The organism is Pasteuria penetrans, assembly GCF_900538055.1.
GTDB lineage: Bacteria > Bacillota > Bacilli > Thermoactinomycetales > Thermoactinomycetaceae > Pasteuria > Pasteuria penetrans.
In genome coordinates, this window is the sequence record NZ_UZAC03000002.1 from 1 (window position 1) to 57671 (window position 57671).

Annotated in this window: 38 protein-coding genes and 1 pseudogene (1 of these 39 running past the window's edge); 17 read left to right on the top strand and 22 right to left on the bottom strand. The window is 47.7% G+C overall.

Annotation, left to right across the window (positions count from 1 at the left end; all coding sequences use genetic code 11):
- The 7 genes from spoVAD to PPRES148_RS08945 all read left to right on the top strand — a co-directional run.
- A partial coding sequence (gene spoVAD / locus PPRES148_RS08920; RefSeq protein ID WP_149454310.1) for a stage V sporulation protein AD occupies positions 1 to 997 on the top strand: 997 nt, incomplete at its 5' end.
- The gene (locus PPRES148_RS08925; protein ID WP_149454311.1) at positions 994 to 1203 is read left to right on the top strand and encodes a hypothetical protein; all 210 of its coding nucleotides are present in this window, start codon (positions 994 to 996) and stop codon (positions 1201 to 1203) included. The genes spoVAD and PPRES148_RS08925, both read left to right, overlap by 4 nt.
- 744 nt (positions 1204 to 1947) lie before the next feature.
- Positions 1948 to 4605, top strand: a complete 2658-nt coding sequence (locus PPRES148_RS08930) for a transposase (RefSeq protein WP_149454312.1) — start codon at positions 1948 to 1950, stop codon at positions 4603 to 4605.
- Between the two features lie 492 nt (positions 4606 to 5097).
- Positions 5098 to 5226: a hypothetical protein gene (locus tag PPRES148_RS13070; protein ID WP_281290000.1), complete on the top strand. Its 129-nt coding sequence runs from the start codon at positions 5098 to 5100 to the stop codon at positions 5224 to 5226.
- A gap of 1 nt (position 5227) precedes the next feature.
- The gene (locus tag PPRES148_RS13385; protein WP_425468262.1) at positions 5228 to 5344 is read left to right on the top strand and encodes a hypothetical protein; all 117 of its coding nucleotides are present in this window, start codon (positions 5228 to 5230) and stop codon (positions 5342 to 5344) included.
- A 347-nt stretch (positions 5345 to 5691) separates the two neighbouring features.
- Positions 5692 to 7098 carry a hypothetical protein gene (locus PPRES148_RS08940; RefSeq protein ID WP_149454313.1) on the top strand — a complete coding sequence of 469 codons (1407 nt, stop codon included), beginning with the start codon at positions 5692 to 5694 and terminating at the stop codon, positions 7096 to 7098.
- A gap of 581 nt (positions 7099 to 7679) precedes the next feature.
- Entirely contained in the window at positions 7680 to 9797 is a 2118-nt protein-coding gene (locus PPRES148_RS08945; protein ID WP_149453236.1) for an IS256 family transposase, read from the top strand.
- Here PPRES148_RS08945 and PPRES148_RS08950 read toward each other — a convergent pair.
- Positions 9794 to 9991 carry a hypothetical protein gene (locus PPRES148_RS08950; protein ID WP_149453237.1) on the bottom strand — a complete coding sequence of 66 codons (198 nt, stop codon included), beginning with the start codon at positions 9989 to 9991 and terminating at the stop codon, positions 9794 to 9796. The genes PPRES148_RS08945 and PPRES148_RS08950 overlap by 4 nt on opposite strands.
- Positions 9992 to 10919: 928 nt before the next feature.
- On the bottom strand, positions 10920 to 11888 hold the full coding sequence (locus PPRES148_RS08955) for a hypothetical protein (RefSeq protein ID WP_149454314.1): 969 nt from the start codon (positions 11886 to 11888) through the stop codon (positions 10920 to 10922).
- A gap of 1171 nt (positions 11889 to 13059) precedes the next feature.
- Between PPRES148_RS08955 and PPRES148_RS08960 the strand changes: the two genes are divergently transcribed.
- The gene (locus PPRES148_RS08960; RefSeq protein ID WP_149454315.1) at positions 13060 to 13227 is read left to right on the top strand and encodes a transposase; all 168 of its coding nucleotides are present in this window, start codon (positions 13060 to 13062) and stop codon (positions 13225 to 13227) included.
- 96 nt (positions 13228 to 13323) lie between these two features.
- Here the strand turns inward: PPRES148_RS08960 and PPRES148_RS11905 are convergent, their stop codons facing one another.
- Entirely contained in the window at positions 13324 to 13500 is a 177-nt protein-coding gene (locus PPRES148_RS11905; protein WP_187820902.1) for a hypothetical protein, read from the bottom strand.
- A gap of 1598 nt (positions 13501 to 15098) precedes the next feature.
- On the opposite strand from PPRES148_RS11905, the gene PPRES148_RS08975 reads away from it, so the two are divergent.
- Entirely contained in the window at positions 15099 to 18350 is a 3252-nt protein-coding gene (locus tag PPRES148_RS08975) for a hypothetical protein (protein WP_149454317.1), read from the top strand.
- A 104-nt stretch (positions 18351 to 18454) separates the two neighbouring features.
- On the opposite strand, the gene ltrA is transcribed toward PPRES148_RS08975, so the two are convergent.
- A complete protein-coding gene (gene ltrA / locus PPRES148_RS08980; RefSeq protein ID WP_281290001.1) occupies positions 18455 to 19576 on the bottom strand; it encodes a group II intron reverse transcriptase/maturase in 1122 nt (373 codons plus the stop codon).
- 1166 nt (positions 19577 to 20742) lie between these two features.
- Here ltrA and PPRES148_RS08990 point away from each other — a divergent pair.
- From PPRES148_RS08990 to PPRES148_RS13390, 4 genes and pseudogenes are all read left to right on the top strand, one after another.
- On the top strand, positions 20743 to 23214 hold the full coding sequence (locus PPRES148_RS08990; protein WP_149454318.1) for a hypothetical protein: 2472 nt from the start codon (positions 20743 to 20745) through the stop codon (positions 23212 to 23214).
- A 796-nt stretch (positions 23215 to 24010) separates the two neighbouring features.
- A complete protein-coding gene (locus tag PPRES148_RS08995) occupies positions 24011 to 25348 on the top strand; it encodes an IS256 family transposase (RefSeq protein ID WP_149452832.1) in 1338 nt (445 codons plus the stop codon).
- Between the two features lie 303 nt (positions 25349 to 25651).
- A complete protein-coding gene (locus tag PPRES148_RS09000) occupies positions 25652 to 26950 on the top strand; it encodes a hypothetical protein (protein WP_149454319.1) in 1299 nt (432 codons plus the stop codon).
- Positions 26951 to 27396: 446 nt separating this feature from the next.
- Positions 27397 to 28154: pseudogene (locus PPRES148_RS13390) on the top strand (transposase); the annotation flags it as partial.
- A 377-nt stretch (positions 28155 to 28531) separates the two neighbouring features.
- On the opposite strand, the gene PPRES148_RS09010 reads toward PPRES148_RS13390, so the two are convergent.
- The 6 genes from PPRES148_RS09010 to dpsA form a co-directional block, all read right to left on the bottom strand.
- Positions 28532 to 30205, bottom strand: a complete 1674-nt coding sequence (locus PPRES148_RS09010) for a ribonuclease J (RefSeq protein WP_149454320.1) — start codon at positions 30203 to 30205, stop codon at positions 28532 to 28534.
- A 186-nt stretch (positions 30206 to 30391) separates the two neighbouring features.
- Positions 30392 to 31282, bottom strand: coding sequence for a 4-hydroxy-tetrahydrodipicolinate synthase (dapA, locus tag PPRES148_RS09015; protein ID WP_246142979.1), 891 nt, complete (start codon positions 31280 to 31282; stop codon positions 30392 to 30394).
- Positions 31283 to 31794: 512 nt separating this feature from the next.
- Positions 31795 to 33036: an aspartate kinase gene (gene dapG, locus PPRES148_RS09020; RefSeq protein WP_149454322.1), complete on the bottom strand. Its 1242-nt coding sequence runs from the start codon at positions 33034 to 33036 to the stop codon at positions 31795 to 31797.
- 21 nt (positions 33037 to 33057) lie between these two features.
- On the bottom strand, positions 33058 to 34122 hold the full coding sequence (locus PPRES148_RS09025) for an aspartate-semialdehyde dehydrogenase (protein ID WP_149454323.1): 1065 nt from the start codon (positions 34120 to 34122) through the stop codon (positions 33058 to 33060).
- 78 nt (positions 34123 to 34200) lie between these two features.
- Positions 34201 to 34866: a dipicolinate synthase subunit B gene (locus PPRES148_RS09030; protein ID WP_149454324.1), complete on the bottom strand. Its 666-nt coding sequence runs from the start codon at positions 34864 to 34866 to the stop codon at positions 34201 to 34203.
- Positions 34863 to 35756 carry a dipicolinate synthase subunit DpsA gene (gene dpsA / locus PPRES148_RS09035; RefSeq protein ID WP_149454325.1) on the bottom strand — a complete coding sequence of 298 codons (894 nt, stop codon included), beginning with the start codon at positions 35754 to 35756 and terminating at the stop codon, positions 34863 to 34865. Before dpsA ends, PPRES148_RS09030 begins: the two co-directional genes overlap by 4 nt.
- A gap of 1500 nt (positions 35757 to 37256) precedes the next feature.
- Between dpsA and PPRES148_RS13395 the strand changes: the two genes are divergently transcribed.
- The 3 genes from PPRES148_RS13395 to PPRES148_RS09045 all read left to right on the top strand — a co-directional run bounded on the left by PPRES148_RS13395 (position 37257) and on the right by PPRES148_RS09045 (position 38266).
- A complete protein-coding gene (locus PPRES148_RS13395; protein WP_425468266.1) occupies positions 37257 to 37373 on the top strand; it encodes a hypothetical protein in 117 nt (38 codons plus the stop codon).
- Positions 37374 to 37517: 144 nt separating this feature from the next.
- Positions 37518 to 37676 carry a hypothetical protein gene (locus tag PPRES148_RS11920; RefSeq protein ID WP_223128027.1) on the top strand — a complete coding sequence of 53 codons (159 nt, stop codon included), beginning with the start codon at positions 37518 to 37520 and terminating at the stop codon, positions 37674 to 37676.
- Positions 37677 to 37825: 149 nt separating this feature from the next.
- Positions 37826 to 38266, top strand: coding sequence for a hypothetical protein (locus tag PPRES148_RS09045; RefSeq protein WP_149454326.1), 441 nt, complete (start codon positions 37826 to 37828; stop codon positions 38264 to 38266).
- A gap of 1472 nt (positions 38267 to 39738) precedes the next feature.
- On the opposite strand, the gene PPRES148_RS09050 is transcribed toward PPRES148_RS09045, so the two are convergent.
- The 7 genes from PPRES148_RS09050 to PPRES148_RS09080 form a co-directional block, all read right to left on the bottom strand.
- Positions 39739 to 42171: an endonuclease MutS2 gene (locus PPRES148_RS09050; protein ID WP_149454327.1), complete on the bottom strand. Its 2433-nt coding sequence runs from the start codon at positions 42169 to 42171 to the stop codon at positions 39739 to 39741.
- Between the two features lie 29 nt (positions 42172 to 42200).
- Positions 42201 to 43604, bottom strand: coding sequence for a cell wall hydrolase (locus PPRES148_RS13400; RefSeq protein WP_425468263.1), 1404 nt, complete (start codon positions 43602 to 43604; stop codon positions 42201 to 42203).
- Between the two features lie 114 nt (positions 43605 to 43718).
- A complete protein-coding gene (locus tag PPRES148_RS09060; RefSeq protein WP_149454328.1) occupies positions 43719 to 44162 on the bottom strand; it encodes a CvpA family protein in 444 nt (147 codons plus the stop codon).
- Between the two features lie 69 nt (positions 44163 to 44231).
- Positions 44232 to 44480, bottom strand: coding sequence for a cell division protein ZapA (locus PPRES148_RS09065; protein ID WP_187820911.1), 249 nt, complete (start codon positions 44478 to 44480; stop codon positions 44232 to 44234).
- A 22-nt stretch (positions 44481 to 44502) separates the two neighbouring features.
- A complete protein-coding gene (pheT, locus tag PPRES148_RS09070) occupies positions 44503 to 46944 on the bottom strand; it encodes a phenylalanine--tRNA ligase subunit beta (protein ID WP_149454330.1) in 2442 nt (813 codons plus the stop codon).
- 11 nt (positions 46945 to 46955) lie between these two features.
- A complete protein-coding gene (pheS, locus tag PPRES148_RS09075; protein WP_342779853.1) occupies positions 46956 to 47936 on the bottom strand; it encodes a phenylalanine--tRNA ligase subunit alpha in 981 nt (326 codons plus the stop codon).
- A 190-nt stretch (positions 47937 to 48126) separates the two neighbouring features.
- Positions 48127 to 48954 carry a TrmH family RNA methyltransferase gene (locus tag PPRES148_RS09080; RefSeq protein ID WP_187820913.1) on the bottom strand — a complete coding sequence of 276 codons (828 nt, stop codon included), beginning with the start codon at positions 48952 to 48954 and terminating at the stop codon, positions 48127 to 48129.
- A gap of 72 nt (positions 48955 to 49026) precedes the next feature.
- Here PPRES148_RS09080 and sspI point away from each other — a divergent pair, with 72 nt between their 5' ends.
- Entirely contained in the window at positions 49027 to 49266 is a 240-nt protein-coding gene (sspI, locus tag PPRES148_RS09085) for a small acid-soluble spore protein SspI (protein ID WP_149454333.1), read from the top strand.
- Between the two features lie 107 nt (positions 49267 to 49373).
- Here sspI and PPRES148_RS13075 read toward each other — a convergent pair whose 3' ends face one another.
- The 5 genes from PPRES148_RS13075 to PPRES148_RS09110 form a co-directional block, all read right to left on the bottom strand.
- Positions 49374 to 49496, bottom strand: coding sequence for a hypothetical protein (locus PPRES148_RS13075; RefSeq protein WP_281290002.1), 123 nt, complete (start codon positions 49494 to 49496; stop codon positions 49374 to 49376).
- Complete coding sequence (gene tkt, locus PPRES148_RS09090; RefSeq protein ID WP_149454403.1) at positions 49489 to 51498, bottom strand: transketolase; 2010 nt, start codon at positions 51496 to 51498, stop codon at positions 49489 to 49491. Before tkt ends, PPRES148_RS13075 begins: the two co-directional genes overlap by 8 nt.
- A gap of 23 nt (positions 51499 to 51521) precedes the next feature.
- Positions 51522 to 51986 (bottom strand): D-aminoacyl-tRNA deacylase, encoded by a 465-nt coding sequence (dtd, locus tag PPRES148_RS09095; RefSeq protein ID WP_149454334.1) that lies wholly within the window; start codon positions 51984 to 51986, stop codon positions 51522 to 51524.
- 25 nt (positions 51987 to 52011) lie between these two features.
- Complete coding sequence (locus PPRES148_RS09100; RefSeq protein WP_281290003.1) at positions 52012 to 54258, bottom strand: RelA/SpoT family protein; 2247 nt, start codon at positions 54256 to 54258, stop codon at positions 52012 to 52014.
- Positions 54259 to 54652: 394 nt separating this feature from the next.
- Positions 54653 to 57671: the 3' portion of a hypothetical protein gene (locus PPRES148_RS09110; protein ID WP_149454336.1), read on the bottom strand. 527 nt of this gene lie beyond the right edge of the window; 3019 of the gene's 3546 nt are visible here — the last part of the coding sequence; its start codon lies beyond the right edge, outside the window; the stop codon is at positions 54653 to 54655.

Genomic DNA, 57671 nt, shown 5'->3' on the forward strand with positions numbered 1-57671 from the left:
ACGCATAGAATCGTGCGCGGCTGTTGCTTCCTCTCTAGAGGCAACAGGTTTGCTAGCGGGAAAATTGGACAAGGTTTATGATGATCCCCATGCAGGACAAACTTCATGGGAAAAAGCCGAGCGTTCCATGTTATGTGATGCAGTTTCCATTGCATTGAGAAAATCAGGACGTTCTGAGGATACAGTAGATGCGTATTTAGCGGGGGATCTTCTCAATCAGATCATTACAGCATCCCTGTCTGCTAAACAATTTAAGATTCCCTTTTTGGGAATGTATGGCGCATGTTCTACTTCCATGCTTACATTAGCCAATGCTGCCGCTCTGGTGGATGGAGGCTATGCACGTTCAGCTCTGGCTGCCACAAGCAGTCATCGTGCCACATCAGAGCGTCAATTCCGTTATCCAGTGGAATATGGGGGTCAGAAACCTTTGACCACGCAATGCACTATTACGGGGGCCGGCGCGGCTGTTGTTGCCCGAGGGGGTTCTGGCGTTCGGATTACCCATGCTACCCTCGGGTGCGTGGTGGATTGCGGTATGAAAAATCCGCTCAATATGGGAGCTACCATGGCTCCAGCTGCTGCCGATACGATTTTAACCCACTTCCATGATACAGGGCGAAAGCCGGAGGATTATGACCTCATCGTCACAGGTGATTTAGCCAGTGTAGGATTTTCACTGGTCCAAGAGCTCCTACGGAAGAGAGGTTGGGTTCTGGGGGATCATTTTATGGATTGTGGGCTTATGATCTATCCGAGTACATCCTATGGTAAGTCACCTATCTTTGCTGGCGGGAGCGGTTGTGGTTGTAGTGCCATAGTTACCTACGGTCATATTTTGCCGTTGTTACAGAAAAAGCAGTATCACCGTGTTCTTGTTATAGCTACGGGTTCACTTCTGAGTCCACTTTCTTTTCAGCAGGGGGAAAATATTCCTGGGGTTGCCCATGCGGTTGCCTTTGCCTGGCAGGAGGAGAGGGATAGGGTGAATTCATGAGCGGGTCAGTACTCTCTTTTCTCAGTACGTTTTTATTTTGCGGTTTGGTTTGCGTTTTTAGGCAGATATGGGTTGATGTTTTCTGTTTTTCTGCCGAGCGTATAGCTGGGCGGCACAGCATTCGAAGGAACGGGGGGCATTCATCGGGTAGGGCTGGCATCTCAGCCAGCTTTCTCCCAAAACCCGCACATAGTAGTTTTTCATGATACGGCTTTCTAATAGGAACCTTGTGCGGTCCAATGAGGGCAGCGTCCCGTTGGGGGTGTGAATTTTTAAACAAGGTTTTCAGGTGAAATCCCCCCATCTTTGGGAATTCCCTTTATGGATTTATATGTAAAATATATATTAAAAATATTTTTATTATTTTAAAATATGTATTGGGGCCCTGATCCTATTCCCTCTCTTTTTATGTATTTACTACCTATTGATTCCGTCTTTATTAAAATGTAATTATTACTGTAGCAGATGAACTCGCTCAGACCGTTACCAAGAATGGACTAGAACCTCATCTGGAACCCTATTTCCATGCTTCATTGTATGATGGACTTGGAATGAGAATGTGTCCCAATACAATAAATATATAATTAAATGTTATTAAGACAGTATATTGTGCTGCAGGGATGATAATCGAAGAGGGAATTATAATACAAACCCCTTTGATTTCTTAAGAATCTACATTCATAATCCGAACGTGTGCAACCCGGGGGGTCTCCGCTGTTCATAGCGGGTAGATGAATGGCGACTCTTTAGCATGGATTTTTTTATAGGAATCGGGTAGGCGGTGACGTATTAGAAAACGAATAAGATGCTTGCTAGGGAGCACCTATCCGATGACTGTAAAATTAAGGATCATGGTCCTCTAGTTTGATAGTTATTAAGAAAACAACAAAAAAATTAGGTCATTAGCCCCTCTTCTGCTATAATGCCCCATAGAGAACCCTCAAATTCCTATGGAAAAGCAGGTGTTAGAGCTAATGACCTACCCCCACTCTATCACAAATCCCCTTGGCAGTATAGATAGCGTAATATCTTATGTTGAAGTCGGTTTATCGGACGTACCCAAACACTGTGGACGCATTTTCCAGAGTAGGGTTCGGGACCTTTCCGAGGTTCTTCTGAACATGAACCCCAACAAGGATTTGGATTCCAAGTCTGTCGTAGAGAGCATTCAATTTTTGTCTGCTAACAAAAATAAATTACAAACCACCTATTGGGCCAAGGATTTTATAACCACAAAGATATTGCTTGAAGCGGTGATTGGGAAGTTACGGAATCTTGGCTTTAATGATATAGATATTTTTGAGTGGATAGCCAGAACACTCAAGGAGGCTCTAGAGGAGGCAGAACCTTCACAAGGATGTGTCATTGGGAACTACTACCTGTGGTTGATGGATCGGATGTGGATTCCACAACAGTTTGGGTATCTTCCTAAGACAGAGGAGGGCTTTATCGACTATCTGAAACAAAGCTTGTCCCTCATGCAGCTATGGGGAATACCCTGTACAGAAGCAGTCCGTGTCGTTGTCCTAAAAATACAAAGGATCCCCAATCAATACAATTTGCCCCTGACAAGCGCCTATACCTGGTTGAAAACGGAGGGTTATCAGGACGTACTGGATGGTATAACTATGCCTAAGGATCAATCTATCGAAGAAACGGAAAAGACTACTGTATCTATTCTTCTAGATCCGGATCATGTGAAAAATTTGAAGGATGCGGTAGCAATAAGGGAGTTCAATCACAATATGCCAAAACCCGGCCTTTCACCCCCCGCTCATGGGATACCCGAAGTAGAGGTGGTAGGCTTGGTGGCAGCACATCTCCCAGAAAAGTACGGACCTGTTGGGGAGAGGGTGTCGCTGACCATACTTGAATCTCGCGCAAAGCAACCCTCACCTGAAACAAAATGTGCTGCCTGCGGGTGTTGCTTGGTAAAAACGGGATACTGGGTAAACAAAGCCGGTTTTCAGGATAAACCCCGAATTATAAAACACGGAATCATCAATGACTGGGTTTGTTTATCGATTATGCGTACACAGAGATGGGAGTGCCCGTTGTGCGGGAAAGACGTTACCCATGTGTATTCCATAATTGAACCTAAGAACACGTACACAAAGGCATGTAAAAAATCAGTTGCTGATATGGCAAGCGCTTCGACAGCAAAAGCTTCCGCAGGGTATCATGGGATTCCAGAGAAGACGGCTTATGGGATGTTATTTGAGGGGGCCCTTCTTAAGCAAGGACAGGAGCTAGAAGCGGAGGCCTTGAAAAGATACAAAAACCGGGAGGTCAGTCCAGAAAAGATGCAGGAGATTTTGCATTGGATTATCGAGACAGGGAACAAAAATATAGTAAAATCAACAGATCTTGATAAAATTGATAGTTCGGACGAACTCCCGCTGATGGATCAAAGTCAGAAAAATACCATTATGTACGATGGAGAAGGAAGGGGTGTAGTGTTATCCCCTCAGGAACTGAAACGGCTCCGTGCCCTGTGTACATATGGTATCGTTTGCATCGATGATACCGCCGTACGTAAAGGAAATGAGTATGTAACCCTCTTTCATGATCCAATTCATAAGACTGTATTGGCCGTGATCAAGGGGAGGAGTCAAGAAGAACTCGAAAAAAATATCAAGGAGTTCCACCCGGAATTGCTTGAGCTGAAACCAGCTGCCGTTATTATTGATCGCGCTAGGTCCTATCGTAATTTCATAGAAAAAAACTATTGTGATGCGGTGATCATCCATGACAGATTCCATATTGTTATGAACATAAGGGATCATGCCCTGCATCCAATTGTAACGGGCTTTTTCAAAAATAAAAAATTCGTTGATTCTGTTGATCAAATGCTTCTGGATTTGCTTCAAAAAAGCCTTTATAAGCAACTTACACCCCAGGATGAACTGGCACTGCAGGAGCTACTCCAATACTTTCCTGACCTCAAACTCCAATACGAGAAAATAGAGAAAACCCGCTCCCGTTTTCGGAAACAGTATGAACAATCTAAGCTATCTAGGGATGATGTTGATGAATGCATATCATATATTATCGATATGTATGAAAACCTAATATCAGAATACAAAAATATGCCTAAAAACAAGAAAAAGAATTGTTTTTTAAAAATAAAGCAGGCAATCCGCGGGGCCTTGAAGAACCGTTATTGGGAAACCATGGATTCACAGGTAAGAGCCTTCATAAAAAGGGTTTTTGAGTATACTTCCTCTTGGTCCCATTTGGAGAAAGCTTACGGGTTTGTAACTGCACTGGGGCATTGGTATGACAATGAGTTCCATACGATCCAGGAGGCTCGGGATGCCCTGCGTGCCCTGATGGAAGCAGGACTACAATCCCGGTGCGTGGGCATTCAAAACGCGGCAAAAAGCTTAGAATCCGGCGAGGATTATATCGCCAATTACCACCTCTGTAGAATGACCAATGGCGTTGCAGAGGGTAGAAATTGTTTCGTCAAGTCCATCATGCGCCGATATTTCGGGATTAAGAATGATAAAAATTACAAAAATCTAGTGATTGTGTTATCCAACCGTCCTCGCACCCAAACCGAGTACAAACCTCGATATTCCCGTGTTAGATCCTGGGCCTCGTAATCATTTTTTACATATAGAACTACATGGGTAGTTGGGAGAGGGGGATATCCCGTTTGTTTCGGCATTCCAAACTAAGGTACTATGTTGCACAGTGAGCGTCCCATTGGGCCCATCCCCCTTGTACATTGTGCATGCTGCTCGAACGTATAGGAAAGGTCTGTTGTTGGTTTCTCCCCCTTTCGCGACTTTTCCCGAGGTACCATACCCCTTAGATTTGGCGTGTACTTAGTCGCAGCTGCTGTTGTCCATAATGAAAAGGGGGGAGAGCCTATCAACTAGGGTTATAGGGCAGCCCGGTGAACTCAAACGATCTGTTTGCCTACCATCCGTTCTTCATATGCTACTCCATAATACTGCCTGCCTGATTCATGCAATAATTTCATACCCTAAAGCCTCTGTTCATCCACCCGCTATGAACAGCGGAGACCCACCCGGGCAGGTTCAGCATTCCTAGGCTTCCATTCAGACATCCATCGGAAAGATAGAAATAAGATGGTAGAGCGTTCGAAGGCAACAAGGATGCATCGATGGATACAAAGGGAATGGACTGAGATAGCTAAGCGACTCAATCCCAGTACGGGTAGGGTGGATCGAATACTACGGCGCCTTTCAGTCGTTTAGAGTGATAAGGGCCCTACCATATTTAGTAGACGACAGGTTGAAGAAATGGGGGAAATACAAGGGATTCAGTAGGGGCTGGGGGAAAGTGAGCAGATGGGTATATCCGTTCCAGGTATAAGAGGTTGTTTGCACATGGGCGCCTATTCAGGTGAATTCTGATCTCATGGACCCTAAGAGCCGCATAATGTGAGAGTAGTACGTGTAGGTCTGTGTCTGTGGGTGGGTTGGCTTGAGGATGCCAACCCTACTTGACGAATGCATACACCCGTTTGGATGCTGCCTGCGCACCCCTCCTTTTCCAATTTTCCTTTACAGGAGGGATTAGGTTGGGATAGGGTGTATACGATAGGTTACTTGGTAGTGACTACCACTATAAATTTTTTGTTTTTAAACCTTATTGTGTGGGGCGGGATATGATTCAATCTATATTAATTTTTTATTATGTTTTTAGGTATGGGGGTTGAAATGAATAAAATGAATAATAAGTATGCGTTTGCTATATTTTCTGTTACTTCCGTGTTATTGGGATTTTTCCATGAACCCACGGCTTCCTCCTTGGGGGAATCATCCTTGTCCGGTATTCGAGATTTGCCGTCTCCTAATTCGTTGTTGCTACACAGGGATGTGTCGTTGGACGGGGGGGACGATCCCGAACATTGTGAACCCGGGAAAGCAAGATCCCGTACCAAGAGAGGCAAAGGAAGGGGTTCTGGAAGATCGGCTCCGAGCGATCAGCTTACTAGGGACGGAAGTACAGAGCCCTCGTCGTCCACAGCAGGTGTTTCCCCCGTTTCCCCCATGGATGGTGTCTCTCCTATGGATGGTGGCGTCTCCCCTATGGGTGGTGGTGTCTCTCCTATGGTGGGTACCCCTCCCGCGACCTTCCAACAAGGGGACTCCAGTGGTTCCCCCGGTCTTTCATCGGCGGAGCCCCAGGGCCAAGATTTATTGATAGAAAAGGCGTTAGATGCGATGGAGAAGATTCCGTCTGATCGATATGGGGAGGGTCCGGATGTCGTTCATCAAGTTCTTAGAGACAGGCTTAAGGAGATAGGAGTATTGTCGCCTGATCTTGTAGATCGGTTAGCGAGACAGGCACCGTGGGTACCCCAATCTTTTTACAAGTATTTCAAGGACCACCTACGGGGGATGACACCGGAGGATTACCGTAGGGTACCACTAAAGTATGTGAGAAACACCCCCCCAGATCAATGGGTGCATTACACCGTTTTCCAGCTACGGGCATTGGGGGATGATATAGGAAAAATGGGAATGGAACTCGCCTTCATGCTGGGACCCAGGATCATGGAATTAGAGGATTTCCAAATTAGGACGTTGGGGTTCGGTAAGGTTAGGGTGGCGGATGCGGCATTGGTTCCCGGAGACGTTGTGTACCGAAGCCTCTTAGAATATTCAATTGCGGAGGGTAGGCTTAGGTGGATTGCGGTTGATGATGTCTCATCCATACCTAATCGTTATTTTCGGTTTCCGTACAGTATGGGTTCTGATGAATTCGTTTCTTCTGCTGCTCATTCTGTATTGAGACATTTGTCGCTTTCTCAGTTTGAGGGATTATCGGATTCGCAGTTACGTCACATAAGGGACTCTCGTCTGAATCAGATAGCATTTATGCAAATTCCGGGCGGGGATTATGTCAGAAGGCTACGGGGAACGTACGATCCCGAGGAGATACGGAACATCCTAGTAGATGACAGGATAGATTGTATGAGAAAATATGGTTGGAGGGGTCCTTATGATGTGGAATCGCTTACGAGGCGCGCGGTGAGGAGGTTGACTGATGAGGATTTCTTGGAATTACGGGATCAACTCAGCGAGGAACAAAAGGGGTGGAGGCTTCCAGAGGGAGGGTGATTCAACAGCCACCTACATTCGGGTGTCGGGTCAAAAGTATGGACGATACGGGTTGACCATGTAGGCTCCCCCTACCTTACTTTCTGTTTTTGCTTCTATGTAATCATAATATTCTATCTATTAATAAATTTAGGGACCGTGCAATTTCTTGTGGGGAATGCCCTATCTATGAATCTAGTCTCACCTTTTCGTAAAGCAATTGAGTAACATAATAACATTTTGTTATGACACTGTTCCTGTTTTGATATCCCAGGGGTATTTATCTTATTTCATATGAATTTTTATAAAATTTTTACTAGGTCCTTGCGCGGAAGACGAACATTGTGTTGTAGTAAGATCCATCCTGTTTATGGTACGTACAAAAACAACAAAAAATCCGTAATGTTGTCAACATTACGGATAAGATGGAACAAGGTTCCATTACCATGGACAAAGCGATCTGATCAACAAATAGGGCACGATCGCACGATCTGCAGTGAAAAAGAATGAAGCGTTATTATGTAAAAAGGGGATGACTCATGCCCCCTACCTCTGATAGAATATTGATCATCAACAAACAATAAACTCAGAGGAGGGAAAACATGAGCATCCACACCCATAATACAACATTATCAGGAAAAATCAATATCCAAAAAGAAGAGTCATGGATAGCTAGAAATTCGATGAAGATAGGCGACCGGTCCATGGACTCCCCGTATTGTGGAAAAACACTGAAAAGTACGTGTCCCTTCTGTCATAGCCATAATGTCTTAATAGATGAGAAACTGATTCTAACCGATAGGACCATAATGGCAATAGCAAACGAAAAGCTGGCCCTAGCCAACGAGACAATGGCAATGGCAAACGAGAAGCTGGCCCTAGCCAACGAGACAATGGCAATGGCAAACGAGAAGCTGGCCCTAGCCAACGAGACAATGGCAATGGCAAACGAGAAGCTGGCCCTAGCCAACAAGGCAACGGCAATGGCAGCAGGGAATAAGGACACAAAATGGTCTGCGGTAGCCGGTGAGATTGGGAAATTACATAGTATGAATCCGTCCCCTGCCCCCCAAGAAACGGAACACAACCCACTGATCGAGGATTCTCCATCCATAACTTTGCGTGACGGAAAAGATAAAGGTCCGGGGAATGCACGATCCGAAGGGGATGGATATCATCAATTGCACGATCCAAAAACTCGGGATCGGTTCTTACGTGCTCAACGTTTTTTCGATGATCTCAAGGAGGGAATTACCTCATGGGGTCCCAAGGAGTGGGAGGAATCTAGGCATCTGATTGAGAAACTGCTATTATTGTGTTGTCCATCGAACCACAAGGAAAAGACGAAGGATTCCCTTCCCCTGGACGATATTACTAGCCTCATGTTCCATCACGACGGTGGTAGTATTTTGGTGCGGGCGCTGATTGGATTGTTAAAAAACGCATGGATCCCAGAGATAGACCCTCTAACCGACCCAAAGAATTGGAAACCCGTTGTCGAGGACCTATGTAACTTACGCATGCGTGTAGATCGAACCCTCCATTGTCTGAAATATCCCCAGGATGAGGGGAATGGGGTCTATCATCGCGGATATAGCACACTGTTTGGGGAACTAGATCTAGAGGTTCCTAGGACAAGATGGGAATTTTCACCGTACTCGTTACCACGTTATCAGAGTGCAAAGAATACCCTCAAAGATTTCGTTTATCGTCTTTATCTTCCGGGCCTCTCCTTGCGAAAAATTAGTAAACTATTGGAGGAAGGATTCAACCTTCGGACGCCCCCGGAAACGCTTTCGCAGTGGTTGCAACCTTATTACAACGATGCTATACAATATTTCGAAAGGGATCTGAGCACGACAGTATATACAGCCATAGGTATGGATACCCTCTTTGTTCCCATTCGGGAGGAGGGTCGTTATGTTTCGAAAGCGATCGCAGTCAGCACGGGTATCACGGCGGAGGGGAGGCGGGATATAATAGGGATCACCCCCTCGCCTGATGAGAATGTTGAATCCTATGATCAGCATATAGGGAAACTAAAGGAACGGGGCCTGAATGTCAACGATATACGTATCGTTACCACAGATGGGCATAGGGCTTTTCCCTTAGTTGTACGCAAGCATTTTCCTCACCATACGGTTCACCAACGATGTTACGTTCACGCGATTCGTAACATCATGAATGCAGCTCCTAAAAGTATGAAGAAGGAAATGGCTAAGGACGCTTCTTACGTCTTACGGTCTGGGGATATGGGACAGGCACTAGAACGGTGGTCCGAGTGTGCAGGGAAGTATCGGTTTGGAAATAAGGCGACATGCGAAGCATGGGAAAGGCTCAGTCCTAAAAAAATCTCCTTGAGTTTGCAAGCGGCATCCATAACCCAAAACCCCATACTTCTGCCCTATATACTATCCACGAACTACACGGAATCGCTGAATGCTCTGTTTCGTGAGAGAACGAATAGCAAAAAAGGTGGATTCGTTAGTCTTGAGGTAGCGATGAAGGAATTGATGCTTACCGCTTTCTATTGGGTGGGGAAACAAAAAGAAAACCCCAACCCATTGCCTGTCGAGGATCTTCTTTCGATCCCTGCTGACTACGAGTCCGAAATTTCGAACGGAGAACCTCTTCCCACCACGGCTTATGACTTTCATCCCCTCTTATGCACGGAACAAGGGCAGGGTTGTATGGACGATGTCCATACCCTTGATTTCTAGCTAGCACCTTTCGGGGAAAATCCGTCTAAGGCGCCACGATGGTTTTTCCCCGGGAAACTCCCTCCATCCGACGAGTTCTTCCACGGAACGGAGGTACCATATTCCTTCTCAAGAATCCCACCGCCTAGTTCTGGGGGTAACCTATGTGGTACAATCCTTCCAGCATCAGACTGGGTATCCGCCGCCCATCTCAATATCCATTATACCCCTAAATCTCGCAACGGTCTGTCCAGCCCATTATTTTCTGAATTTACAATAAATTAGTGATTAAAGGAAACACCTTATAAATATAAGATAAATACCCCTGGGATATCAAAACAGGAACAGTGTCATAACAAAATGTTATTATGTTACTCAATTGCTTTACGAAAAGGTGAGACTAGATTCATAGATAGGGCATTCCCCACAAGAAATTGCACGGTCCCATCGAATGTATCGTGATAGGGTTCTATATTTACCTATGCCTAGATTTGAATTCTCCTTCACTGCAAATTACCATAGGGATGACAAGGGGCTACCCATGCTCCCATAGAAGGAAAACCCTCAAGCTTGTGATCTTCATCCACGTTTTTGGCTTCGGATTTGGAGGAACTATGAAAATTTTGCCATCGTATATTGCAATGGCCACCTAGAAAACAATCGGGCGGATAGGTACTATAAATGTTTCATATAATAACAGTGTCTAATACTACATAAAATAAATTAAAAAGTATTCAATAATTTTTAAGAATAATAGAAAAACACACATAATTTTTTCATTTATTTTATAAATTAATAGAGATAAATGTTCTTTGGCATAGGCTTGTGTATAACGAACTGAATAAACAAACCAATTATGTGAGGAAAGTAGGCTTTCGCTTAATTCATCCCTACAATCCAGAATTAGGAAGAAACCGCCCGAGAATATTCCGGGTCCAAAGTTTGGCCAAGAACCCGTGTTTTCTTAATTTCCTTCCCCCGCTTAGGTATCTTCTTCCTCAATTTCCGGCTGATGGCTGAATTGTAATCTAGAAACCTTTTCCTCACACGGATTACGGCTTGACGCGGGCAAAACAAAACTTAGAAACCCTACTGCTGGGGACTCCCAGACTTATAACCCCCATTAAAATCCGTAGATCTCTGTTACTCACCGCGGCGGCGATAGAGTCGGAGGAGGATGAGAAGTACTAGTGACATAATTGCCACTACAGAGGAACCAGCGATAAGGTTAAAGGTTTGAACATTTGCTGTGTTTGCCATAGATGATGGATTTCCTTGGTTTCTGTCCCCTTCCTGCGTGGAGTTTTTGTTAGGCCGATTTCTGGTTCCGAAGCGGTGATCGTCCGTCTTGTCTGTGTGACCTGCCCCTGCTGGGGTGGGAATGTTTGTAGCAGAATTTCCCCCTATGCTTTGACTTATCCCAGGGTTCTCATTGTTTTTCTGTGTGGATTTCCCATTGGATTGATTTTTGGTCCCAAGGTGATGATCGTTCATTACGTTTGTGCGATCTGTCCCTGTTGGGGTAGAAATGTTTATATTGGAATTTTTTACTACATTTTGGCTTACCCCAGTTTCAGGTACATAGGGAACAATCTGGCTAGCCATCAAGGGTTGACTACTGCCGGAAATTATAAATTTAGTAGAAAGAGGATTTGAATGAATAGTTTTATACCCTTTTGCCCGCATATGTGCATTTGCCCTGTCAGACATAACTGTTCCAGTTGAAATATCTATACGACCGTAGGGGTCCTCCTGTAGTTTACCACCGTGGATGGTTTGGGGTATTGGCCCTGCCACTACGCGACCGCTAGGTTTCCCTTTATCCACTGGAAGATCCATACTATCGTAGAAATCCTCCCGTAGTTTACCACCGTGGATGGTTTGGGGTATTGGCCCTGCCACTACGCGACCGCTAGGTTTTCCTTTATCCACTGGAAGATCCATACTATCGTAGAAGTCCTCCCGTAGTTTACCACCGTGGACGGTTTGGGGTATTGGCCCTGCCACTACGCGACTGCTAGGTTCCCCTTTATTCATTGGAAGATTCATACTATCATAGAAGCCCACCAGTGCTCTACCACTAGGTTCCTCTTTATATATTGGAAGATTCATACTATCGTAGAAGTCCTCCTGTGGTTTCTCCTCCTTCGGCGGACAGGTAAAATGGGGATTCGGTCCCTCACAACAATCATCCGGAAGATCGCCTCTCCTGCAGGTTTCTACCCCCTTCCTCGTGTCATTTGCAAGAGAGGTGGGTGGGGATAGCAGCGTAGCCGTTGTTATGGTTATCATTAAAAGACTGCCTGTGAGAGGGATTATAGTTTCTATTCTACTTTTTTCATATAACGACATAGTGTGGGTGCTCTCCTTCTGCAGTATCTCCCTGGTATCTGGTTTTCGAATTGCAGGATCCGTTTTTGTGGTTATTTTTGTTAGGTTATGCAACGATAATGGTTGTTGGGGAACAGGAAATAGGATGGATTCTTACGGATACAACCACCCTAATATTGTGGGGATGTTGGAACCCTTTAGGTACAGAAAAAATGGAGGTAGACCTTTTGGAACCAGATCGACCGATAGGTAGTAGGTTCTAAAAAACCGCCCTGGCGTGTCCCATGGTAAGAGAACAGGTCATGCGTGGGAAGGTTGCCAGGGAAAAGGCGGGTATGCCCCACCCGATAAGTGTTGGGAAAATTAGCGCAGGCGAACCGGCCAATGATGCACCGAAAAGAGCAGTTCATGTCGAAACTAGGGGGTGTACGAATCCCCTATCCTTGGATTAAACCATGGGGAGGGGGGACATGAACTTCCAGCGCAGGTCCTTTCTATTCAATTTTGAAACCTGTTGTCAGGACACGTCTAGCAGCTCGTGTACAAATTTTAACAAAGAATAAAACAATTGTCAAAAAAAATATCTTTATTATACTATTTTATTGTACTTTTATGGATATATTAAAATATTATGTGTCCACACGCAAACGGGCCCGAAACACTGCCATCCTTTGGAATTATAAAGGTTCCCACAGGGGAATAGGGGTAACAGTGGTGGCAACAATGAACGGAGAATACAGCTGATATTGGCGATGAGTCCCATAAATTTAGGATAGGCTCGGGTATCCCAGGGCTATTATTAATTCCCCGAGAAGGTATCAACCCCTAGAAGGACCCCTAATACAATGGACCCTGATCGGCACAGTAAAGGAACTTTCTATTAGGCCCCCTGTTATAATAGGTTCAGATGGGTATAACGGGAGCTGGTTCCCCGTAAGGGGTGAACGTGGAAATGACACGGAGAAAATTTTCGTTGGAATTCAAGCAGAGGACAATTGAACAGGTCAGGAGTGAGCAACATGTTGTCCAGGTATCTAGACAGCACGACCTTGCCGTTAGCACGATTAACGGGATCGTGCAATTTCTTGTAGGAAATACCCTATCTATGAATTTAGTCTAACTTCTAGTAAATAAATTGATAACATAATAGAATTTTGTTATGACACTGTTCCTGTTTTTGTATCTTCGGAGGATGTGCCTTATTTAATATGAATTTTTATAAATTTTTTACAGTCCAAGGCGCCACGACGGTTTTTTTCCCGGGAACCCCCCCGTCCGACGAGTTTTCCCACAGAACGAAGATCCTGTATTCCCCCTCAAGAATCCCACTGTCTAGTTCCGGGCAACCCGGTCCGATGCCGGAAGAATCGGACTGGATATCCGTCCATCCCAATATCCATTACACTCCTAAATCCCGTAGTGGTAGCGTCCTGTCCAGCCCATTATTTTCTGAATTTACAATAAATTATTGATCAAAGGAACCCTTATAAATATAAGGTAAACCCCCCCGAGAACACAAAACAAAAACAGTGTCATAACAAAATGTTATTATGTTACCAATTGCTTTACCAAAAGGTGAGACTAGATTCATAAGATGGGGCATTCCCCACAGGAAATTGCACGGTCCCGAAAAGCACAACAACTTTAATACGGGCTTTAGTTTCCATTTTTTATATAATAACTACTTATATTTATTTTTATATTTTATTATAATTTTTCTAATTATTTTATAATTTTAAATTTTATTATGTATGTCAATGATTGCAATTTGCTACGATCCTACGATTTTCATGGATTGAGGGATCCCAAAGAATAAACCGCAGGGGAAATTACAAGCGATATGACCCTATTTTGCCACGTTAGGTTATAAAATAAGGGGTTGACCGGCACCCAGAAAATTTTGTACCGTGAAATTGATCGGCCAAAGTGTGTCGCTGAGTAGGGCTGGCATCTCAGCCAACCCTCTCCAGAACCACATGTAATACTCTCGCATTATGTGGTTCTTATGGTCCCATATAGGATTTTATCCATTCGAAACCCCGGTCTGGTGTCACGTTCTTCGTACCTTCCTCTGCTGTGTTCTACCCGGATTTCGATCCGATGTTGCCTGGTCCGTACCAGTCTCCTTTTCCGGATATTCCAGCCAAGTTGCTGTACTTATCTGGAAACTGCAGGCAATTCAACTCCTTCGCTCCACTTCCATTACAGGGGCTTCCACACTACTATGATATGCCACCGGGGCAGAAGATAGGTCGTCGTCCCCTACGGTTTATCCCGACGTTCGCACCCCACCTCGGTTTTGACATGGACTACGTCTTTCGATGCGTCTTCGAACGGTTCGCTTTCGCTGATCTCCCCGATTCACACCTGACAGGATTCTTTCGTCCTGCCTTTTCCCAGAACGCTCACCACCATTGCTCTTTACAACAGCAGCACTGGGTGGTTTGAAACCTGCCTACCACCAGCCGGTTTCGGGAAGCCCCTCCCCCATCCCTCATAGAGCATGACACGACACACAGAACCACACGTGCTACTCCCGCATTATGCGGCGGCTCCTATTGCCCCATCTTAGCGTCTAATGGATGCCGGTGAGCGAACGGTTTTCCGTGCTTTCCTTGTATATCTGGATCCACCTGTGTAAAGTTTTTCTCAGAGGTGAAGGGTAAAAAGCGCCATAGCAGTTAACCCCACCCCTCCATATTGGAATTGGACATCTCCGCCACTTCTTGCAGTTCCATACCTGGCCCCAAATGCCTTCTTATTTCTTTCCCTCGCTTAGCCATCTTCTTCCTTTCCCCACACGGATTACGACTTGGCGTGGTCGAAACGTAAATCCCAGGAAATCAAAGGATGTGCCCTTGTACTTTCCCGTCCTATAACCATCCCCACAGTAGAAGACTTTGGTTTTCTTTGGACGCAGTTCCAGACCACACTGAGCCATTCCTTGCTGCAATGTTAAATTAAATTATTAAAGGAGTATATAAAAATTTTATGAATAAAAATATTAATAATAAATCATTTCGGCGATCATCCCGGTGTGTTGGTATATTATTTCTAAATATTATTGGCATAGCTTTTATGAATCCCACCTCCTTCTCAGAGGAACAACGAGAGCTTGGAAAACAGGATCTGGCTACAAAAGGTTCCCCTACTGTGGGGAATGGGGACGGTGTGGAGAATGGAAAGGTTGCTCATTCTGAAGGAGCACAACCTACCCGTGAGTCGGGTGTTGTTGAGGAAACATCCTCCGAAACGTTACCTACGGTTGGGAGTGGAGTGTCATTTGCCACCCATCAAGGGGGCAATCAGGGGGGAAATTCTAGCGAGGTTTTCAGGGATACTATGTGGAAGCAGGGGGAAAGAAATCAAGACAAGGTTGATGAAGATAGTAGTGGTAGCAGTGGGGATGCAAAAAAGCAAATTCCACCTTCCGCGCTAGAAATACCACAACAACCCTCGTCGGCCCCTATTTATGGGGAGTATGGGTCACCAAAGCTGACCAGTTCCCAAAATAGAAAGGAGCGAGTTACCACAGGGGATAAAAGTTCGGGGAGAAGAACGGAGGATTCCATTCAGGGGGGATACTATCTTGCCTCCGACCATCAGACTGCATCGACTTTTGCTTCCCAATCTATTGGATCCGGTGGTGATGGGGACACAAACGATCCCCCCACAAAGGGTCAATTTGTTCGTTCCAAACAACAAGTGAAGAGTGAAGACTTAGCTGAAAATCATAGCAGTATCATGACCCATACGGAGGAAGATGCTAAAAAACAAACCTCCACCCCTCCATTGTTAGAAACCCGTGAACACCCGTCCACTATTTCCCAAACTGAATCCAGGAAACGGTCAGGTTTCATGCGTCCCCCAGTCAATGGAAGTGAGGATAGGGAAACTGGAAAGAGGGTTCGTTCGAGTAGTGAACACTGGAATTCAACGGACCCCATAGAATCAAGAACTGGGTATGATGATGATAGGAATACACCTATGGTCGTTCCAAAGGAACAACTGGTACGAACTAAACGAGATATAGAGGATGATATCGAGAAGGACGATGCTCTGAACTTATCCGATTCAGAACCAGCAGAACAACGTGTTAGTTCTGAAAATGATCCCACATTGAATAGAATGGTAGTGCTGTCCCCCGCTATACAAAACGATAGGGATAAGATTGCGAAACTTTTAACTAAAGTAACCGAGGAGTTATACATATCCCACCTTTTCAGCGGAGATAAATTATCGGAGAAAAGAAATACACAAAGAAGGGAATTAGAGGAATATTTTCTTATTTTATCAAATATGCATGATAGAATAAGGGTCGGGAACGAGTTGGGAGATATTGAAAAAGCAAGGTTGAATCATCTTGAGGCGACCATGGATTCGGCTGATTTTTCGGGGAAGGACGAACTAACCCCCGGGTATACAGATTTGTTTCGCAAGTATACCCGGGAACAAAAAACCATGAGCCAGCGTGAGTATGAAAAATTCCAAAAAGAATATAAAGAGAGATTACCCCATATCATTGCGGATAATGTCAGGAAAGAACACGGGACAGGTCTTTTCCCATTCGTGCCAACGATTGGAGATGTAGTTAAATCCCTAATCGAATTTGTTGAAAAGGTTTCACCATGGATTAATCCCCTTTCTCATACGGAAATTCCAACCATTCGGGGGATAAAGGAAAATGCATTGAAAATAGAGCAAGGGGTCATTGAAGGGGTAAAGAAAGTACCCAGTGAAATCATCAATAGCTTGAAAACATTGGAGAGAGAAGCTGAAAATTTTGCAGAAAATCCAAGGGAGGAATTCGTCAGGGTTGGTGCAAAGGCAACACTAGCTGTTATTCGTCCTTCCCTAGCACAATTTCACCGTTCCTATTCGGAGGTCAAGAATCTAACCAACGAGGCAGAAAGGATTTTTCACGTACAGGTATTAGCAAAAAACCTATTGCAGGGTGTTGATTTTGTATTAAAACATGGCCCAACGCAGATGTTAGTAAAAAATCTCCTCACACAGAGTGGTTTCGATGAAAAGACGGCCACTATGATTGTAGAAAAGCCCTTAGATGTGGCAAAAGAATGGTTGGGGAAGGGATCACAGTGGCATCAGGAACGAAAGGAGGAGACGATTTCCTATGTTAAAAATCTTATGACGCGTTTCGTTCAACTAACGGGTGAAGAACCGCAAAAGGAAAAACAGCTCATAAAAAACACGGGGGAATTTGCGGATGTCCTTATCGATGCGGTGGAACAGGTAGCCCTTGCTTTGACAACGGATGGAATAGGCAATATAGCAAAAATAGCAGGCAATGAAATCACTGGTGCAGTAAGAATAGCTGCAGATACGGAGAAAGCAGAAGAGATAATCCCTATAGGACAGGAATTTCAGGCGATAGCAGAGGGGGGAGCCCCGGATGCCGAGCGGTTTTCCGGGAAATCTGTAGGAGATGTTTCGGGAGAAGGGGGAACAGTGAAAGAAACGAAGGGGGAAGTAGGGAAAGGAAATGTTTTAGAACTAGCAGGGGAGGGATGCCTAGCACCATCATCGCAGGGGAAAAGAACCAAGAGACAAGTACCCAGCTGTTCCCTACAGGATATTGCGGTGTCTAAACTAGTGATAGATATGGGGATATTATCACCGGAGCAGGCGGATTCTCTTATAGTAGAAAATGAAGAAAAAATTATTTCTAATAAAATAAGAAAATTTCAGAGAAATTTGACAGCGGAGGATATTCGGAGGATACCGCTAGAATATGTAAGGAATGCCCCACCGAATCAGTGGTCGTTCTATACTGAATCCCAGATGCGTGCATTGGGGGATGATATCGGGAGAGTGAACGGGCCCCAACTCAGGGCACTGGGTGATAACGTGGGGTTTTTGGAAGAGTCCCAGATCAGGGTACTGGGTGACAAAATGAGGTTTTTGGAAGAGCCCCAGATCAGGGCACTGAGTGACAAAGTGAAGTTTTTGGAAGGCCCCCAGATTGTTGCGCTGGATAACAAAGTGAAGCATTTGGAATGGTACCAGCTTCGACTACTAGGTGACAAAGTGAAGTTTTTGGAAGGCCCCCAGATTGTTGCGCTGGGTGACAAAGTGAGATTCTTGGAAGGGTACCAGCTTCGACTACTGGGTGACAAAGTGGGGTTTTTGGAAGAGTACCAGGTCAGGGCACTGGTAATAGCTCACAAAGAGAGTCCTTTTGATTTGTCTCAGCTCACGATACTGCGGAATAAGTGGCTTTGAAAAGGCACCGGATCGGGGTGTTTTGGATACGGGGGTCTAGGCGCGTCAAGTAGGGCTGGCATCTCAGCCAACCCTCTCACAGAACCACACGTAATACTCTCGCATTATGCGGCTCTTATTGCCCCATCTTTGCTTCTAATACGTGCCAGTGGGCGAACAGGTTCCCCGTACTTTCCTCGTATATACTGGATCCACCTTCGAGCCTTTCGCCTGCTACCGAGCTTCTTGTACTTCTTTCTGGCCCACCAGGCCAAAACGTTGTCATCGAAGCTCCGTACTAAAGCTTTCCTCAGATGTGAGGGATAAAAGGCGCCATAGTAGTTCACCCAGCCCCTCAATATGGGATTGGACATTTCCGCCACCTCATGCAATTCCATGTCTGGCCTCACGTGTTTTCTTATTTCCTTCCCCCGTTTCGCTATCTTCTTCCTCGATTTTCGGCTGATGGCTGGATTGTATCCCAGAAACCTTCTTCTCCCCACGCGGGTTACGGCCTGACGCGGGCAAAACGTGAACCCCAGGAAGTCAAAAGATGTTCTTTTGTGCTTCCCCGTCTTCCAGCCGTCCTTGCAGTAGAAGATTTTGGTTTTTCTCGGATGCAGCTCCAAACCACACTGTGCCATTCTCTGTTGCAATTCTTTCAGAAGATTTTCAGCTTGGGCTTGATTTTCACAATGAAGGATCACGTCATCCACATATCTTTCAAACTCAATATCTGGATGATGTTCCTGCAACCATCGATCTAGGGCATAGTGCAGGAACAAATTGGCCAGTAGGGGGCTTATTACACCCCCTTGTGGTGTGCCCTTAGTCCTTTCTTCGATAGTTCCATCGGGTAGTTGCACCGGGTCTTTTAGCCATCTCTCACAATAACGGAGCATTCTTTTATCAATGCCACAATGCTCCAATGCTCTGATGAGCAGGTCATGCGGTATATTGTCAAAGAATCCCTTTATGTCAAGATCAATCCCCCAGGCATATTTCCAGCAGCGTCTCCTATTCTTATCTACCGCCTCCAAGGCAGATTTCCCCGGGCGACATCCGTAAGAGTCGGAAACAAAGCGTGGCTCCAGGAGGGGTTCGAGTCGGTTCCTAACCACCGTCTGGGCTATCCTATCTCCTATTGTGGGTATTCCGAGAGGTCTCTTCCCACCGTATGGCTTCGGGATTTCCACCCTTCGGACCTTTTGGGCGGGAAATAAGACCCTGCATTCATTCGGTTCCATATCTTGTATAGGTTTTGCTTTATCTTGGTTTCAAATTTGGCAATAGATACCTTATCTATCCCATATGTTCCACCATTGTGCTTAACCTGGAACCATGCATCTAGTACCTCCTGCTTTTTGATATCGCCCCTGGACGGGTTGCGATCTGATGCTGCCTGATCCAACTTCCGATCATCTCCTTATTCCAGATTGTGCGTTGGCTGGTTCAGGCTGGACAATTCAACCCCTTCGCTCCACTCTCGTTACAAGAGTTTCCTCACTACTATGAGTTGATCCGACTCTGTTCACGGAGGCCTTGGTATATCCTTAGCCCTTTACCCCTGGCTAAGGCCAGGCGTCCGTGCGACAGTCTCTCGTGGTTCCCTATGAGGGCCTACATCAGGTTTATTCCATCTGTGCACCGGATGCCGCCAGGACAGTAGGTGGTTCGCCCTCCATGGCTTCGTTCCAAGGATAGGTTCCGATACCCTTGTTTCGACATAGACTGCGCCTTTCGGTGCTTTCCTCCAATGGTTCGCTTTACTAATCTCCCTGATTCACACCTGACAGGATTCTTTCGTCCTGCCTTTTCCCAGAACGCTCACCACCATTGCTCTTTACAACAGCAGCACTGGGTGGTTTGAAACCTGCCTACCACCAGCCGATTTCGGGGGCCCCTCCCCCATCCCTCATAGAGCACGACACGACGCACAAGAACCACACGTGCTACTCCCGCATTATGCGGCGGCTCCTATTGCCCCATCTTAGCGTCTAATGGATGCCGGTGGGCGAACGGTTTTCCGTGCCTTCCTTGTATATCTGGATCCACCTGTGTAAAGTTTTTCTCAGAGGTGAAGGGTAAAAAGCGCCATAGCAGTTAACCCCACCCCTCCATATTGGAATTGGACATCTCCGCCACTTCTTGCAGTTCCATGTTTGGCCCTGAATGCCTTCTTATTTCTTTCCCCCGCTTAGCCATCTTTTTCCTTTCCCCACACGGATTACGACTTGGCGTGGTCGAAACGTAAATCCCAGGAAATCAAAGGATGTGCCCTTGTACTTTCCCGTCCTATAACCATCCCTACAGTAGAAGACTTTGGTTTTCTTTGGACGTAGTTCCAGACCACACTGAACCATTCCTTACTGCAATGTTAAATTAAATTATTAAAGGAGTATATAAAAATTTTATGAATAAAAATATTAACAATAAATCATTTCGGCGATCATCCCGGTGTATTGGTATATTATTTCTAAATATTATTGGCATAGCTTTTATGAATCCCACCTCCTTCTCAGAGGAACAACGAGAGCTTGGAAAACAGGATCTGGCTACAAAAGGTTCCCCTACTGTGGGGAATGGGGACGGTGTGGAGAATGGAAAGGTTGCTCATTCTGAAGGAGCACAACCTACCCGTGGGTCGGGTGTTGTTGAGGAAACATCCTCCAAAACGTTACCTACGGTTGGGAGTGGAGTGTCATTTGCCACCCATCAAGGGGGCAATCAGGGGGGAAATTCTAGCGAGGTTTTCAGGGATACTATGTGGAAGCAGGGGGAAAGAAATCAAGACAAGGTTGATGAAGATAGTAGTGGTAGCAGTGGGGATGCAAAAAAGCAAATTCCACCTTCCGCGCTAGAAATACCACAACAACCCTCGTCGGCCCCTATTTATGGGGAGTATGGGTCACCAAAGCTGACCAGTTCCCAAAATAAAAAGGAGCGAGTTACCACAGGGGATAAAAGTTCGAGGAGAAGAACGGAGGATTCCATTCAGGGGGGATACTATCTTGCCTCCGACCATCAGACTGCATCGACTTTTGCTTCCCAATCTATTGGATCCGGTGGTGATGGGGACACAAACGATCCCCCCACAAAGGGTCAATTTGTTCGTTCCAAACAACAAGTGAAGAATGAAGACTTAGCTGAAAATCATAGCAGTATCATGACCCATACGGAGGAAGATGCTAAAAAACAAACCTCCACCCCTCCATTGTTAGAAACCCGTGAACACCCGTCCATTATTTCCCAAACTGAATCCAGAAAACGGTCAGGTTTCATGCATCCCCCAGTCAATGGAAGTGAGGATAGGGAAACTGGAAAGAGGGTTCGTTCGAGTAGTGAACAATGGAATTCAACGGATCCCATAGAATCAAGAACTGGGTATGATGATGATAGGAATACACCTATGGTCGTTCCAAACGATAGGGATAAGATTGCGAAACTTTTAACTAAAGTAACCGAGGAGTTATACATATCCCACCTTTTCAGCGGAGATAAATTATCGGAGAAAAGAAATACACAAAGAAGAAAATTAGAGGAATATTTTCTTACTTTATCAAATATACATGATAGAATAAGGGTCGGTAACGAATTGGGAGATATTGAAAAAGCAAGGTTGAATTATCTTGAGGCGACCATAGATTCGGCTGATTTTTCGGAGAAGGACAAACTAACTCCCGGGTATACAGATTTGTTTCGCAAGTATACCCGGGAACAGAAAACCATGAGCCGGCGTGAGTATGAAAAATTCCAAAAAGAATATAAAGAGAGATTACTTCATATCATTGCGGATAATGTCAGGAAAGAACACGGGACAGGTCTTTTCCCATTCGTGCCAACGATTGGAGATATAGTTAAATCCCTAATCGAATTTGTTGAAAAGGTTTCACCATGGATTAATCCCCTTTCTCATACGGAAATTCCAACCATTCGGGGGATAAAGGAAAATGCATTGAAAATAGAGCAAGGGGTCATTGAAGGGGTAAAGAAAGTACCCAGTGAAATCATCAATAGCTTGAAAACATTGGAGAGAGAAGCTGAAAATTTTGTAGAAAATCCAAGGGAGGAATTCGTCAGGGTTGGTGCAAAGGCAACACTAGCTGTTATTCGTCCTTCCCTAGCACAATTCCACCGTTCCTATTCGGAGGTCAAGAATCTAACCAACGAGGCAGAAAGGATTTTTCACGTACAGGTATTAGCAAAAAACCTATTGCAGGGTGTTGATTTTGTATTAAAACATGGCCCAACGCAGATGTTAGTAAAAAATCTCCTCACACAGAGTGGTTTCGATGAAAAGACGGCCACTATGATTGTAGAAAAGCCCTTAGATGTAGCAAAAGAGTGGTTGGGGAAGGGATTACAGTGGCATCGGGAACGAAAGGAGGAGACGATTTCCTATGTTAAAAATCTTATGACGCGTTTCGTTCAACTAACGGGTGAAGAACCGCAAAAGGAAAAACAGCTCATAAAAAACACGGAGGAATTTGCGGATGTCCTTATCGATGCGGTGGAACAGGTAGCCCTTGCTTTGACAACGGATGGAATAGGCAATATAGCAAAAATAGCAGGCAATGGAAGCACTGGTGCAGTAAGAATAGCTGCAGATACGGAGAAAGCGGAAAAGATAATCCCTACAGGACAGGAATTTCAGGCGATAGCAGAGGGGGGAGCCCCAGGTGCCGAGCGGTTTTCCGGGAAATCTGTAGGAGATGTTTCGGAAGAAGGGGGAACAGTGAAAGGAACGAAGGGGGAAGTAGGGGAAGGAAATGTTTTAGAACTAGCAGGAGAAGGGTGCCTAGCACCATCATCGCAGGGGAAAAGAAGAAGGTCATATCCCACTTTCCGCTGTAAGATTCAAGAGCGGGTAGTCTGTGGTCCCTAAAAATTCCCTATTTGCGTCTTTTCGATTAACAATTGTTTTTATGTTTTTAATAAATAGATAGAAATTTATTGTTAAATCATATTGTAAATAGCACAAAAGGCGTTATAGGGGTGCTTTTTCTCGGAATCGTGGTTAGATATATCTTCAGAATAATTTTATTTTAATCAGGGGGTTCCCTCTGGAGGAATCCATAGGTCAGCAAAACGTCCCTCCTACACGAAACGGGAATCTCAGTAGAACCTAAAGCTCTCCCTCCCCCTGTTTTTGGTCTCTGTTTTTGCCTTTAGTCCCTTGATCTTTTGTTTTGATTCCCTTGTGTTTTTGTTCTTTTCCCCTTGCCCCCTGGCCTAGGCCAGGGGGTTTTCGCGCCCCTACCCCTCCTCCCCCCAACTCACCATTGTTGTTTGTGTTGGCCTGGCCCATTGTGTAATGGCGCCTGGCTTCTCCATCGTGGGGGCTCCAGAATGGCGCTGCTGCATGGCCTTCCTTTATCCCTCTCCCTTGTGGGGAAGGGGGGTTCTTCTATGACTGTCGTTGCCCTTATGTAGCCCTATGCGACCCTATAGTCCTTCTCACTTTTACATACGCAATTCCCGCTATTGCCCTTGGGAAACAGTCGATCCTCTACTCAAAAACTCTGTTCCATGATCCCTTCTGGATCCTCCGCGATATGCATGATGATCAACAGGGTTAGGTGAGATAAAAAAGGGAAATACAAGACAAGAGTGGGGAAATGTATAGAGGACAACCGCTTGGTTTCTGAAATGAAAAACTTAATATAGGAAAGGTTGGTTTTATGATTCCAATTGACTTGGATATAGACAGAATGGAAAAAAGGATAGAAGAACGTATACAACATTACGAACAGAAAGGATTATCGCTTCAGGAATCCATCCCCCATGTAGTGGAAGAGATCGAGGAAGATTCTGAATGGGCTCCTGGTCCCATGGGGAGGGCTTATACTTTTATAGCCAATTATCAGTTTAAAAAACAAATTTTAGGTGGCCGGGAGAAACACCAAAGGGGTCCCGATTTCCCAAAAGTAGACCGAAATGGTTATAAAAAACGTAAAAAAAGCACCAGCAAAGGAATTGTGGTTTACTATGACCCCCAGCCAAGGAAAGGGCATTTCCGATCTGCGGTTACTAAACCCTACAAAAAATATACGAAGTCGTGTATAGATATTCTTTCCTCCTTACGTAAGGCCGGTATGTCCATAAAAAAAATATCCGAATTGTCGAATGATATTCTGCGATCAAAAATCTCACGCTCCACTGTGTCAAGATTACTTATGGGACATCTAAAGGAAGAGAATAGAGGATTCAATGAGGAACCCATAAGAAACCCGCATGAAATTAGGACCGTAAAGGTGGATGCTTACTACAAACCCGTTCGTGGATTCGGGAAAGTAGCTGTCTATGTCATAAAAGCGAGTAGGAAAAATACATCAGGGATAAAAACAGATGAGGTTTTATCAAGTTTGGTAAATCCCCCCGAAACAGCTGAAACTTGGTATGAAGCCCTCCAAAATGTTTACGACCGTGGTTTACGGATGGGTCCTGATACCCTTTTCATTGCTGATGGTCATAAGGGAATCAGAAAGGCGCTAAGCCAAGTATATCCCGAAGCAGGTTTTCAAGGGTGTCAATTCCACAAAATGGTGAATCTTTACCAGGCCTTCAGAAAGGATAGACCGAGAAAAAAAGGAGTGAAGTGGGAACCCATCCGAAGCCGGATTTATCAAGACATTTTTCATGTTCTTGACAAAAAAGAAGCCCTTCATGGCTTGATACGCTTTAGTGATGACTATCAATCCAAGTTGCCCAAGCTCGTTGAAGGTCTATGGGCTTCCTTTGATGATGTGACAACGTATCTCGATTACGACCTAGCGGATGCTGTTCAAAATCGTACAACGGGTTCCTTAGAGAGAAATCACAGAGAGGCCAGACGTTATACGAATGGAGTGAGCTGTTATCCTACCCTTGATTCATTCCAAAGGGTGATTGATTCCGTGTATAAAAATTTCAACTTAGAGCAGGCAAAGAAACTTAGTGGGATGGATAATCACTCTGTGTCCGCATGGGGACTGGGAGAATTCGCTATCCCTGCCATGTATCCCCTATCTTCACACTAAAAAAAGAATATTCTTACATTTATTTTCAGGAAAACCAAACTACCCTGGGTATGGGTATGGCTTCCATTTTTTTACATAGTTGCCATTTACAGTAATTTTTTATGTTTTATCATAATTTTTAAATTATTGTGTAATTTTAACTTTTATTATGTATGTCAATGGTTATAATTCATTACGATGATATGATTTCCGAAGGATGGGGAACCCAAGAAAGTCAACCAGGGGGAGATTACAACCGAAAAAGGGATATCACCGAAAAGAACCAAGAGACAAGTACCCGGCTGTTCCCTACAGGATATTACGATGTCTAAACTAGTGATAGATATGGGGATATTATCACCGGAGCAGGTGGATTCTCTTATCGTAAGGCGGGGTGATGAATTAGTTAGATTATCTGAAGAAAAAATTATTTCTAATAAAATAAGAAAATTTCAGAGAAATTTGACAGCAGAAGATATTCGGAGGATACCGCTAGAATATGTAAGGAATGCCCCACCGAATCAGTGGTCGTTTTATACTGAATCCCAGATGCGTGCATTGGGAGATGATATCGGGAGAGTGAACGGGCCCCAACTCAGGGCACTGGGTGATAACGTGGGGTTTTTGGAAGAGTCCCAGATCAAGGCACTGAGTGACAAAGTGGGGGATTTGGAATGGTCCCAGATCGGGGCACTGAGGGACAAAGTGAGGTTTTTGGAAGAGTCCCAGATCAGGGCACTAAGGGACAAAGTAGGGGATTTGAAATGGTACCAGATTGTTGCGCTGGGTAACAAAGTGAAGCATTTGGAAGGGTACCAGCTTCGGCTACTGGATGACAACGTGGGGTTTTTGGAAGAGTCCCAGATCAAGGCACTGAGTGACAAAGTGGGGGATTTGAAATGGTACCAGATCAGGCCACTGGGTGACAAAGTGAGGTTTTTGGAAGAGTCCCAGATCAGGGCACTGGGTGACAAAGTGGGGGATTTGGAATGGTACCAGATCAGGCCACTGGGTGACAAAGTGAGGTTTTTGGAAGAGTCCCAGATCAGGGCACTGCATTACAGAGTGAGGTTTTTGGAAGAATCCCAGATCAAGGCACTGGGTGACAACGTGAGGTTTTTGGAAGAGTCCCAGATCAGGGCATTGGGTAGCGGAGTGAGATTCTTGGAAGGGTACCAGCTTCGGCTACTGGGTGACAAAGTGAGGGATTTAGACCCAGAGTTCCAGCTTCAGCTACTGGGTGACAAAGTGGGGGCTCTGGCAGAATCCCAGATCAAGGCACTGGGTGACAACGTGAGGTTTTTGGAAGGGTCCCAGATCAAGGCACTGAGTGACAAAGTGAAGTTTTTGGAAGGCCCCCAGATTGTTGCGCTGGATAACACAGTGAAGCATTTGGAATGGTACCAGCTTCGACTACTAGGTGACAAAGTAAAGTTTTTGGAAGGCCCCCAGATTGCTGCGCTGGGTGACAACGTGAAATTCTTGGAAGAGTCCCAGCTTCGGCTATTGGGTGACAAAGTGGAGTTTTTGGAAGGGTACCAGGTCAAGGCACTGGTAATAGCTCACAAAGAGAGTCCTTTTGACTTGTCCCAGCTCACGATACTGTGGAATAAGTGGTCTTGAAAAGGCACCGGCTCGGGGTGTATTTGGATACGGGGGTCTAGGCGAGTGGCTTTTGGACAAGATTCGGGCTCATAAAATGCCAATCGGGCGGACTTTTACCTGGTGCTGCATTTTAAGTTCGGTGTTCAGGGCCCCTGCGGGGGCTCTTTTTTGTCCTCCCCGCATCGTCTAATGACCCGTCTCCGATGCGGTGGGCAGATTTTTTCCTCCGGATCCTTGTTTCCCGCGCAAAGAGACCCAACGGATCCCTCTTCCCCTGAAAAGGGCCCTTCGCCCCCCCCAACCATTACTTGTATTTCTCCAACCTAGTGGTGATCCCGAGGTTCCCTACCTATCTTGTTTTCCTATTGTGCGATCCCCAAAATATCATAGACAAAATTACTCGCAAATATTATAATATCTATTATAAATTTCTAAATTTATAATAGATAGGGTGACACAACACCATGGGTGATCAAAATTATGGCCCCGTTCACTGGACATGTAAAGGGGATATGCGCCCTTTCTTACGACACCGATTGAAATATTTACAAAAAATGGGGGGGCGTTCAAAGAAGCTATTTTGCATTTGGATCGATAATTTTCCCGGGATTCCAATATTAGTTTACATGCTTTCCCCAAGGCTTTGGAGTGGTTCGTTGATCGTGAGTGCGATCATTATCGAAGACAGGAGCTGCAAGAGAGGGGTCCTGACGATTCCGGTAGGATGATTCGTAGAAACGGTTACGGAGAGAACCATACAGACAGGTTGCGGTTCCATCACAATTCTCTTTCTTAATAATAGTACAGGAGGGGGATTCAAAAGGGGGATTCAAATCCGTTCTTGTAGAGCGTTACCAAAGATATACCCACTGTTGGTCGGAGAAATTGTACCCTCTCCGTTCTGATTGTGTATCCCCGCAGGATTTGTCGAGACGATTCCCGTTGTTATGCCATAGTGACATCCCCGCGCTCCACTCTTCCCCATCGGTTTAGGCGCTATTATGATCCCCATCTAAGTATATGGAATCAACGTTCCCTACAAAGCAACAGCCATAGTTTCGTCCAGGCGGATGCTACCTACACGTATGTTCGTGGTAGGGGATCCATAGCCGTGTACATCGTCATGGAATTCAGCAACCGAAATGGTGTTCGCATTCAAGACATTTTGTACTATGGAATCGATCAGCCAGAATGTGTTCTGACCTGGCGCAAGGTCTTTCAAAAACCCCTTATTCCCTGATAGAGGGTGAGTTGCCAATTATTATAACATATAAAAATTAAACTTTATAAAAATAATGCATATGTACTACTGTGTCCCCACAAGAATACCTTGGAGTACAGTGGGAGAAAATCCAAGTCTAGGCAGATATAAACACAGAAACCTACCACGATACATTCGATCTATCGAACCATGGTCCAACCCTCACTCCTGAGACTGAACCCCCATCGGAGAATTTACGCATGCGCGATCATCGGATGAAACCAAAAATTTCTTGGGTTCCCAATACTCTATACCCATTATACCCGCCCGGTATCCTTTGCAATCCCTAGATAACCCCCGCAAACGCAAAAAACGCACCCCCCTGTTAGGGGGCGCGCTCAAACCTCCATAATAATTGGCAAAATCATGGGTCGACGACGTGTTCTCTCAAAAAGAAACTTACCCAGGGAATCACGTATGCTCGTCTTAAAAAAAGTCCACTCGCTAATTTGCTCTTTCATGCACTTTTGCATGGCCTGAACAACCACCCCTGTGGCTTCCTCTAGGAGCTGCTCTGACTCACGCACGTAGACGAAACCGCGTGAAATAATGTCTGGACCGGAGAGAATGGCACGATTGGACTTGCTCAGGGTAACAACAATCACAATGATCCCATCTTGGGATAGGAGCTTGCGATCACGAAGTACGATATTACCCACATCACCCACACCAAGCCCATCAATCAATACCTTGCCCGTGGCGACTTTGGGTCCAAAACGGGCCTTTCCCTCCACGATCTCTACCATATCCCCATTATCACAAACAAAAACATTCTCTGGACACACTCCCACGGACTCCGCCAAGCGGGCATGGGCACACAACATACGATACTCACCGTGGATTGGCATGAAATACTTCGGTTTTAACAGACTCAGCATGAGCTTCAGGTCTTCCTGCGCACCATGTCCCGAAATATGAACATGGGCATTGGCACTATAGACAACCTCGGCCCCAATCCGGAAGAGCTGATCAACCGTCCGGCCAATCAATTTTTCATTCCCCGGGATAGGAGTCGCAGCAATCACAACTGTATCACCTGGTAGAATCTCCACCTTCCGGTGCGATGCATTGGCCATACGTGTCAACGCTGACATCGGCTCGCCCTGACTTCCCGTGGAAATGATAGCAACACGGTGCGCCGGCAATCGGTTTACCTCTTCCAATTCGATCAAAAGGTCATCCGGGATCTTGAGATACCCTAACTCAGAAGCAATCTGGACAACGTTGACCATACTCCTCCCCACCACGGCCAGCTTGCGACCATAGGCGAGAGACGCGTTGACAACGCCCTGAATACGATGAATATTGGAAGCAAAGGTAGCCACAATAATGCGCTGTTTGGAGCATCGAAACACACCCTTGAGACCTTCCGCCACTGTCCTCTCCGATCCAGTGAATCCGGGTCGCTCTGCGTTGGTACTATCGGACAGAAGACACAGAACCCCGGCTTGTCCAATTGCTGCCATTTTATGCAAATCCGCAGGTTCACCATGGATAGGCGTCATATCAAAGCGAAAATCACCCGTATGCACCACCTTACCCTCGGGCGTATCCACACACACGCCCACTGAGTCGGGTATACTATGACTAGTAGCAAAAAAAGAAACTTTCAAAGAAGTACCCAGGTGAACCTCAGAGTTGGTATCAACGACCACACGACGCACTTTATGCAACATATGGGCCTCACGCAACTTGTGCTCTACCAGACCCATAGTCAGCTTTGTTGCATAAATAGGCACCCTGATTTGCCGCAGGATGTACGGAAGACCGCCGATGTGATCCTCATGGCCGTGGGTCAAAACAATGGCCCTCAGCTTATCCCTATTTTCGATCAGATAGGAGACATCCGGGATTACAATATCGATCCCCAGCATCCCCTCATCCGGAAACATCAGGCCCGCGTCCACAACGACCATATCCTGTTTATACTGAATCACGTACATGTTTTTACCGATTTCATCCAACCCACCGAGAGCAAAAATTTGCAACTTGCCCCGTTGGTTCCTCACCAATCGCTTAACCTCCTAGTAACACAACAAACCCGAACCGCACACACACCACCAGCGTATCTCCATTATAAGCAAAAAGAAAACGACTACGCAAATCAACGCAGTCCAATAAATTCCCACGGGGATTCCCTGACGGTAAGTTCACCCCGAAATGGAGGAAGAGGGATCAACCACTCCAACAAAACAGAATCAGACCTGTAGGGAGGCTCCCTGATTCAAACAATCACGTATTCCCTCACGCAATTCCGTTTGCTCTGAAACCGTTAAGGGAACCAAAGGGAGGCGTACATGGGCTTCACAGATCCCCAAACAGGCCAGGGCATACTTCACCGGTACAGGATTCGTCTGGAAAAAGAGCTTGGTAAAAACAGGCCATCCCAATCGATGATACGTACGTGCTGCCCCCACATCCCCACGTGCAAAGGCCTCGATCATCGACGCAATCACCGAACCACAGAGATGGCTTGCTACGCTCACTACCCCAACGCCACCAAGAGCTAAAATGGGCAGCGTCAATGAATCATCCCCGCTATAAAGGACCACATCATCAGGTAAACGCTGTACCAACTCGCTTACCTGGGACAGATCCCCCGAAGCCTCCTTGATAGCTTTTACATTGCTGATCGCTGCTATGTCCAGCAAGGTATCACAATGCATTGGGACCGCAGTACGCCCAGGGACGTTATATACCATAATAGGTAGGGAAGTAGCTGACGCCACAACACGAAAATGCTCATACAAACCCTGCTGGGAAGGCTTATTGTAGTAAGGTGCCACCACCATCAAACCATCCATCCTGGACTCAGCGGCTGCTTCACTTAGCATGATTGTCGTATCCGTGTGATTATTTCCTACACCCGCCCAGACGGGAACACGCCCTCGCACCGCATCACGGACAAGACCCCATAGCGTACGACGCTCTCCCAAGGACAACGCGGGTGCCTCCCCAGTCGTACCGGAAACGATCAAACCCTCACTCCCCGTATTCAGTAAATGCTCTACCAACCGGGAAACAGCCGTTTCATCCAAAGCACCCTTGGCGGTAAAGGGTGTTACCATTGCAGTCCACAATCTCTCCATAGACATCCCCCCAGCTTATCGGACTCTCACTTTCCCTATCCTACCTTTGAAAAACGACAGCAAAAAATTGGTGCCAACCATATGCCCATCCCCACCAATACACTGTCTCTGTTCCCTAGAGAAGCGCCGCCCCCCAAAAACAGACCCACAGCCGAACCCAACCACCATGGGGCCGGAGCAAGGAATATTTTTGTGGGGAGGCTACCCTCACATCCTCCCACTCGAACCCTGATCCATTGTACCCTTACCCGTAGGCAGGACACGGGTATCCCACATCAGAGTCACAGAGGGAGGAGAAGGAAATTATATAAAATCATTGTATGGAGACTGGGAAAAAAGGCAAGAACGGAATTAAGATTCAAAACGTCCTCAGAAACCCCGATATATTATTACTTTAATCCCGATATATTATTACTTTACTACCTCAAACAAGATTTCTAAATTAGGACCCATACAAACGAAATGACCTTTTTTCCCAGACTCCATCAATCCGAGGATAAGAAAAAATTTCATCACTCACAAGCTTCCCGATCCAAGCCAAAACAACGGTGCAGGGCTTTCACAGCCTTTTGCAGGAACTCCTGCGGCACCAGTACCCAGATGGTTGTATGAGAATCGGCCGATTGTAGAATGGGAACATGAAGTTGAGCCAGTGTCAACACGATACGGGCCATAACGCCGGGAACACCCGCCATTCCCGCACCAACAACAGAGATTTTAGCACAATGGGACCTCGTTGTAACTTCCCATCCTTCCTCCTCTAACCACCGCACAACGGTATCAGCCTCCTCCTCTGCTACCGTATAGGATATACCCTTAGTATGAACCTGAATGAAATCCACACTTACACCCCTGCGAGCCATGAGGGAGAAAATTTCCTCTGCACCCTCAGCCCCATCCTGTAGGGAAGCAGAGATCTTCGTACGATTCTCCCTATGAGCAATCCCCGTCACGGCCCCGTCCGGAAAAGGAAGAGATACTATTCTAGGATCCGTTTTCCTATGCTCAACAACTCTTGTACCTACATCCTTATTCCCTGTAGCACGGATCCGCAAGGGGAGCTTAGCCTCCATGGCCAAAGCCACCGCGCGTGGGTTCATGATCTTGGCCCCCTGCTGGGTCAGATGACACAGCTCCAAATAGGTGATAGTGGGAAGGAGTTGGGAATCAGAAACAAGGCCTGGATCCGCTGTCTTTACACCCTCCACATCCGTAAAAATATCCACACACTCTGCCTGTAAAGCCGCCCCTAAAGCACACGCCGTGATATCACTACCCCCCCGGCCTAAGGTAGTTGTTTCTCCCGTAACAGAAACACCCTGAAAACCTGTCACGATCACCACCTTATCCCGATCCAGCTCCTGTTCAATCCGAGTAGGGGTAATGGCCACGATATGCGCCAGGGTATGGCAAGGTTCCGTTACAATCCCGGCCTGTCCCCCGGTCAACACCACATTGACTATACCATGGGAATTCAACAACCCCGAGAAAACTGTTGCGGCTATCGTCTCCCCACAGGCCATCAGCAGGTCCTGTTCCCTAAGCGCCAAGGCAGCTCCCTCCCTGAGGGGTAACCGAAGCAGCGTATCGGTGGCATAGGGATCCCCCCTCCGCCCAAGGGCCGAAACAACGACAATAGGGCATACCCCTTCCGTTTGAGCATCCTGAATATGCCCCAAGGCGTGCCGGCGCAAGGAAGGGGTGTGAAGGGAACTTCCGCCAAACTTCAATACACGAACACGTCCGGACTTCATACATCCATCCCCCCTACCCATTCATGATCCATCCTCCTGTTGTTTCTGCAGCCAAAGTTCTGCAATTTGTACGGCATTCGTAGCAGCACCCTTGCGTAGGTTGTCAGATACAATCCAGAGATGAAGACCCTGCGGGTGATCGAGATCCCTCCGTAACCGCCCAACATGAACGGCATCGTCACCACAGGCCCGATAGGGTGTGGGGTAGGAATAAGATACCAGATCATCCTCGACCACAACACCCGGTGCATTATAGAGCACCTCACGAATGGCCTCCAACGTAAAGGGTTGCACTAACTCCACATAAACGGCTTCACTGTGACCATGTGCAATAGGCAAACGGACACAGGTGGCCGTCACAGGAAGCTGGGGAAGAGAAAAAATTTTTCTCGTTTCCCAAATCATTTTCATCTCTTCTTTTGTGTAACCGTTCTCCATAGATACATCAATTTGTGGTAGGGCATTATCCACGATAGGATGATAATGCCCCGATCCCGCCACCGGCAGCACCCTAGCCACCGGGGATTCCCGACGGAGAACAGCCGCCTGCTGCTGGCGATACTCCGCCAGGGCCTTATCCCCCGCTCCGGAAACAGCTTGGTAGGTAGACACCAGGATACGCTTTAAACCAAAGCGTTTGTGGAGCGGATATAAAGCAACAACCATTTGGGCCGTGGAACAATTTGGATTGGCAATGAGGGAATCCTCCCGCCCTACAGCGTCAGGATTGACCTCAGGAACAACGAGGGGGACCAAGGGACTCTGCCGAAACACACTGGTATTGTCAACCACAAGCGCGCCTGAATCCACAGCCCGCGGTACAAATTGTTGACTCACCGCTCCACCCGCGCTGAAAAAGGCGATGTCCACACCAGTGAAAGAATCCCCACCAAGTTCCCCAACCGTATACGTTTGACCAGCGAACCCAATCTTCTCCCCTGCCGACCGAGGAGAAGCTAGAGGGCGGAGGGTCTTCACAGGAAAGGAACGCTCCTGCAAAATTTTCACCAATAACTTCCCCACGGCTCCTGTAGCACCGACAATAGCAACCGTGGGGTAATCCCGTTTTGTCGCTCTTCTCCTCATGGAACGGGTAACACACCCCTTTTTCCTAAGCTTATCACGGTTGGGGGCAATTTTCCTCCCCCTATTCGCCCCAATGTTTCAATCATTACACAACGCAACCCGGCGGGAAATCATTTGCAATTCCCTCCGTTCTGATGTATCCACATCCCTATCAGGCAAAGGGTGGGGAACCAACAGGGGTTGAAATTGTCTACCTTCCATAGCATGAAAACAGGTTGGTAGGAGAAGCGACATATGAGCAACCAATGATTTAGGTTTCCCAAGGGGATCATCCTGACCCATAGGGACAAAATATATATCCTTTGTGGTAAACAATTTAGCCAAATTAAGGGAATTCAATCCCAGTGCATCATTGGTGGACACGGCAATCACTATAGGGCGATGTATACGCATCTGGGATTTGGCAGCCATCAATACGGGACCATCCGTAAAAGCATGGGCAAGGCGGGCCAACGTGTTTCCCGTACAAGGTGCAATGATAAGGCAATCGAACAACCCCTTGGGACCAATAAGTTCCGTTTCTGCTACGGTCGTCCAGGCGGGGTGCCCAGCTGCTTCCTCGATCCGCTTTCTCCAGTCGTTGGCCTCACCAAAACGACTATCCACATGAAGGGCGGTGTGGGATAAAATCGGAATAACCTGAGCCCCAAAGGAACGCAAACGAACAATTTGTGGAGGTATATCCTTATAAGTACAATGGGAACCCGTGATCGCAAAACCCAATGTACATCCTTCCAGTTTCACCCTTCTCTCATCTCCTCATCTTGTTGCAAAATCTCAATGATTGCGTTGGCAAGAAGCAAACCCGATGTTTCAGGAGCCACTTTGCCAGGTAAGGAGGGGGCCAGAAGACTCTTCAAACCTCGCTCGGCAGCATATTCATGGTCCACACCGCCCGGGGAAGAAGCAAGATCGAGTATCCAGGCACGTGCCGGAATAGCATCAATGATCTTGCGGGAAATCACCATACTGGGTACCGTATTGAAAAGGATATCAGTAACGGAGGCACAAACCAATCGATCACCAACCCCATAGGCCCTCCAACCCATTGCCTCTGCGCGAGCCCGTTCACCCGAACTGTAAGTGGTAACCATTACCCTTGCCCCCAAAGAGCTGAGCGCATGAGCCAACGTAAAACCCACACGCCCTGTACCTACCACCCAACAACTGGAACCATGAAGGGTAAAGGGTGTGTTTTGAATGGCCAACATAATAGCAGCTTCTACAGTAGGAATAGCGTTACGAATGGCAATATCATCACGATCAAATAAACCTACTAAAGGAACATGATAATCATTGCACAATTTTTCTAAATATCTGGAAACTGTACCCGAAAATACCTGCGCATCGTGCGGTAGGGCACCAATGTGATCCCCCGTACAAATCAGCTCACGATCGCTATAATGACTGATCACATGACCCTCTTCATTCGTACCTGCGGCCGGCAAAATGAGCGCATTTGTTTCCAATAGGGCATCTGGATTGGGATCGGAAAAAATTACACCTGAATAGGGACAAGACCATTGATCGAAACCAAACAAAATGACACGTGCCCTTTGCCTACAGAACCTTTCAATCATTGCCAACTGACGGGTATCACCCCCAAAGAAAGCCACTGTTTTACCCAACAACATGATGATTTCCTCCCCAAAAGGAACCTAAAGCAGATCAACATCCATGGAACCTTTGTTACTGTAATGATTGTATAACGACTGAATTGCTCTATTTATATGAACATGCCTCTGGGTTGGTGTACATGGCTAAGAGCCTAGCAAAATTCAATTCACCCCCCACTGCTTTTTCACCCAAAACAGTCCCAAGGCGGTGTCTGAACAGATGTATACATTTCCCGAGGGATATTTTTAGTCCCGATTTCAAGACCCTTGGGAGAACATTTTTCCGCATTTTTGGGTTATACTCCATAGAGCAGCATCCCGTTGGGGGTATGAATTTCTGAACAGGGTTTTTAGGTGAAATCTTCCCCCCATCTTTGGGTCTTTCCTTACTGATTTATATGAATTTTCATTATATTAAAAAAGGTATCAAATAGTTTATACATAGATAACGTGAATAAACTGTTTATTGCGAAATATCGTGTTGATCTATGGACTAAAAAGGCATTGGATGAAAGAGCAAGTGCTATCAAATAAACTTACTATATTAAATTTTATTATCAGGCCGGGGAAGGAACCCAATTTCGGGAACCGTGTGTCAAACAAGCTATATAAGTGATAAAGGTTGCAATTGGCCCTTCGGAGCCACAACTCATAGTAGCCATGGGGTCTTTGTAATGAGGAATGGGATGGGGAGGCTGAATTCATACCCCCAAAATGGATCATACGACATCAGATCAAAACTCCGCTAGGCACAATATACAGCAAACAGAAGTACTACCATCCAAGAAAATGGCGGAGGGCCGGGGATCGATAGGCAGACGGTTGCAGAGTTTGGAAGCAATCTAAAGAACAATCCGTACGTCATTTGGAATCAAAGGTGTGCAGATACCTACTTTCCACCTGAAGTCAAACGAGTGAATATCCCAAAGCCTAAGGGCAGCAAGGGACTACTCAGAATTCCTACCGTAGCACCATCGGGTTGCTCAAACCGTCATCAAGAACAGACTAGAAACCCTATCCCCATTTTCATGCCCCATTCTATGGATGTCGTCGAGGAGAATCGGCCATTCAGGCTCTCCGGTCCCGTCGAAAGAACGGTTGGACCTATACCTGGGAGATCGATCTCGACATCAAAGGGTACTTTGATCCTAATTTCGCATGACATGATCATACAAGCCCTTCACCTCGTTACGGAGGACAAAACGATACTGCCCTACTGCAAAAGATGGCTAAGGACGGGTTTGTTCAAATGCCGTTTGAAACGGGCCAAACAGTAACCGAAAGGCACACCGCAGGGTTGAAGTCCCTCAGTCCCCATTGTTGGCCAATCTATTCTTGCATTGTGTAAATGACTGGTGCAACACCCACAGGGAGGTTCAGTATTCCTAGACTTCAATCCAACCATTAGTCGGAAAACCAGGAGTAAGATGATGGAACGTCTGAGGACAATGAAAATACATCGATGGACACGAGTGAACGAGGATAGCCGAGCAACTCAATCCAATACGGGTAGGTTGGATCAATTACTATGGCGTCTTCCATCCATCCAAAGTCACGAAAGCCCCACAATACCTGGTAAACAACGGATTGAAGAAATGGACGAAACGCAGGTATAAAGGACTCAAGGGGGGATGAGGAAAGGCTAGCAGATGGATATATTACATCCGTTCAGGGTATAGGAAGTTGTTTGCGCATTGGCATCTATTCGAATGAATCTTAATCTTATGGACCATAAGATCCGCATAATGCGAGAGTAGTACGTGTGGTTCTGTGAGAGGGTTGGCTGAGATGCCAGCCCTACTCGACGTGAGAAGGTTGGCTGAGATGCCAGCCCTACTCGACGTGAGAGGGTTGACCGGGATGCCAGCCCTACTCGACGTGAGAGGGTTGACCGGGATGCCAGCCCTACTTAACAATATTCCGAACGAAACTTGTTAGATCATTCTTTTCCGCGGTAGCATCCTATCATTCTATATGTACATGTATAAGAATATAGACTATAATTAGTAGATGGGCACCGCTACCCCCTACCAGGGAGAGAGTGGTGTGTCTATCCTAAAAAAACAGGGGGAAGGGTGCAGTTCATTATGGTGAGAACAGTAAAAATAAAAACAGTCATTCTATTCGCCTCCACTGGTCTACTGACCTTCATGGGGGAAAATAGCATCACCGCCAGTTCAATAGAGAATCATGGAGGTGGTATTCCCGAATCATCATACATCAAGGGGGAACTGGTATCGAATATAAGGAAAATCAATAGTCAATATAAAACACTACTCGAAAAAAAAATACAAAATCCAAATGAAATATCTAGGGAGGATGTGGGAAAGTTTGTAGATGAAACAAATAAAATTGCTAATAAATACGGATCTACAAATAAAATTACTCTGGAGAAAGTATGGTCAACACTGACGAAGGAGGCAGGAGAAGCTCGCAGGGATCCATCGGGGTATAAAAAGCGCAAGGAACGGACGGAGAAATTGAAAGAGGAGGGATTGAAACAGCTTGCATCCGGATCGCTTGTATAATGTCTCTAGTCAGTTTCTCCGTTAACTTTTTGAAGGATTTACTAAGGCTTGGGCCTGAGGACAAAATTCCCTTGTTCACTCAGCCTCCCCCTATACCAGGGTTTCCAAACCCTAATAGTTACGGGTCAGGGAGGCCCAGAGGAGTCCTATTTTTTATGATTCACAATAAATGTAATAAAATATAAATTTACCTTAATTACTATATATCCATTCTCCCCCGTTATTTTCCTTCTACGTAGAACCCCTTTGTTGGACCTGTTTTAGTTACTCCCGGTTGAAATATCTTGCAGGTGGGGATTTTTTCCTCTCTGGATTCTTGGGTATCGGGTCAAAAGTCCGCGGTGGGGCTCCCGAATCCGCGGGAGCCTATCCGAATTTCTAATCAGGATATAGTTATCTACTAGATGGTAGTACCTATGAACATCTCTATTACATAATTCCATTTTTTTGTAAAGGAAAACCATAGCAAAGAAGAGATTTGAAAGTATATAGAACTGCTAAGACCTTTTCTGGACCATCTCTCTTCCCAACAACGGGAGGAAGGGCAAACCCAGAATGGGTCGTCCTCTGTGGGACCGGCGCGTGGTTCTCAGTATGATAGTGATTCACAAGGTCTACTGGGGATCCACATGGGACGAAATGGGGGAAACGATCCGTCTACGCAACGGATCAGGGATGAAAACGCCATCCCCAAGTACTTGTAAAAGATATTGGAAGTTTCTAAAAGGGAATCCCAAGATACTAGACCAGTTGATTTCATTCTGCATCTATATTGCAAAGGGGGAGGGGATGCTGAATCCAATCGTTCTTCTTGATGGATGCGATGGATGGTGGTTCCATCATAGGATCATCATGAAATGGTAGGCTGGGGATATAAGGAAGGTAAGGGTATGGGAATCATAGCCCTATCTATTTCGAACAAAATACTATTAGCTCATATGCGGTATCCCCGATCTGACTTACTATGTTCATTATTATAAAATAGTATGTATATTTTATTTATATAAATATTATTACATAATATCGATATCCATAAACAGATTTGGGGGTAATACTACTTAATAGATGCAAATGGGAGGGGCTGTTCGCACCCCTCCAAAGAGGACTGATGAAATGATAATCGAATTCAACAGTAAACTTATGTAGGTCTGCGGACAACGTTGGATCTATACGGGCCACACACAGGAAGAATTTCATAATTCTACAGACCCCTACATCCCCTCATACCACAAACTTCATCTGGTAATATCGGATCAACCCCCTATTTTTATCCCACCGGGGCAAAATAACCCTACCATTTGTCTGTGTGGAACAAAACAAATCAATGCCCTATTTTGATTCGTAATCACCCTTTTTTATAGATATAAATTCATATAATGAATATTCCATTCAGGAATAATAAATAATCCAAACCACCCCTGCCATGGCAAAAACCATAGCAACACAGAATACCACAAGAGCCAGCTTATCCATCATGACAACTCAACAACCGTTACACCTGTATCTCCTTCCCCCTGCCGCCCTAATCGAAAACGGTGTACCGAACGATGACTGGATAGAAACTCATGTATAACACGACGCAATGTCCCTGTTCCCTTACCATGAATCACCGTTACCTGCTTATGTCGGGCCAATATAGCCGCATCGAGATAGGCATCTAATTCATACAGAACCTCTTCAACCCTCATACCTCGCAGATTCACCTCTGTCAGTACTTTCCGCTCCACCTTAAAGGAGGGCGTGGGTATAGATGGTGGACGATCCCCCCTACGTGAAGGGGTTTTCTTCTGAGTCTTATCACCCCATAGGCGTTCCACCTGCGCAGACGAAACACTCATCCTCATCCTTCCTACCTCCACTTGGAGTCGATTTCCACGTTCTATTTTTACTACCCTCCCCTCCCGATTGAGATTCTTCACTAGTACCTTGTCCCCCACCCTCAACGATTGCTGTCCATCCCGAACCACAGGGGTAAATGGGGAATCATCGTTCCATCCCGCCGTTTGGCGTAAACGGCACTTAGCTTCACTCACCTGGTGCTCTAACGGAAAATCATCCGATAATGCTTGCCCCTTTTCCAATCTAGATAACCTCGTCCTCAATCCATCTAAAAGCCGCTCAGCCTCCTGCTCCGTTTGCTGAACCAACTCGGTGGCCCGTTGTTCTGCCTTCGCCCGTAGGCTCACCTGTTCCTTGATCCACCGGTCTCGTTCACCCCTCAACTGATCCCTCTCCTGCATTGCCTGTTGACGCAGTGACTCTGCTTTTAAACGCTCCGCCTTAGCACGTTGCTGCTCCTCATCAAGGGCGGCCAATACGTCTTTCATTTGGCAATCCGTGTTTGCCAAATGAAAACGAGCCCTCTCTAGAGTTTCCTTATCCAGACCCAAACGTCTTGCAATCGTCAATGCATGACTCTTCCCGGGCATGCCCACCCGCAATCGGAATGTTGGAGCCAACGTTTTCCGATCGAATTCCATACCCGCATTTTGCAATCGCGAGTGTCCATGAGCAAACAATTTCAGAACCTCAAAGTGGGTGGAAACCAATAAGTGACCCCCGTAAGATAGTAGTTTTTCCAAGAGTGCGGCCGCCAAAGCAGCCCCCTCTGCGGGATCCGTACCCGATCCCAACTCGTCCAAAAGAAGGAGGGCGGGTTGTTCTCTATCCCCCTGTGGGGACTTCACTATTTTCAAAATATGTAGAATGTGCTTTAAATGACCGGAAAAAGTACTCAAATTCTGCGTTATACTCTGTTCATCACCGATATCCGCAAGAATGCATCGGTAAACAGGCATCACACTCTCCTCACGAGCTGGAATGGGTATACCCGCCTGTACCATCAAGGTACATAACCCCAGGGTTTTAAGAGCTACCGTTTTCCCCCCTGTATTAGGGCCTGTGATAACCAACCCTCTCCGCCCCTCGTCCAGTCGCAAATCTATCGGTACGGCCCTGGTCCTTGACAATAGAGGATGAAAAACCCCTTTGAGATCCAATTGCCATCCCTGTGTAATCTTGGGACAAACGGCATGTTGCTGCCGGGCAAAACGTGCTAAGGCAAGCCGTACATCTAATTCGGCTAACGCAGCAGTATGAATCCTCAGGACCTCGTATTCCGATGCCACCGCCGCACTCAAGACACGCAAAATACGCTCTGTTTCCACCTCCTCTTCCTTCATCAATTCAGATAAATAGTTATTTTTCTCCACCACCCCTGTAGGTTCAACAAAAACTGTTGCACCGGAGGAGGAGCGATCATGAACAATCCCCGGCACGGCCTGCTGCAGGGATTGCTTGACGGGAATACAATATCGACCATTACGCACGGTAACAAGAGGCTCCTGCAGAAGAGCCTTATTCTGGGGATCATGCAGGAAACGTTGCAATTGTGATCGAATTGCCTCCCGCGAATCACGCAACCTCCTACGGATTCGTGCTAAATCAGCACTCGCTTGATCGCAAATCTCACCCTTGTCATCTACGGAACGCTGTAGATCCTCCACCAGAACCGGCAAATGGGCGAACGATGCCAATAAATACCTCATATGGGGCCATGGATTCGTCTTACTCTCGGCTTTCTCAATGATCCGTTTCGCGCAATCCGCAATTACCAGTGCCCGAAGTATACCCAACAATTGCGGCGCTGACAGGATACCACCCACCCGTGCACGTAGTAGAATCTCCCCCAATTCTGGAACACCTTGTAGGGAGAGGCCACCCGTACGACGCATCACATGGATAGCCTCCTCCGTGATCGCCAAACGTTCCACAACCTCTTCATACCTAGCGCTGGGTAATAACTTGTCGATCATCTCAGTCCCAGCGGGAGTTTCTGCCCCGACACGGATCCGCTGTTGCACAGCCTGGTATTCCAGGGAGGCCAAACTCCAAATTTCCTCCATTTTCCCCTCCGGCCCCCTTAATCCTTTCTCTATCGACAAAATACATGTCGTCCGATCCGTTTTACAGGTGATCGCGTGCGAATCCAGCGCGACGTCGCACGGCCAGGATTGTAATAGTAGAGCGCTTTATCCGCAGGATCCCAGCCCAATAATGCATCCTCTACCGCCCGATAAGCATCTTCATCCGGTTCCAGCCAGATTTGCCCATCCACAACCGCATCGAAAGCCCGTGGTTGGAAAATGACACCAGAAACAGTGGCGGGAAAGTCACCACTCTCCAAACGATTGAGAATCACCGCTGCAACGGCCACCTGCCCCACATAAGGTTCACCACGCGCCTCCGCATAAACCGCCCGCGCAATAAGATCAAAATCCTTGTCACTCAAACCCCCATGAAAACGGCCCCTATGATTCTTCTGTTTCTTGTATTCTGCCGTATCGCGCCCTACTCGTTCCTGCTTAGAAGCACGCCCCTGTTTCTCGTGCCCCTCACGCCGTGTACGCTCCTGTTTTTCGTGCTCCTCACGCCGTGTACGCTCCCGTTTTTCGTGCTCCTCACGCCGTGTACGCTCCCGTTTTTCGTGCTCCTCACGCCGTATACGCTCCCGTTTTGCACGCTCCTCACGCTGTGTACGCTCCTGTTTCGCATGCTCCTCGAGCTGCCGCCTACTACGTTCTTCCTGCTCGGCGTGCTCCCTACGTTCTTGCCTAGCATACCTCTCCCGTTTAGGGGATTCCTCATGATGTTTCGCATACTCCCGCTCGCCATGGTCTTGATGTTCTACACGTTCCCGTCCTTCATAGCCAGGAAGATTCCCCATGCGAGCATGGCGTGGAACACGATGGGAGGAACGGGGACGACGAAACTTGTGAATCCCTTCGGGCCCTGGGAATCCGTCCTCCCTACCCTCACCCCTGCGGGGTTCCCGATCTGGATCCCCCCCCTCTGGGGGAGGATTTTCAGGGGGAGATAAGGGTCGCCGCCCCCCCCTAGATGGGGATCCCTCCCCTTCCCACTTCCATCTCCTTTCTGGATCCGTTGACTGTGAAAACCCTCTGGGCATGGTTTCATTTCGTATCCATCTCCTCGATGGTAACTGATCCAGCTCAAATGGGGGATACGGATGCGGTTGGTGGTCACGGTAACGATCATGGACCGACGCCCGAATCCTCCTTCCATGTGGATCATAAACACGATGAACAAAAAAATGTAGGGCCTTGCCCACCTGAGAATGGTAATCGGTGTAAGAGTCCGGGGATTTTGGTTCCCCACGGGTCGGATGGGAAAAAAAAGCAAAACCTGCCGGCAAAAGGACCAATAACAAAAATATTGCCACTATGCTCCCTATCCACTGATATCGCACCGCATCTCCCTCACTTACCACACAGAAGAAGAACATCGATGCCCATGCCAAACCCGTGTTGCCTGTCACAGGAATATCCTGTGATGATAACGGGGGCAGCCCACGTTGGTGTTCTTCACCCCTAGGTTCCCATTACCTCCGCAGGATGATTCACAAAATCAGGGGGCCTCCATAATCAACAGCCTAATAGACATGTGGAGAAGGAAAGCGGTCGGGGAGCATTGTTGCCATTTTTCTAACTACGGGAGAATCCTCCATCATTTTGGATGCAATTCCGAATTGCAGATGAAGGAAAACAAATAACACAACGGCAGCGAGTGCCAGCGCTCGAACACTACCAAATAAAACCCCGAGAAAACGATCCAACTGTTTGAGAACCGGAAGTCGTACCAAGGGACGCAAGAGACACCAAACAAACATGGCAAGGAGACGACCCATCACCAATAGGAGAAGGGAAATGAGGAGAGCCGTCAATGTACCCCCCGAATCCTTCCAATAGAGAAAAGCCAGTGCTACCCCAAACAACCATCCCAACAGGGCTATGAAGGGCGCTACGGCACCACGCATATACCCCCATACAGCGGCCACCAGAAGAAACACGATGAGGATTGTATCTAGTGTACCCATTCACTAACAACATCCATTCCGTAATTGATATAAGTAAATTGTAAGCAAATGTTTGTAGAATGCCAGTTCCTAGGGTACCTCCTTGTCCAAGGACGCCGGAATCTCCTCATGTTTTTCTTTCAACTCGAGGAATTCTGCTGCTATATTGATAGCCGTCATCACCGCCAATCTCGTTGCATCGAGCCCGGGATTATTACTAGCCACCTTACACATTGTATCGTCTACATACTGCCCTATTTTTCGCATGGAATCTATACTCGTATCACCTGTAATGCGGTACTCCTGTCCGTGGATAGTAATCGTAAGTCTGTTGTGCAACCTATATGCCACTCTCCCCTACCTATTGACCTTGGCGCAGGGTAGCACCTATCTCCATCGCAAGGGATGTTACCAGTTGATCGTAAGCCATTTGTACCTCCCCCTCCGTTAGGGTTTTTTCATCACTCTGATAGATAAGCGTATAGGCCAAGCTTTGCTGATTCTCGGAGAAGGAAAATACATCAAAGAGTGATACCGTTTTCAACAGGGATCCCGCAAATGTACGGATGGCCATTGTCACCGAGGCAACGGGGATCCCCTTGTCCACCACCAATGAAATATCGCGATGCACACTAGGAAAACGGGACCAGGGACGAAAGGTAGACTGTCGATGCTGCATCAACCATCCCTCTGCATCCAACATCTCCCAGTCCAAAACAGCTGCCGATACCCTTTCCGGCAAACCATTCCTTTGTAAAATCTCGGGATGAATCTGACCCACATGGCCCCATAGCCGTTCTCCTTCCCCCTGCGTAGGTATCAACCTAACACACGCAATGCGACCGGGGTGCCATCCTGTGAGGGAGGCCGTCCCATAGACAACCTGCACACCCAACCAGTGGGAAAGAGAAGTAATCAGTCCTTGTAGGGTTGTCACGTTACCAGCAGCAGGAATTTCGCGTTTTTCCCAAGTTCGTTCCGGTTCCCCCACCCCCAAACAAACCATAGACCACTTCTCTAGAAAGGGCTGCTGATTGCTGCGTGTAGGGTGATAGGTTTTCGCCAACTCAAACCAACGCTGTGCAGCCTGTCCGTGGCGAATATGATAGGCGGCAACACGTAGTAAAGATGGCAGAAGGGATGTTCTTAGAACAGCGTGATCTTGGCTGAGTGGATTGGCTAGAGATACCATGGGTTCGTGGGATCCCCAGGGGGACATTTCATCCGCCCGCACCAAACTATAAGTGGAAGCCTCTTGCCACCCCCAATGGGTCAACAATTGTCGGACCTGGCGACGCAAGCGTTGGGGGGCGGTGAGTGCCTGCGGTTTTTGTACACCTCGCGGTATGGTTTGTTTGATTCGATCACAACCGTGCAACCGAATCACTTCCTCAATGAGGTCAATTTCCTCCACAAGGTCCGAACGACGATCATCGACCGTTACCTCATAAACCCCCATCGAATCAACCCACACTACCGGTAATTGCAAACGTTGGAAGACGGAAACGATCCACTGGGGGGATAGATTTTCCCCAAGAATTTTCGTAATCCGATCATGCCTCACCTTAATGACTGTGGAGGGAGGATCTTGGGTTCCCATAAGGGCCAGGACAGGGGTGGCTATGCGGGCCGTGGGCACCAAGTTCTGTAACAAACGACCCGCACGTGTTAACGCACGTAGAACCTGGGTAGACGAGACTCCGCCCCTACTGAATCGAAGCGCAGAAGCCGTTGAACAGCGAAAATGATGCGCCGTCGCTCGAATAGAAAGGGCTGAAAAGCAGGCGGCCTCTAGGAAAATTTCCCCCGTCTCCGCTGATACCTGGGATCTTTGTCCCCCAATCACACCCGCTAGACTCAGAGGACCCGCATCATCACTGACTACAAGATGGTCCTCCTGTAACGAATACCTATGACCATTCGAAGCCTCCAGCGACTCACCCCCGCGGGCGCGTCGGACGCGCAGATCCCCCTTTACCTTTTCTGCATCATAGGCATGCATAGGTTGACCGGTATCCAATGACACCCAATGAGTTACATCCACAATAGGGGAATGTAGAGAAACCCCCGCTGCTATCAAATGCCTCTGTAACCAGATCGGTGTGGATAGATCCTGGAGCCCACTCACATGTTGGATTGCATAAAAGGGAACCATATCCCCCCCCATATCCCGCAACATAAACCGATCCTCTTGCCAACCTAGGGAATCCACTGCTGGTACTTCCACAGCACGTCCCAAAATAGCACCTACTTCTATGGCCATGCCCTGCATACCCAACACATCGGTACGATTCGCAGTAGGCGCGCAGACGAACACCGTATCATCCAAACCCAGATACGCAACCACATCCTCCCCCAATGGAGCGTTGGCCGGTAGAACCCAAATCCCCTTTCCCGCCCCGCAAAATCCATAGGGTATATCCAATTCCTCCGCCGAACAGATCATGCCCTCCGACTCGACCCCACGCAGACAACTTTTGCTGATGACCACACCACCGGGTAATGTGGCACCCACACGAGCGACCGGCACACGTTGACCGACTGCTACATTCGTGGCCCCACAAACAATAGTTTGAGACGGGTCACTGGGAAGCGTTCGAACCTTACAAATTTGCAAACGATTAGCCTCGGGATGAGGATGAACTTCCTCCACTTGACCAATCACGACCCCGGTGATTCCCCTATCGCAGGAAACAATCTCTTCAACCTCTACACCCGCCAAGGTAAGAGCTTCCGCCACCTGTTGGGGGGAAATTCCCTGCAAGTCGACATATTGTGAAACCCAGGCGTATGAAACACGCATTTCCTTTCTCCTCACCGCCCCCGCAGCTGTGTCAGCAAACGCAGGTCATTTTCATACAAAAGGCGAATATCCATTATACCATGACGTAACATAATCAGTCTCTCAATCCCCAATGCAAAGGCAAATCCAGAATATCGTTCAGCATCATATCCCACCCGATTCAATACATGGGGGTGAACCATACCCGCCCCCAAAACCTCTACCCAACCCCGCTCAGGATGCCGTACATCGATTTCAATGCTGGGTTCTGTGAAGGGGAAATAACTGCATCGTACTCGGGGGGAAACGGAGGAGCCGAAAAGATGGCGAAGGAGAAGAAAGAGTACCCCCTGTAAATCCCCCATCGTCAAATCCGTATCCACGGATAGACCCTCAATTTGACCAAATTGGTGTGTGTGTGTGGCGTCATCATGATCACGGCGATATACATAACCTGGAGCTATGATTCGTAACGGTTGCCCCCCGGACTGTTGCATAACCCGGATCTGCACGGGGGAAGTATGGGTTCGGAGGAGCCACGTATCGTCCAAATAAAACGAATCCTGCATATCCCGTGCTGGATGTCCAGGCGGCAAATTGAGCATGGTAAAATTATAATGATCATTCTCAATCTCGGGACCCTCAGCAATTCTATAGCCCATGGATAGAAAAAAGTCCTCTATCTCTTCCACTATGGACATCCATGGATGTCGAACCCCTTGGGGAAGAATGGGACTAGGCAGTGTAAGATCCAAGATCTCCTCCTGTAAACGAATCTGTAGGGCCTTCCTCTCAAGACGAACTCTACATTCCTCACCCGCCTGGGTCAAACGTTCCCGTAATTGATTCGCCTTTTTTCCTAGCCTAGGCCGCTCATCAGGAGGCAATGCAGCCATCCCCTGTAGAATTTTCGTCAATTTCCCCTTTTTTCCCAGATACATAACCCGCCAGGTCAAAAAATCCGGCACTGTTTCCGCACGTTCTAGGGCTTCTAATGCTTCCTTTTCCAACACCTGCAATTGTGTATAAATTCCTTTTCCCCCTCACCTAAGATTTCCTTTGCCGTGCCATTCCCCAGGTACGGGCTGCCATACACAAGGCTGCAGCGATGGCTACGTTGGGAGAGTCCATACCCCCCCATGGGAATGGTTACATTCTTATCAGCCATGGCTGTCAATTGTGTAAATTCCTTTTCCCCCTCACCTAGGATTTCCTTTGCCGTGCCATTCCCCAGGTACGGGCTGCCATACACAAGGCTGCGGCGATGGCTACGTTGAGAGAGTCCATACCTCCCCCCATGGGAATGGTTACATTCTTATCAGCCATGGCTGTCAATGTAGATGAAATACCACGTGCCTCACTCCCAACAATCAATGCTACCCGTGCGGGCCAGATCACCCTATCTACAGACTCCCCACAACCAACCGTTGCTGTCCATACGGGCACGTTGTGATTTTGTAGAATCACAACAGCCTTCTCCATCTCCATTTCTAGGACAGGCAGTCGCCAAACGGCACTCTGTGCTGCACGAACAACCTTTGTTTGGAAAGGATCTGCAGTCCCCTTACCGAACACCACCGCCGTCACTCCCAACGCCCCCGCTGTTCGGAGGATCGTACCCATGTTCCCAGGATCCTGCACGCCGTCCAGCAATAAACAGAAGGCAAGAGCAGAGGAGAAACACGGTATGAGAAAATTTTCCGGATTCCAATCGGGTAAAGGGAGGACGGCCAAACAATTCTGCGGGGTGATAGTGTCGGAAAGCCGTCGCATCATCGTTTCGGTGATTTGATACAATTGTGCGGAATCAGGAATCTGCCCCAAGAAAGCGGGATCCATAGAGGACGTAACCAGAATCGTCAATTGAGGAAAATCCTGTAAGGCCTCAGCAATCAACTTCGGACCCTCCAAAAGAAAAGCCCTATGCATCTGCCTCCCCTTACGGCTTTTGAGCTGCCGCCATACCCTGAAACGGGTACTATGCAGGGAGGTAAGGGGGATCACTTTATGAATCTTGCGGATCTTTGTCAACCCACAGCACCCCCGCATGAGTAGGTTATTGCACGCACAGGCTAAGCTCGAGGACGAGGAGGTGAAAACATTATGGTAACCAATTGGGGGATCCGTGAGGCCGTTTGCGAACGAGTTCGCCATCTTACACCGTCGCAGTTGTCTGGATTGATTGAAAAGGCCCAGCAGGGAAATGAAGAAAAAAACCTGCCAGGTCTTGGTGTTTTTTTTGAATTGGTATGGAGAGAATCTAAGAAGAGCGACCAGGAGCTCATATTGATGACACTATACGAAAGCTTACAGAACAAATCTATAAATTCTTCACCAACATAATCCCTCTCTCTAGAAAAAAGGAGTAGTAATTGAAATGACGGCAGATAAGAGTTCAGCTAAAAAGGGGAAACCACAGTCCTTTTACCTCACGAAACGTCGTTCTATTTCTACTCCAAATACCGCGGAAACGAACCCCTCCCCACCACGTTCCGCAACGGGGAAAGCATCTCAAAAACCCCCCCCGTTAAGACCACCACATCCACCTTCACACGGACAAGAGCGCTAGCCATTTTTTTTCCCTTGCAAATTTTCCCATTGTTGAACCACGTTTCCTACGGAAAAGCCGCGTTCGCGCATGATAACATCCCCCTGCATAGAAGCACCAAACTCATTTACGCCCAGGATGGCACCCTGATCTCCCACCCAACGTTCCCAACCCAGAGGGCTGGCCGCTTCGATGCTCAAACGACGGGTGAGATGTTGTGGCAGAACCTCCTCACGATAGGCAGGGGATTGAGCGGAAAAAAGTTCCCAGCTGGGGAGGCTGACCACGCGAACCGATGTACCTTGATTCCGGAGAAATGCCTGGGCTTCCAATGCAAGGCCAACCTCAGAACCTGTGGCAATCAAAATCCCCTCAGGGGTATCCCCCGCCTCTGAGAGAATATATCCGCCCTTGATCATATCCTCCTTCCGCCCAGCCGTTTCCCGTAGAATAGGCAAATTTTGTCGACTAAGGATCAGGGCCACGGGTCCTGATGTTTGGGTCAGGGCATAGTTCCAAGCCACTACTGTCTCATGGGCATCCGCCGGACGAAAAACGGTCAGATTGGGAATGGACCGCAAGGCCGCGAGTTGTTCAACGGGCTGATGGGTAGGTCCATCCTCTCCCACCGCTAGACTATCATGGGTGAAAACATAAAGAACGGGCAACTCCATCATAGCCGCCAAACGGAGGGAAGGGCGTAAATAGTCCGAAAAGACAAGAAAGGTGGCACCAAAGCAACGTACACCCCCATGAAGCGTCATACCGTTGAGTATCGCCCCCATAGCATGTTCGCGCACACCAAAGGCGATATTTCTCCCTTCGGGAGTAGCCCTACTGAAGAAACCAGCCCCCTCCAACGTAGTGAGATTAGAGGAAGCAAGATCAGCAGAACCACCTACCAACCAGGGTGCCATAGGAGCTACTGCGGTCAGAGTTTTATGGGAAGCGGTACGAGTGGCTAAAGAATGGAGTCCTTCGAAATCAGGACCCTCGAAATCTCCATGAAAGGAAAACTCCCCCTCCATGATCTCATGCAAAGCATTCGCTTCCTCGGGGAAACGTTGTCGATAGTAATTCCATTGGCTCTCCCAAACTTGATACTTCATAATCAATTGCTGTTGGATTACCGTAAAGTGATGAGCCACCTCTAGGGGCACATAAAAGGGCTCCTGATGTGGCCATCCATAAGCGACACGTACAAGGGCAGCCTCTTCCTTACCCAGTGGCTTTCCATGTGCCTCAGAAGAATTGGACCGATTCGGGCTGCCATAACCAATAACGGTGTGGGCCATGATCAATGTGGGTTGTGTTTTATTCTCGCGCGCTAAAAGTAGGGCCCTCTCTATCTCCGCCGTATCATTGCCATCAGCAACCCTGAGAACTTGCCAGTTGTACGCTGTAAAGCGTGTTGCTGTATCCTCCGAATAAGAATCCTTCAGGGATCCATCCAGTGTAACAGCGTTGGCGTCGAGCAATACAATCAATTTTCCTAACCCCAAATGACCTGCCAAAGAACATGCCTCCGAAGCTACGCCCTCCATAAGATCGCCATCACTGCAAAGAACATACGTGTAATGATCCACGAGAGAGGGAAAACCCGGACGATTGTGTACGGCTGCACAATGTGCCTCCGCCATAGCCATACCCACACCGTTAGCAATCCCTTGCCCTAACGGACCCGTAGTTGCCTCCACACCAGGTGTAACCCCATATTCGGGATGTCCCGGGGTACGACTGCCACGCTGCCGAAAACTCTTAAGATCTTCCAAAGCAACAGAATATCCAAACAAGTACAACAAACTGTACAAAAGAGCCGAACCATGCCCGGCAGATAGAACGAAGCGGTCCCGATTCCACCAATTGGGGTTATTGGGATGATGCCGACGTACACGGGCCCACAAAACATAGGACATAGCAGCAGCCCCCATGGGTAGGCCAGGGTGTCCAGAACGGGCCTTCTCCACCTGATCAATGGACAGCAAACGAATGGCGTGGATCGCCTGTGAAACCAGGGTATCATCCATTCTACTCATAACGGTACCTCCTCCTAGGTATGTGAATGATCGGGAGCTTCTTTTTCTATCCAAAAAGTCATCGGACCATCGTTGACGAGCTCCACATGCATGTTAGCACCGAAACGCCCACGGGCGGTAGGAACGCCCTGGGAGGCCAGATGGTCACACCACTGTGCAAACTGCTGAGAGGCCTGCTGTGCAGGCGCCGCCGCTGTGAAAGAGGGACGATTACCACGATGTACTTCTGCGTAGAGCGTAAACTGAGGTACAACCAATAGCTCACCCCCGCTCTCACGTACATTGAGACAAAGCGACTGCCCCCCCGGATGGGGAAAAACCCGCATTCGCAAAATCTTACGGGCCATCCACTCAAAAATTCCCATCCCGTCCCTGGGAGCCATTCCTACAAGGAGTAAGAGCCCCTTGCCAACGGAGGCAATAGGTTCTCCGGCAACGTAAACCGCAGACCGAGCAATACGCTGTACCAGTACGCGCATGATTTCATTCCCCCCGCCCCCAGACCTACAACATACGTCTTTTCACACTATCCACCGATCCTATCTGCCGAACCCTTGATAGAGCGCTCTGCAGATGGGATTTATTTCGAACCCTCAACCGCAAATCAATGACAGCCTCACCACCGTACGTACGCCGAGTGCTCACTGCTGTTAATGTCGTTTCAGCACTGCGAATGACCTGGAGGACATGGTTCAAAAAACCGTTACGATTGGTACCAATGATTTCAATTTCCACTTCATACAAAAAATCCTCCGCTCCCTTTGCCCACTCTACCTCCACCTGCCGATCCGTTCCTAACCTAGTCAAATTAGCACACTCCGCACGATGGACGGCCACCCCACGCCCCCGGGTTACATGACCCGCAATGGTATCCCCGGGGACAGGACAGCAACAACGGGACATTCTTACGAGTAAGCCCTCGATGCCATCCACCATAACTCCATGTGAGGTAGTGCTAGGTCTCCGTTTCCCGTGCCCAGACGGTGATGGGTGACGCTGTAGTGCACCAGCTCCATTTTTGGAGGAAACCTTGGGGGGAACATAGGGATGCTCATCATCTGCTGTGAGTTGGGTAACCACCTGTGAGGCGGAAAGATGACTACAAGCAACAGCGATGAAAAGCTCTTCTACATGAGACATTCGAAAATAGTGTGCTACTGCAGTGAGTTTCCTCTCCTTGAGCGCGGCATTGATGGGTAAATTATGGCTACGCAAAAAAACCTCCAGCATCTCGCGGCCTTTTACAATACTTTCTTCCCGTCGCTGGCGACGAAGAAAACTCCTGATCTTGCTACTAGCATGTGAAGATTTGACAATCCGCAGCCAATCATAACTAGGGCCACAACTGTTCTTTGAAGTGAGCACCTCAACAACATCGCCCGTTTGCAGCTTATGATCCAGGGCCGCCATCTTACCATTGACCTTAGCACCCACACAACGATAACCCACCTCGGTGTGCACACGAAAAGCAAAATCGAGGGGTCCTGAACCAACAGGGAGTTCAATAACATCACCACATGGCGTGAATGCGAAAACGGAAGCGGTAAACCAATCCATCTTGAGACACTCAACGAATTCTTCTGCATCCATCGTATCATTTTGTAAGAGCAACATTTCCCTGAGAAATTGCAACCTATTGGCTATCTGATCCTTGCCTGCAGTAGCCCCCACACCCTCCTTATAGGCCCAATGGGCCGCAACACCATATTCTGCTGTCTTATGCATCGCTTCCGTACGAATTTGAGCTTCAATGGGCCCCGCACGTGGCCCCATGACAGTAGTATGTAAGGACTGATACATATTCGATTTGGGCATCGCAATGTAATCCTTAAAGCGGCCGGGCATAGGAATCCACACCGTGTGAACAATACCCAGGGCCGCATAACAATCCCGAACGTTCTCCACCAAAATACGGATGGCAATGAGATCGTAGATTTCGTGGAAGGGCTTCTGCTGGGCTATCATTTTCCTATAAATACTGTAAATATGTTTAGGACGGCCGGAAATATCGACAATATGAACCTGTGACTGGTTGAGCTGTTTCCTCAACACATCAATGAGTTCCTCCAAGTATGACTCCCGCTCACCGCGCTTTTCCTTCATGAGGTTAGCAATACGATAATACTGTTTAGGATTTAGATAACGAAATGCTATATCTTCCAGTTCCCAACGGAATTTTGAGATTCCCAAGCGACGCGCCAGGGGTGCAAAAATTTCCAGTGTTTCCTGGGCAATGACGCGTTGTTTATGCTCCGGCATGTGACGTAATGTCCGTAGGTTATGCAAACGATCGGCCAATTTGACCAGCACCACACGGATGTCCTTGGCCATTGCCAGAAACATTTTTCGATAATTTTCTGCCTGGCGCTCCTCTCTAGAGGAATACTGAACCTGTCTCAATTTCGTAACCCCATCCACCAGATCAGCCACCGTAACACCAAACTCTTTCTCCAAATCGGCCAACGTAACCTTGGTATCCTCCACGACATCATGCAAAAGGGCAGCCATCAGAGCATGTACATCCAACTGCAACTCAGATACAATCCCGGCCACCGCAGTGGGATGGAGGATATAGGGCTCCCCGGAACGTCGAAACTGCCCCTGATGTGCCTTCTCCGCAAAGCGATAGGTATGTTGCAACAAAGCGAGCTCGTCTTGATTCAAGTAGGTAGCCGCCCTCGTCAGCAACGACTCCGCCTGCATTGAACAGCCCACCCTCATTCCCCCTATCTCACGTTCCTGCTCCGACATCAGAAACACTTTCCCCGATTATCTCGCACCCCATTGGGGTTGTAAAGATCCATCCCCTTCCGAAAGTAACGCCAGCAGGACAAAGCCCCCATTGTCTCAAGCCATCCCCTGTAAACCCACCCTAAATCATCATATCCCGCAAGGAGGATCCCATAATATCCTGATAGAGGGGTGAATTCCATAACGAACCTTACCCACTAACTCCCCTGGGGGGATTTTTTACCCGATAGAAACTGATTTTACCAAGACCTTGGGTCCCCCTTTGTTTCCCCCCAAACCATTTTTTCTATTTCTCGCCACCCCCCCCTTACTCGCTCCCCTTACTCTCCAAATTCCCGTTTTTGCTCTATCACGAACATTACCGCAAACACCGGACAACCCGCTCCCGACCCCACTAGCACAGAGTCCTGATGAATTGCCCCCCCCCTGACGCACCATCAAAACCACGACTCCCCCGGGTAAGGGGTGGGGAACCTTGCCCCAACAAACCGTGGGGGGATCGCCGCATACCCCTTTCCTTGTTCGGGGCCGAGGTCCGTGAAAATTCCTGTGGACGCTGTATTTGCATCTGTTGTAGTTGTATTTGTTGTATCAACTGTACTTGCCGTATTTCATGAATCTGCTGAACATGCTGCATCTGCATTTGTTGTATTTGTTGCATTTGTTGCATCTGAAACGCCATCTCGGTTTGTGGGAGGAACATGGTTTGCACCTGGGGCCATAACGTCTGTACAGGCGGGGGAGGAGGACCCATCACCTGCATCTGTTGGGGGGACACCGGGTACACGGGTACATGGGGTACCTGCCATGGTTGGGAAGGGGATAGCACCTGTATCTGCGGAAAAGGCGCAGGTTGTACTTGCGGGGGGAATACCTGTGCAGGGAATACCGGTTGCGATGACAAGGAGGGAATAGGTTGCACTTGCTGCAGAGAAGGTACCCACTGCACATTTCCTGGGGATACGGATCCCATTTGCGATATATTCGGTTTTGGCAAGGAGGGCACCCGACCTGGTACCGATAAAGTTTCCCATGCCATTTTCCCGTTAGTCGGTTGTAACTGTACAGTATGTTCCTCCCCCGTGGAAACGATAGCGGGTCTCTGTCCATCTCCCATGTCTCTAGGGGGGAAGGGCGTGGGTTGCCTCCCCGATGATCCCCGTGACTCCTGCAATGCTTGCGTATGCAAGGGGGATGGACCCGCCGCCGTTGTAATGATAGGAACGATTGTTTCTTGAACTCCCCTCTCCTTACCGGGGATCGACATTGCCTCCTTCGGTGATTCCCCTTTTCGTTCCTGGACTATTCCTTGCAATGATTGCGAATGTGGGGGCACTGCTGTGGAGATAGAATCCCCCTGATATCCTCTCCTTTCCTCCCTCCCATGGGGGACCGTAGTCCGTTGGCCCCGGAACCTCACCACCCTCGTCCATGGTTGTTCCTCTGATCGCCGTGAACACGGATGGGACCCCCCCGACGTGGGGGCGAGGTTTGGATGGACAACCCTATCACCCTCCCGGGGGGAGGATATCACTTGCCTCCTAGGCTGTTTCCCCTCTCGCCCTTGCAATTCCCTCGATAACGATTGCGGTTGGGGGAGGGACATTCCTGCCGTTGTGGGGACCGTTATCCCCCGTTGACCCACCTTAGGATCGGGACGTGGGGTTGATGATGGATCCCCCTCTGTCTGAACTCCTCCCTCTTTTTCGTTCGACAGCAACCCAACTCGCCCCTGTGATTTCTCCGACCGTAGTTGCCGTTGTGGGGGGGAGGGACCCCCCGCTACTATCGAAACTCCTGCCCCTTGACCCCCTACCCCGTCGTCGGAATACAGAGCTGATGATAAACCCCTCGACGGTTTCTTTTTCTGACCCTTTGGTTGTTTGGGTAGGGATTGTCCCATTGCTGTTGATTTCCCCTCTTTCCCCAAAAAATTCCCAGATAAAACAGGAGATTGTGAGGAAATTTGCCCGGTTTTTAGGTTCTTACCCCCGATACCCTTGTCAGAAGGAGGGACCCCCGAACCATCCCCCGAGTATTTCGCTCCCCCTGGTTGTAACGGTGGTAATGCCGATACTGAGGACGATTTCCCTGTTGTGGAAACTACGATCTCTCTTTCCACTGCCTTTTCCCCGCGGGGAGGAAGGGTAGATTTCTCCCCTGATAATTCTCCCTCCCCCCTCCGCGAATGTTCGGATGGGAAACGACGAGATGGTAAAGAAACCTGGGCCCCCCCAGTTTGGGGGATAACGACCCCCTCCCTAATGCTATCGTCACCAGGAAGGGGGACCTTGGACGGCCCCCTTGGGGATTCAACCCTTTCCCCCTGCGATGACGACTGCGGGGATTCCAATTGTGGGGGGAGATTCCTCTGATCACCCGTTTCCCTGTCGGGAGGTAAAACCCGGGATTTTTCTTTCTTAGATTTCTTCGACTTCTTCTTTGTTCCCCCTGGTGGTCTGGATGAGGGCGAAGACTGCAATGATTTCATCCCCTCCCCGTCTCCCCCCTTTTCCCCCTGTGGAGGAGGAGGTTGTAGTAAGGACAACAATGGGGAGGAAGGAATTCCCGTCATGGAGACAGACGCTCGTCCCCTTGTTTCCCCACCCGGAGAAGAAGATGTTGATTCCCCCCTTGATATTCCCCCCATCGGGGAAGAATGTAATGCATAACGTTTTCCTTTCATATCCTCTACCAAAATTTTATGCAACATCCTTTGTAACCATTGCGGATTCTCCAGCTCCAACTCGTGCTCGATAAGCTCACGTAGCAGTTCTAAACGTTGCATGGCTTTCCCACCTGGCGCGTGAGAGGACCCTTCCGCCACAGGTAGAGAGGTTTTTCCCACCACCTTACTTTGTTGTTTCTCGGAAAGAGAAGGCCAAGACCGTTCTCCTTGCCATCCTGACGAATCTGACGATTGCATCGATTTTTCCATGCCCGATGCAATTTCCCTTCTAGGGGATTCCCTCCCCTCTATCAGCCGCCCCTCCGATGACGATGAGGGTATTCCCGGTTCCTGTTTCGAAGGGAATCCCTCCCCCCTGAGGGGTTGTTTCGTTCCCTCCCACATCTGATTCCATACCTGCAATTCTTGTGGTGTCAAATGGGCGGTCATTTCCAGTACCATTTCCTGTAATGGCCCCGGAGGGAGATGGAGTAGGTTCTGTATCATTTTCAGGTTCCCCTGTCCCCCCCCTTGCCCTGTTGTGATCATGTCAGACGAATCATCGGATGGGTCCTGGTAAACTTGCTGTCCATCGGTTTTACGGGAAGTGGGTAGATGTTTCTTCAACAGCCTTCCCACCAATTCTCCCCTTTGTTCCAGCGTCAGACGGGATTCCTCCCTTGGGGGCACTAACCCAATGGTTCTCTTATTATGAAGGGATAATCGTTGCAGCAGCTCATATAAT

Coding starts and splice junctions, on each gene's coding strand:
- PPRES148_RS08925 (WP_149454311.1), top strand. CDS start 994: ATGAGCGGGTCAGTACTCTCTTTTCTCAGTACGTTTTTATTTTGCGGT.
- PPRES148_RS08930 (WP_149454312.1), top strand. CDS start 1,948: ATGGAAAAGCAGGTGTTAGAGCTAATGACCTACCCCCACTCTATCACA.
- PPRES148_RS13070 (WP_281290000.1), top strand. CDS start 5,098: ATGGTAGAGCGTTCGAAGGCAACAAGGATGCATCGATGGATACAAAGG.
- PPRES148_RS08940 (WP_149454313.1), top strand. CDS start 5,692: ATGAATAAAATGAATAATAAGTATGCGTTTGCTATATTTTCTGTTACT.
- PPRES148_RS08945 (WP_149453236.1), top strand. CDS start 7,680: ATGAGCATCCACACCCATAATACAACATTATCAGGAAAAATCAATATC.
- PPRES148_RS08955 (WP_149454314.1), bottom strand. CDS start 11,888: ATGAATCTTCCAATATATAAAGAGGAACCTAGTGGTAGAGCACTGGTG.
- PPRES148_RS08960 (WP_149454315.1), top strand. CDS start 13,060: ATGACACGGAGAAAATTTTCGTTGGAATTCAAGCAGAGGACAATTGAA.
- PPRES148_RS08975 (WP_149454317.1), top strand. CDS start 15,099: ATGAATAAAAATATTAATAATAAATCATTTCGGCGATCATCCCGGTGT.
- ltrA (WP_281290001.1), bottom strand. CDS start 19,576: ATGGAACCGAATGAATGCAGGGTCTTATTTCCCGCCCAAAAGGTCCGA.
- PPRES148_RS08990 (WP_149454318.1), top strand. CDS start 20,743: ATGAATAAAAATATTAACAATAAATCATTTCGGCGATCATCCCGGTGT.
- PPRES148_RS08995 (WP_149452832.1), top strand. CDS start 24,011: ATGATTCCAATTGACTTGGATATAGACAGAATGGAAAAAAGGATAGAA.
- PPRES148_RS09000 (WP_149454319.1), top strand. CDS start 25,652: ATGTCTAAACTAGTGATAGATATGGGGATATTATCACCGGAGCAGGTG.
- dapA (WP_246142979.1), bottom strand. CDS start 31,282: ATGGAGAGATTGTGGACTGCAATGGTAACACCCTTTACCGCCAAGGGT.
- dapG (WP_149454322.1), bottom strand. CDS start 33,036: ATGAAGTCCGGACGTGTTCGTGTATTGAAGTTTGGCGGAAGTTCCCTT.
- PPRES148_RS09025 (WP_149454323.1), bottom strand. CDS start 34,122: ATGAGGAGAAGAGCGACAAAACGGGATTACCCCACGGTTGCTATTGTC.
- dpsA (WP_149454325.1), bottom strand. CDS start 35,756: ATGTTGTTGGGTAAAACAGTGGCTTTCTTTGGGGGTGATACCCGTCAG.
- PPRES148_RS09045 (WP_149454326.1), top strand. CDS start 37,826: ATGGTGAGAACAGTAAAAATAAAAACAGTCATTCTATTCGCCTCCACT.
- PPRES148_RS09050 (WP_149454327.1), bottom strand. CDS start 42,171: ATGGAGGAAATTTGGAGTTTGGCCTCCCTGGAATACCAGGCTGTGCAA.
- PPRES148_RS09060 (WP_149454328.1), bottom strand. CDS start 44,162: ATGGGTACACTAGATACAATCCTCATCGTGTTTCTTCTGGTGGCCGCT.
- pheT (WP_149454330.1), bottom strand. CDS start 46,944: ATGCGTGTTTCATACGCCTGGGTTTCACAATATGTCGACTTGCAGGGA.
- sspI (WP_149454333.1), top strand. CDS start 49,027: ATGGTAACCAATTGGGGGATCCGTGAGGCCGTTTGCGAACGAGTTCGC.
- PPRES148_RS13075 (WP_281290002.1), bottom strand. CDS start 49,496: ATGGCTAGCGCTCTTGTCCGTGTGAAGGTGGATGTGGTGGTCTTAACG.
- tkt (WP_149454403.1), bottom strand. CDS start 51,498: ATGGATGATACCCTGGTTTCACAGGCGATCCACGCCATTCGTTTGCTG.
- dtd (WP_149454334.1), bottom strand. CDS start 51,986: ATGCGCGTACTGGTACAGCGTATTGCTCGGTCTGCGGTTTACGTTGCC.
- PPRES148_RS09100 (WP_281290003.1), bottom strand. CDS start 54,258: ATGTCGGAGCAGGAACGTGAGATAGGGGGAATGAGGGTGGGCTGTTCA.